The 57,671-nt window shown below is 66.5% G+C and carries 46 protein-coding genes and 8 tRNA genes (1 of these 54 running past the window's edge); 37 read left to right on the forward strand and 17 right to left on the reverse strand.

Annotated features, from left to right (window positions below):
- Nucleotides 1–99 precede the first annotated feature (99 nt).
- The 14 genes from VT03_RS12855 to VT03_RS34645 all read left to right on the forward strand — a co-directional run bounded on the left by VT03_RS12855 (nucleotide 100) and on the right by VT03_RS34645 (nucleotide 6,903).
- A complete protein-coding gene (locus VT03_RS12855; RefSeq protein ID WP_082846774.1) occupies nucleotides 100–1,503 on the forward strand; it encodes a PQQ-binding-like beta-propeller repeat protein in 1,404 nt (467 codons plus the stop codon).
- Nucleotides 1,504–1,662: 159 nt separating this feature from the next.
- Nucleotides 1,663–1,818, forward strand: coding sequence for a hypothetical protein (locus VT03_RS33440; protein ID WP_156514461.1), 156 nt, complete (start codon nucleotides 1,663–1,665; stop codon nucleotides 1,816–1,818).
- Nucleotides 1,819–1,946: 128 nt separating this feature from the next.
- Nucleotides 1,947–2,019 (forward strand) — tRNA-Glu (locus tag VT03_RS33445).
- 26 nt (nucleotides 2,020–2,045) lie between these two features.
- Nucleotides 2,046–2,116: transfer RNA gene (locus VT03_RS12860), tRNA-Gln, on the forward strand.
- A 114-nt stretch (nucleotides 2,117–2,230) separates the two neighbouring features.
- A tRNA-Ala gene (locus VT03_RS12865) sits at nucleotides 2,231–2,301 on the forward strand.
- A gap of 48 nt (nucleotides 2,302–2,349) precedes the next feature.
- Nucleotides 2,350–2,422, forward strand: a tRNA-Glu gene (locus tag VT03_RS12870).
- A gap of 156 nt (nucleotides 2,423–2,578) precedes the next feature.
- A tRNA-Leu gene (locus VT03_RS12875) sits at nucleotides 2,579–2,660 on the forward strand.
- 136 nt (nucleotides 2,661–2,796) lie between these two features.
- Nucleotides 2,797–2,872 (forward strand) — tRNA-Leu (locus VT03_RS12880).
- 107 nt (nucleotides 2,873–2,979) lie between these two features.
- Nucleotides 2,980–4,155 (forward strand): elongation factor Tu, encoded by a 1,176-nt coding sequence (tuf, locus tag VT03_RS12885; protein WP_075093346.1) that lies wholly within the window; start codon nucleotides 2,980–2,982, stop codon nucleotides 4,153–4,155.
- A 97-nt stretch (nucleotides 4,156–4,252) separates the two neighbouring features.
- Nucleotides 4,253–4,324 (forward strand) — tRNA-Arg (locus VT03_RS12890).
- Between the two features lie 222 nt (nucleotides 4,325–4,546).
- A complete protein-coding gene (locus VT03_RS12895; protein WP_075093347.1) occupies nucleotides 4,547–5,347 on the forward strand; it encodes a hypothetical protein in 801 nt (266 codons plus the stop codon).
- A gap of 110 nt (nucleotides 5,348–5,457) precedes the next feature.
- Nucleotides 5,458–5,530, forward strand: a tRNA-His gene (locus VT03_RS12900).
- 34 nt (nucleotides 5,531–5,564) lie between these two features.
- Nucleotides 5,565–6,158 (forward strand): HNH endonuclease, encoded by a 594-nt coding sequence (locus tag VT03_RS12905; RefSeq protein ID WP_075093348.1) that lies wholly within the window; start codon nucleotides 5,565–5,567, stop codon nucleotides 6,156–6,158.
- A 628-nt stretch (nucleotides 6,159–6,786) separates the two neighbouring features.
- Entirely contained in the window at nucleotides 6,787–6,903 is a 117-nt protein-coding gene (locus VT03_RS34645; protein ID WP_231870652.1) for an SEC-C metal-binding domain-containing protein, read from the forward strand.
- Between the two features lie 87 nt (nucleotides 6,904–6,990).
- On the opposite strand, the gene VT03_RS12915 is transcribed toward VT03_RS34645, so the two are convergent.
- Both VT03_RS12915 and VT03_RS12920 read right to left on the reverse strand, forming a co-directional pair.
- The gene (locus VT03_RS12915) at nucleotides 6,991–7,665 is read right to left on the reverse strand and encodes a hypothetical protein (RefSeq protein ID WP_075093349.1); all 675 of its coding nucleotides are present in this window, start codon (nucleotides 7,663–7,665) and stop codon (nucleotides 6,991–6,993) included.
- A gap of 35 nt (nucleotides 7,666–7,700) precedes the next feature.
- Complete coding sequence (locus VT03_RS12920) at nucleotides 7,701–8,102, reverse strand: VOC family protein (RefSeq protein WP_075093350.1); 402 nt, start codon at nucleotides 8,100–8,102, stop codon at nucleotides 7,701–7,703.
- 69 nt (nucleotides 8,103–8,171) lie between these two features.
- Here VT03_RS12920 and VT03_RS12925 point away from each other — a divergent pair, with 69 nt between their 5' ends.
- From VT03_RS12925 to VT03_RS12945, 5 genes are all read left to right on the forward strand, one after another.
- Nucleotides 8,172–8,861 (forward strand): SDR family oxidoreductase, encoded by a 690-nt coding sequence (locus VT03_RS12925; RefSeq protein ID WP_075093351.1) that lies wholly within the window; start codon nucleotides 8,172–8,174, stop codon nucleotides 8,859–8,861.
- A gap of 428 nt (nucleotides 8,862–9,289) precedes the next feature.
- Nucleotides 9,290–9,724, forward strand: coding sequence for a hypothetical protein (locus VT03_RS12930; RefSeq protein ID WP_075093352.1), 435 nt, complete (start codon nucleotides 9,290–9,292; stop codon nucleotides 9,722–9,724).
- Between the two features lie 55 nt (nucleotides 9,725–9,779).
- Entirely contained in the window at nucleotides 9,780–13,292 is a 3,513-nt protein-coding gene (locus VT03_RS12935; RefSeq protein ID WP_075093353.1) for a HEAT repeat domain-containing protein, read from the forward strand.
- 477 nt (nucleotides 13,293–13,769) lie between these two features.
- Nucleotides 13,770–14,630 (forward strand): NAD(+)/NADH kinase, encoded by an 861-nt coding sequence (locus VT03_RS12940; protein ID WP_075093354.1) that lies wholly within the window; start codon nucleotides 13,770–13,772, stop codon nucleotides 14,628–14,630.
- A 48-nt stretch (nucleotides 14,631–14,678) separates the two neighbouring features.
- Nucleotides 14,679–15,662, forward strand: coding sequence for a sugar phosphate isomerase/epimerase family protein (locus VT03_RS12945; protein ID WP_082846172.1), 984 nt, complete (start codon nucleotides 14,679–14,681; stop codon nucleotides 15,660–15,662).
- Between the two features lie 117 nt (nucleotides 15,663–15,779).
- On the opposite strand, the gene VT03_RS12950 is transcribed toward VT03_RS12945, so the two are convergent.
- The 3 genes from VT03_RS12950 to VT03_RS12960 all read right to left on the reverse strand — a co-directional run bounded on the left by VT03_RS12950 (nucleotide 15,780) and on the right by VT03_RS12960 (nucleotide 18,319).
- Nucleotides 15,780–16,769 carry an AAA family ATPase gene (locus tag VT03_RS12950; protein WP_075093356.1) on the reverse strand — a complete coding sequence of 330 codons (990 nt, stop codon included), beginning with the start codon at nucleotides 16,767–16,769 and terminating at the stop codon, nucleotides 15,780–15,782.
- Nucleotides 16,770–17,193: 424 nt separating this feature from the next.
- The gene (locus VT03_RS12955) at nucleotides 17,194–17,691 is read right to left on the reverse strand and encodes a GNAT family N-acetyltransferase (protein WP_075093357.1); all 498 of its coding nucleotides are present in this window, start codon (nucleotides 17,689–17,691) and stop codon (nucleotides 17,194–17,196) included.
- Nucleotides 17,692–17,713: 22 nt separating this feature from the next.
- Nucleotides 17,714–18,319, reverse strand: a complete 606-nt coding sequence (locus VT03_RS12960) for a hypothetical protein (protein WP_075093358.1) — start codon at nucleotides 18,317–18,319, stop codon at nucleotides 17,714–17,716.
- 204 nt (nucleotides 18,320–18,523) lie between these two features.
- On the opposite strand from VT03_RS12960, the gene VT03_RS12965 reads away from it, so the two are divergent.
- Nucleotides 18,524–18,751, forward strand: a complete 228-nt coding sequence (locus VT03_RS12965; RefSeq protein WP_156514462.1) for a hypothetical protein — start codon at nucleotides 18,524–18,526, stop codon at nucleotides 18,749–18,751.
- A gap of 189 nt (nucleotides 18,752–18,940) precedes the next feature.
- Here VT03_RS12965 and yidD read toward each other — a convergent pair whose 3' ends face one another.
- A complete protein-coding gene (gene yidD / locus VT03_RS12970; protein ID WP_231870653.1) occupies nucleotides 18,941–19,156 on the reverse strand; it encodes a membrane protein insertion efficiency factor YidD in 216 nt (71 codons plus the stop codon).
- A gap of 299 nt (nucleotides 19,157–19,455) precedes the next feature.
- Here yidD and glnD point away from each other — a divergent pair, with 299 nt between their 5' ends.
- Nucleotides 19,456–22,182: a [protein-PII] uridylyltransferase gene (glnD, locus tag VT03_RS12975; protein WP_075093361.1), complete on the forward strand. Its 2,727-nt coding sequence runs from the start codon at nucleotides 19,456–19,458 to the stop codon at nucleotides 22,180–22,182.
- 101 nt (nucleotides 22,183–22,283) lie between these two features.
- Nucleotides 22,284–23,078, forward strand: a complete 795-nt coding sequence (locus VT03_RS12980) for a TerC family protein (protein WP_075093362.1) — start codon at nucleotides 22,284–22,286, stop codon at nucleotides 23,076–23,078.
- Nucleotides 23,079–23,516: 438 nt separating this feature from the next.
- On the opposite strand, the gene VT03_RS12985 is transcribed toward VT03_RS12980, so the two are convergent.
- Entirely contained in the window at nucleotides 23,517–24,005 is a 489-nt protein-coding gene (locus tag VT03_RS12985) for a hypothetical protein (protein ID WP_156514463.1), read from the reverse strand.
- A gap of 502 nt (nucleotides 24,006–24,507) precedes the next feature.
- Here VT03_RS12985 and VT03_RS12990 point away from each other — a divergent pair.
- From VT03_RS12990 to VT03_RS13000, 3 genes are all read left to right on the forward strand, one after another.
- The gene (locus VT03_RS12990; protein ID WP_075097099.1) at nucleotides 24,508–24,999 is read left to right on the forward strand and encodes a MarR family winged helix-turn-helix transcriptional regulator; all 492 of its coding nucleotides are present in this window, start codon (nucleotides 24,508–24,510) and stop codon (nucleotides 24,997–24,999) included.
- Nucleotides 25,000–25,092: 93 nt separating this feature from the next.
- Nucleotides 25,093–25,842, forward strand: a complete 750-nt coding sequence (locus VT03_RS12995) for a pirin family protein (RefSeq protein WP_075093364.1) — start codon at nucleotides 25,093–25,095, stop codon at nucleotides 25,840–25,842.
- A 120-nt stretch (nucleotides 25,843–25,962) separates the two neighbouring features.
- Nucleotides 25,963–26,385, forward strand: coding sequence for a DoxX family protein (locus tag VT03_RS13000; RefSeq protein WP_075093365.1), 423 nt, complete (start codon nucleotides 25,963–25,965; stop codon nucleotides 26,383–26,385).
- 9 nt (nucleotides 26,386–26,394) lie between these two features.
- Here the strand turns inward: VT03_RS13000 and VT03_RS13005 are convergent, their stop codons facing one another.
- The 8 genes from VT03_RS13005 to VT03_RS13040 all read right to left on the reverse strand — a co-directional run bounded on the left by VT03_RS13005 (nucleotide 26,395) and on the right by VT03_RS13040 (nucleotide 37,889).
- Entirely contained in the window at nucleotides 26,395–26,691 is a 297-nt protein-coding gene (locus VT03_RS13005) for a type II toxin-antitoxin system RelE/ParE family toxin (protein ID WP_075093366.1), read from the reverse strand.
- Nucleotides 26,684–26,923, reverse strand: coding sequence for an addiction module protein (locus VT03_RS13010; RefSeq protein ID WP_075093367.1), 240 nt, complete (start codon nucleotides 26,921–26,923; stop codon nucleotides 26,684–26,686). The genes VT03_RS13005 and VT03_RS13010 overlap by 8 nt, the downstream gene beginning before the upstream one ends.
- Before the next feature lie 188 nt (nucleotides 26,924–27,111).
- Nucleotides 27,112–29,037, reverse strand: a complete 1,926-nt coding sequence (locus tag VT03_RS13015; RefSeq protein ID WP_075093368.1) for a M48 family metallopeptidase — start codon at nucleotides 29,035–29,037, stop codon at nucleotides 27,112–27,114.
- A 60-nt stretch (nucleotides 29,038–29,097) separates the two neighbouring features.
- Nucleotides 29,098–31,722, reverse strand: a complete 2,625-nt coding sequence (locus VT03_RS13020; RefSeq protein WP_075093369.1) for a tetratricopeptide repeat protein — start codon at nucleotides 31,720–31,722, stop codon at nucleotides 29,098–29,100.
- A gap of 150 nt (nucleotides 31,723–31,872) precedes the next feature.
- Nucleotides 31,873–33,687 carry a glycosyltransferase gene (locus VT03_RS13025; protein ID WP_075093370.1) on the reverse strand — a complete coding sequence of 605 codons (1,815 nt, stop codon included), beginning with the start codon at nucleotides 33,685–33,687 and terminating at the stop codon, nucleotides 31,873–31,875.
- 12 nt (nucleotides 33,688–33,699) lie between these two features.
- Nucleotides 33,700–33,900, reverse strand: coding sequence for a hypothetical protein (locus tag VT03_RS13030; RefSeq protein WP_075093371.1), 201 nt, complete (start codon nucleotides 33,898–33,900; stop codon nucleotides 33,700–33,702).
- Nucleotides 33,901–34,042: 142 nt separating this feature from the next.
- Nucleotides 34,043–34,654 carry a hypothetical protein gene (locus VT03_RS13035; protein WP_075093372.1) on the reverse strand — a complete coding sequence of 204 codons (612 nt, stop codon included), beginning with the start codon at nucleotides 34,652–34,654 and terminating at the stop codon, nucleotides 34,043–34,045.
- Nucleotides 34,655–34,742: 88 nt separating this feature from the next.
- Nucleotides 34,743–37,889, reverse strand: coding sequence for a WD40 repeat domain-containing serine/threonine protein kinase (locus VT03_RS13040; protein ID WP_075093373.1), 3,147 nt, complete (start codon nucleotides 37,887–37,889; stop codon nucleotides 34,743–34,745).
- A gap of 523 nt (nucleotides 37,890–38,412) precedes the next feature.
- On the opposite strand from VT03_RS13040, the gene VT03_RS13045 reads away from it, so the two are divergent.
- The 11 genes from VT03_RS13045 (at nucleotide 38,413) to VT03_RS13095 (ending at nucleotide 52,958) form a co-directional block, all read left to right on the forward strand.
- On the forward strand, nucleotides 38,413–39,042 hold the full coding sequence (locus VT03_RS13045; RefSeq protein ID WP_075093374.1) for a prepilin peptidase: 630 nt from the start codon (nucleotides 38,413–38,415) through the stop codon (nucleotides 39,040–39,042).
- Between the two features lie 73 nt (nucleotides 39,043–39,115).
- Nucleotides 39,116–39,523: a TadE/TadG family type IV pilus assembly protein gene (locus VT03_RS13050; RefSeq protein ID WP_075093375.1), complete on the forward strand. Its 408-nt coding sequence runs from the start codon at nucleotides 39,116–39,118 to the stop codon at nucleotides 39,521–39,523.
- A 106-nt stretch (nucleotides 39,524–39,629) separates the two neighbouring features.
- Nucleotides 39,630–40,730 (forward strand): Flp pilus assembly protein CpaB, encoded by a 1,101-nt coding sequence (gene cpaB, locus VT03_RS13055; protein ID WP_156514464.1) that lies wholly within the window; start codon nucleotides 39,630–39,632, stop codon nucleotides 40,728–40,730.
- A 251-nt stretch (nucleotides 40,731–40,981) separates the two neighbouring features.
- A complete protein-coding gene (locus tag VT03_RS13060) occupies nucleotides 40,982–42,160 on the forward strand; it encodes a hypothetical protein (protein WP_075093377.1) in 1,179 nt (392 codons plus the stop codon).
- A 52-nt stretch (nucleotides 42,161–42,212) separates the two neighbouring features.
- Nucleotides 42,213–43,535 carry a CpaF family protein gene (locus VT03_RS13065; RefSeq protein WP_075093378.1) on the forward strand — a complete coding sequence of 441 codons (1,323 nt, stop codon included), beginning with the start codon at nucleotides 42,213–42,215 and terminating at the stop codon, nucleotides 43,533–43,535.
- A gap of 79 nt (nucleotides 43,536–43,614) precedes the next feature.
- Nucleotides 43,615–44,463: a type II secretion system F family protein gene (locus tag VT03_RS13070; protein WP_075093379.1), complete on the forward strand. Its 849-nt coding sequence runs from the start codon at nucleotides 43,615–43,617 to the stop codon at nucleotides 44,461–44,463.
- Nucleotides 44,464–44,580: 117 nt separating this feature from the next.
- Nucleotides 44,581–45,777 carry a type II secretion system F family protein gene (locus VT03_RS13075; protein ID WP_075093380.1) on the forward strand — a complete coding sequence of 399 codons (1,197 nt, stop codon included), beginning with the start codon at nucleotides 44,581–44,583 and terminating at the stop codon, nucleotides 45,775–45,777.
- A 428-nt stretch (nucleotides 45,778–46,205) separates the two neighbouring features.
- Nucleotides 46,206–46,733 carry a hypothetical protein gene (locus tag VT03_RS13080; protein WP_075093381.1) on the forward strand — a complete coding sequence of 176 codons (528 nt, stop codon included), beginning with the start codon at nucleotides 46,206–46,208 and terminating at the stop codon, nucleotides 46,731–46,733.
- Between the two features lie 178 nt (nucleotides 46,734–46,911).
- Nucleotides 46,912–49,356, forward strand: coding sequence for a DUF1549 domain-containing protein (locus VT03_RS13085; RefSeq protein WP_082846173.1), 2,445 nt, complete (start codon nucleotides 46,912–46,914; stop codon nucleotides 49,354–49,356).
- Nucleotides 49,357–49,470: 114 nt separating this feature from the next.
- Nucleotides 49,471–50,799, forward strand: a complete 1,329-nt coding sequence (locus tag VT03_RS13090; RefSeq protein ID WP_075093382.1) for a DUF1501 domain-containing protein — start codon at nucleotides 49,471–49,473, stop codon at nucleotides 50,797–50,799.
- A 32-nt stretch (nucleotides 50,800–50,831) separates the two neighbouring features.
- Nucleotides 50,832–52,958 carry a hypothetical protein gene (locus tag VT03_RS13095; RefSeq protein WP_075093383.1) on the forward strand — a complete coding sequence of 709 codons (2,127 nt, stop codon included), beginning with the start codon at nucleotides 50,832–50,834 and terminating at the stop codon, nucleotides 52,956–52,958.
- A gap of 175 nt (nucleotides 52,959–53,133) precedes the next feature.
- On the opposite strand, the gene accC is transcribed toward VT03_RS13095, so the two are convergent.
- Together accC and accB are read right to left on the reverse strand one after the other, a co-directional pair.
- Nucleotides 53,134–54,477: an acetyl-CoA carboxylase biotin carboxylase subunit gene (gene accC, locus VT03_RS13100; protein WP_075093384.1), complete on the reverse strand. Its 1,344-nt coding sequence runs from the start codon at nucleotides 54,475–54,477 to the stop codon at nucleotides 53,134–53,136.
- A gap of 241 nt (nucleotides 54,478–54,718) precedes the next feature.
- Complete coding sequence (gene accB, locus VT03_RS13105) at nucleotides 54,719–55,234, reverse strand: acetyl-CoA carboxylase biotin carboxyl carrier protein (RefSeq protein ID WP_075093385.1); 516 nt, start codon at nucleotides 55,232–55,234, stop codon at nucleotides 54,719–54,721.
- 1,445 nt (nucleotides 55,235–56,679) lie between these two features.
- On the opposite strand from accB, the gene rho reads away from it, so the two are divergent.
- On the forward strand, nucleotides 56,680–57,671 hold the start of the coding sequence (rho, locus tag VT03_RS13110; protein WP_082846174.1) for a transcription termination factor Rho. The gene runs 1,102 nt beyond the window's last position; only the first 992 of its 2,094 coding nucleotides appear in the window; its start codon is at nucleotides 56,680–56,682; the stop codon falls past the right edge of the window.

Here is a 57,671-nt window from a genome sequence, read left to right on the forward strand (position 1 = left end):
TCCGGTCCGTCCACCCTCCGACCGGGTTTCACCAGAGGGAAACCCCGCGCCGAACGCCCCATATCGGCCCGTCCCATGGACTCGACGAAGGAAAACACGATGCGATCGATCCGGATCCTGGGCAGCCTCGCCCTCACCAGCACCCTGGCCTGCAACTTCGCCTGCAACTTTGCCTCGGCCAGCGACTGGCCCCGGTTCCGCGGACCCAACGGCAGCGGAGTCAGCCTCGACGCCGCCCCCGCTCCCGAAAAATGGAGCCCGGACGACGGCGTGAAATGGAAGGTCGCTCTCCCCGGCGCTGGAGTCTCCTGCCCCATCGTCGTCGGCGACCGGATCTTCGTCACCTGCTACACCGGCTACGGCGTCGACCGCGGCAACCCCGGCGATCAGAAAGACCTCAAACGACACCTCGTCTGCATCGACCGCAAGACCGGCCAGATCGCCTGGACGAAAACCGTCGACGCCGTCCTCCCCGAAGACCCCTTCGCCGGCGCCGGCGTCCCCGAACACGGCTACGCCTCCCACACCGCCGCCTCAGACGGCCAGCGGGTCTACGCCTTCTTCGGCAAGAGCGGCGTCTACGCCTACGACCTCGAAGGGAAGGAACTCTGGCACGCCAACGTCGGCAAGGGCTCTGACCCCCGCCGCTGGGGCTCCTCCTCCAGTCCGATCATCTACCAGGAGACCGTCATCGTCCCGGCCGGCCCCGAGAGCGGAGCCATCGTCGGGCTCGACACCGCAACCGGCCAGGAGAAGTGGCGGGCGGAATCCGAATCGCTCGGCAACGTCTGGGGAACCCCCGTCGCCGTACCGGTCAGCGCCGACCGGACCGACATCGTCATCGGCGCTCCCTACGAGATCTGGGCAATCAACCCGTCCAACGGGAAGCTCAAGTGGTACTGCGAGGCGATGCCCTCCGACCAGTTCAACTCGAGCGTCGTGGCGGGCGATGGGGTCGTGTACGCCATCGAAGGTCGCGGCGGCGGATCGATCGCCGTCAAAGCGGGGGGCTCCGGCGACGTAACGAAGGACCACGTCGTCTGGTCGGGAGGCGACTCCAGCCGCTTCGGGACGCCGGTCGTCTATGAGGGACGGATCTACTTCTTCAACGGCGGCGTAGCGAACTGCATCGACGCCGCGACGGGCGACAAGATCTTTCAGTCGCGCCTCCGAGGGGGACGGCCTGGCGGCAACGCCGGCGAAGCGGGCCGCGGACCGGGCGGTCCCGGCGGGGGCCAGGGTGGTCCTGGCGGCGGCCCGGGCGGCCGGCGCGGGTTCGGCGGCGGAAGCGACTATTCGTCGCCGGTCCTGACGGACGGCAAGGTGTACTACACGACCCGCGGCGGCGAGACCTACGTCCTCAAGGCGGGCCGGGAGTTCGAACAGCTCGCGGTGAACCGCGTCACCGACGATACCGAGGTCTTCAGCGCCACTCCGGCGATCAGCAACGGAGAACTGTTCCTCCGCTCGGACAAACACCTCTACTGCGTGGGAGCCAAGTAGCGGGATTCTGTCGCCGCTCAGATTTTTGCGCGAACATTTTCCGCGCGGCGCGCATCTCATTCGTACGGGCGATGAGATCGTCCCCCGGCCGGCGGTGTTCGCCGGCCTGTCCGCTCTGCTGGACCTCCCGTTCATGATCATCATGAACGTTCGAACCCGATGAGCATCATGAACAGCCAGTCGCGTCTCCTACGCACCGCTCTCCTCCGCTTCCTGCGGGAGGCCGCCGCCTTGCGCCGGTCCCTGGCCGCCCGCAGCCAGCGGGAACAGGAACGGAGCGCGCTCCTGGAGCGGATGCAAGAGCGACTGACGTGACACGGCCCCCCGGCCATCTACGAGCCATCACGGCCCGGTGTCACGAACAGGACACCGGGCTTTTTCTTTGAATCGCCCGGGACCTGTTTCACCGGTCACGCTCTCTCGACCAACCGGTTCGCTGCTTCGGCCCGTTCGACTTCTGGTGAGGTTGCCAGCCTTTCACGCTGGCCAGGTTGGGTTCGAATCCCACACGGGTCATGTCGTGCGCTGAGAGTGCGCGCTCATGCGGGATCGTCCAGCGGCAGGACGCGATCCTCTGAAGATCGAGACGCTGGTTCGAATCCAGCTCCCGCAATGGAAGGAAAAGAGTTCTCAGTTTTCAGTTTTCCGTTCTCAGCCAGAAGGGCGGATCCCGACCAACCCCGTTCTGAACTGACGACTGAAAACTGACAACTGAAAACTCCCCCAAGGGCTCATCGTCCAACAGGAAGACGCCGGTCTTGCAAGCCGGAGATTCGGGTGCAATTCCCGGTGGGTCCACTCATTTGAATGACCGCGGGGGTGCATCGCTCCACCGCCGCGGCGTCCGGCCCGTTCGTCTAGAGGTTCAGGATACCGGCCCCTCAAGCCGGTGACGCGGGTTCAAATCCCGCACGGGTCACTACGGGAGGGCGAGGCTCCCGCCGAGCCACAGCGGTGACGGACGTCCCCAACGGCGACTTCCCGTCCCGACATCGATCGCGTCGGGCACCGGCGCGGCTCAGCAGGAGCTTCGCCCTCCCGACAGGCACGAGCACTCACTTCTGCACGTGCCTTCGACCAGGTGGTGTAACGGTAGCCACGCGGCGCTCAGAACGCCGTGCCGTCAAGGCGTGGGAGTTCGACTCTCCCCCTGGTCACTGACAGAGAAGTTTCCCTGCAGGCAGGGCTGGTGCCCGACCCGCTTTCATACGGCGGGGAGCCCGGATCGTTCCCGGGGTCTGCAATTGAGTCGCGAGTTGTCAGTCATCAGTCGTCAGCGATGGCGGCTGTTGCGGTCGAGTACGCAAACGGGAAAAGCGGCCAGGTCGAGAGCCTGGTGACTTTGTGGGTTCGACTCCCACCTCGGCCACTGTGGGTTCGCCCGGTCCTGGTGTTACGCGTCGTACAAAAAGATCTCACGATTGGACCGACGAGCCCTGGTCCTGAAGCCTCCCCTTCGGGAGGTGGGAGTTCGTCATGAGGAACAAGCTGCACTTCAACGTCGGAACGATCGGTCACATCGATCACGGCAAAACCACGCTGACCACCGCGATCCTGGCGGTCCAGGCGACACAGGGGCTCGCGCGAGCCCGGTCGTACGCCGACGTCGCCCGGGGAGGAACGGTCCGCGACCCCACGAAGGTCGTCACGATTACATCGAGCCACGTCGAGTACGAGACGGAAGCCCGGCACTATGCCCACATCGACTGCCCGGGGCACGCGGACTACATCAAGAACATGATCACGGGCGCCGCCCAGATGGACGGCGGGATCCTCCTGATCTCCGCTGCCGACGGGCCAATGCCGCAAACGCGGGAGCACATCCTCCTCGCGCGGCAGATCGGCGTCCCGCACCTCGTGGTGTTCGTCAACAAGGTCGACCTTGTCGACGACCCCGAGCTGATCGATCTCGTCGAGATGGAGACGCGCGACCTCCTCACGCGGCACGGCTACGACGGCGACGCCACCCCGTTCGTGCGGGGGAGCGCGATCGCTGCGGCGCAAGCGCCGGGCGATCCGCAGGCCACCCGGTGCATCGCCGCGTTGCTGGCGGAGCTGGACCGGTTTCCCGCGCCGGAGCGGCTCGTCGACCGGCCGTTCCTGATGCCCGTGGAAGGGGTCTTCACGATCTCCGGCCGCGGCACGGTCGTGACCGGCAAGATCGAGCAGGGGACGATCCATCCCGGCGACAAGGTCGAGATCCTCGGCTCCGGCGATCCGATCGACACCGTCGTGACGAGCGTCGAAGCCTTCAACCGGGTCCAGGAGCAGGGGACAGCGGGTGAGAACGTCGGCCTCCTGCTCCGCGGCGTGAAGAACACGGACGTGGCACGCGGCGATGTCCTCGCCGCGCCGCGGTCGGTCGAGCCCCGCACGCGGTTCCGCGGAGCGGTCTATCTCCTGAGTCCCGAAGAAGGAGGACGGCGGACGCCGTTCTTCAGCGGTTACACGCCGCAGTTCTTCTTCCGGACGACAGACGCGACCGGCCGCGCGGAACTCGACGCGGAGGTCGCGATGGCGATGCCGGGAGACAACGTCTCGCTCGTCGTCGACCTGCGCAGAGCGGTCGCGATCGAGACCGGGACGCACTTCGCGATCCGCGAAGGGGGCCGCACCGTCGGCTCCGGCGTCGTAACCGAGATCTTGGCGTGACCTGAGGGAGCCCCGCCGGTCGCCTCGTCGGCCGGCGGTGTTCCTGTTCTCGCACTCGCTTATCGGTCCGCCGTCCCGCGTTGGGGCGGCGGACTCTGCCTTGATGGTGAAATGGACATCATGTCCCGCTTCGAACGGGGCGTTCCAGGTTCGAGTCCTGGTCGAGGCACTCAATGCCGTCAGGAGGGATCCTCCGGCGGCGAACCTCCCCGGGGGACGCGTGTCCCTCGGGAGACTGCGGGTCATCGTTCTTGCTTTCCCGGAAAGGGGGCCACCATGACATCGATATCCAATCGTCCACAGAGGTTGTCCGCGCGGATGGTCCGCGACGGCACTGTTTCCTGACGTGATTCCCTGCGGAACTCACGTCGACTCTTTGGAGTTCACTCCAATGGACGTGACTGTTCTTCAGCGGCAGTTCGCCCGCATCGGGGCTCGCGCCCGGGTGCGGACGGTGGATGGCCGCTGGGCCGTCGAGGCGGTGGCGATCGATATCGCCCGCGACCGCGATGGCGAACTGTTTGATGTGCAGGTCCCTCCCCGCCGGTCGGCGGAGCTCAGCGTGCTCCACCTGGAACCGGCCCGGCGGCACCTGCTGTTGATGTCGCGCGATGGCGGCTCGGAGCCGCACAAGTTCCTGTGCGGCCACGACGAGCGGCACTGGTTCGTGGCGGCGGTCCCGGAGAACCGGAGCGCCTCGACGGTGGCGACGGCGATGGAGGCTCTTAAACCGGCCGAGATCGTCGCCCTCCAGTCGCGGCTGCAGGTCCGGCCCAAGGACCGCAATCGGCGGAAGAACGAAGCCTTCCTCCGACAGGGGGAATGGTTCTTCGTCCGCGAACCGGGACTGATCGTCGATGAGCGACTCGTCCTGACGCGCGAACCGATGCGTCGCGGAGGTGGAAAGCCGCATACGGTCGACTTCCTCTACCGCTCCGGCGGGGAGGTGGTCTACGTCTGCCGGCACCGCCCCAACGGTCTGACCCAGGCCCAGCACAACACTCTTCTCTCCCGCAAGCCGGAAGCGAAGAGCTGGGGCTGGTCGGTCCTGCGGCGGAACCCGTCGGTGTACGTGAAGGGGCGTGTTCGCCATGCGGACCACGCCACCATCGTGCTGGACGACTGGCACCGCGTGCTGATGAACACCGAGACGCAGGCAGCCGCGATGCGGCATGTCGCGTTTCTGGACTGATCGCACTCGGTCTGGCGGGCGGGCCGGGGAGGAGTCTCTGAAGTCGGGGCCGCGAGCACGGCCGACCCGCTCCCTGGGCTCCTCTCCCGACCCCGCTCCGCTCCGACATGGTGTTCGTGGTGTAGAGGTTCTGCACGCCGGCCTGTGACGCCGGAGGAATCGGTTCAATTCCGTTCGAACACCCTCGACAACACTTTCCAGGAAGTGAGGAAGAATCATGGAAGCGACTCTGACACGACCGACGCTCGTCCTGAACCGCGTGTGGCAGCCCGTCGGCGTCGCCTCCGTTGCGCGGGCGCTGACGCTGGTCGCCGGCGAGCGGGCCCGGATCGTCGATCCGCTGGACTACCGGCTCCACAGCTGGTCGGACTGGACGGCGCTGATCCCGGGCCACGAGGAGCCGTTCCTCCAGACGGTCTCGCGGCGGCTGCGCGTTCCGGAAGTGATCGCGCTGACGGAGTATGACCGCGTTCCGACGAACGTCGTCACCTTCAGCCGGCGGAACCTTTTCAAGCGGGACCGCTACACTTGCCAGTATTGCGGCCTTCAGCCGGGGAGCGAGGAGCTGACGATCGACCACGTCGTTCCCCGTTCGCGGGGGGGCCTGGGCACGTGGGAGAACTGTGTGCTGGCCTGCATCGACTGCAACGCGAAGAAGGCGGACCGGACTCCGGTGGAGGCCCACATGCCGCTGCGGAAGCGGCCGGTCCGACCGAAGTGGAACCCGCTCTACGCGCGGCACGATGTCCGGATCGAGAGCTGGTCGAAGTTCCTCAGCGAGGCGTACTGGACGGTGGAGCTCGACGAGTAGCACCCGGTCTGTCGACCGACGGACCGGGTGCGTTCTCTGGATATTGGTCGGACGGCGGATGATCAATACCGGGGTCCAGGGGCTCGCCCCTGGTGGGGAGTGCAGAGGGGCAACGCCCCTTTGCCCGCCGGAGGCCTGGCCGTCGAGAGATGTCTGAAGGAGTGAGTGTCCAAGCGCGGACATCGTGTCGTATGCCCCCAAATCAACCCGCGGGGAGTGCAGAGCGAGCGTGGAGTTCTCAACGCCGGTGCCACAAAGGGGACGTCCGTTGTGTACCACGGTTCCTCACAGGAGGCCTCCGGCGGCAAGGGGTTGCCCCCTTGACCCCGGCTGCCGTGGCACGTTGGGTTTGAGCTAGGGGAGTCGTGCCGGCCAGAACGCAAGTTCGAAACCGCTCGATTCGACGCCCCATCTTGACCGATCACCGTTCCGCGAATGCACCCCTGGGCGGTTCGCCGTGAACCAGTCCTCGACGCCCGGTGTCGAGTCGCCGTCGTCGAACTCAAACCCATTCACTCTTTGCCCCGGAGGTGTGCCATGCGGTCATTCCACGAAGATCTCCCTTGCTTTCGAAACGACGAGTAAGCGCCGCCGGGGCTACCCCTCGGAAACGCAGGTAAAGCGGGGCGTGCGGATCGTCCACGGCGACAAGCTCCTCGAAGAGAAGCTCGGCCGGGACGATCTCTGCCCCTGCGGATCCGGTCTACGGTTCCGGCGGTGCTGTCTCGCGAAAGGCCGCTTTTGACGGCAGCAACCGGCACCACTTTTTTCCGCGAGGCATAAACCGCGGGGCCTTCCACGGAAGCTCCGCGGGCCTTCGCAAATCATGAGTTCAAGATGTCGTGGGAGAGGTCTCGCGGAGAGGGCGAACCAGGAGAGACTGGTTCCGCTCGCCGCAGACCTCGACCTGCGCGCCGACCGGAATCAGCGTCCCATCCAGCGAGATCGCCGCGAACCGGGCGCCTCGGACTTCAACAGTCCCCGCCGGCCGCAGGACCGACACGGCCGTGGCGACCTGCGGACCTTCTGAACCCGCCGCGGAGAGGGCTTCGGCGGGATTCGTCGTTTCTTGTGCCGGGCGGGACGGTGCCCCTTTGATGCGTGCCACCGAGGAGGAAGACCCCGGCGGCAGCAGGACGATCTCGTCGTAGTCGGGAAAGCCGAGCAGGTACTGTTTCAGCACATACGGCGGAGTGACGATCAGCACCACGAGAGCAACGCCCACGACGTTGTGGTGCGGCCCCTCATACGCTTTCAGCGAGGTCAGCAGGACAATCGGCATCGCGATCAGGAGACCCAATGCGATCCGTGGACCGGTGACTCCCAGCCCCCATCCCAATCCCAGGAACGCCACGACACACAAGACCGCTGTGCGGACAGCGACCATTCGAGACCGAGCCGCCGTCCGCGGAATACCGGTCTGCTTCGACTTGTGAACGTAGAGCAGCAGGAACGCGGTGACGACCAGCCACGTCGCCACACCGAGGATCGCGTCTCTCCCGCTCATTAGGTTCCCATCGGGAAGGTTCTGCCGTCCTCTCTTCAGCGGACCGCCGTCTGAAAGCAGAGCACGTAGCCGTCGGGATCGTCAACGGTCAGTTGCCGCATTCCATAGTCCCGCGTCACCGGCCCTTCGGCCACGATTCCGTGAATCCGGAAGTGTTCTGAAGCGGCCTCAAGGTCCGGGCAGTCCAGGTAGAGAGCCGTGTCGCGGTGGGCATTCCGGCGGGCAAGGTTCGGGGCCGGAGGGCGTTCGTCGCGTTCGTATTGCGTGTTGAGCATCAGCTCCGCGCGGCTCTGGCGGAGCAGGCACCAGTCACAGTCGTCTCCCGGTCGGTCCGAGGCGACGACCGTGAACCCCAGGACATCGCGATAGAACCGGAGAGACGCAGGCATGTCGAAGACCTGCAGCAGTGGACAGAGGGAGTTGAACGCAATCGGCATCGGTTCCTCTTCTTCGCCCCAGGAGAGAAGGCATGGTATCGTCCGCCGCAGAGACCTGAGGAGACCGAGATGGCTGGCGGCAAGACAGTGGTGGTGACGGGGGCAACGCGGGGGCTGGGACGAGCGATGGTGGCCCGGTTTACCGAAGCCGAATGGACGGTCGCCGGCTGCGGACGGGATGCCGCCGCGATCGACGAGCTTCGCCGCCAGTATCCCGGTCCGCATCGGTTCGAGGTTGTCGATGTCACCAATGATGCCTCCGTCGGTGCGTGGGCTGCGGCACTCGCGGAACAGGGGATCGTTCCCGATCTCCTGCTGAACAACGCGGCCGTGATGAACCAGACCGCGCCGTTGTGGGAGGTCCCGCCGGAGGAGTTCCAGCGGCTGCTCGACATCAACATCGGCGGCGTGTTTCACGTGGTCCGGCACTTCGTTCCGCGGATGATCGCGGCGGGACGGGGGGTGATCGTCAATTTTTCGTCGGGCTGGGGACGGTCGACGTCGCCGGAAGTCGCTCCGTACTGCGCGACGAAGTATGCCATCGAGGGGCTGACGTCGGCGCTGGCCTCGGAACTTCCGAAGGGGCTGGCAGCGGTCGCCTTGAATCCGGGGATCATCGATACCGACATGCTGCGGCTCTGCTGGAGCGACGGTGCGAGTGCTTATCCGGGGCCGGAGGAGTGGAGCCAGGCGGCTGTTCCGTTCCTGATGGGGTTGGGACCGCGAAGTAACGGCCGGTCGCTGGACGCCCCCGGCTAGCCTCGAACCACGTCCCTTGCCGGCGCAGCGTCCATAGCTCAAACCCAACGTGCCACGGCAGCCCGGGGTCAAGGGGGCCACGCCCCCTTGCCGCCGGAGGCACGTCCATGAGGAACCGTGGTAAGCAACGGACGACCGCTTTGTGGCACCCGCGTTGAGGATTCACCGCTCGCTTTGCAATCCCCGCAGGTTGGTGAAGGGGCATACGGCACGTCGTCCGCGTCTGGATACTCACTCCTTCAGACATCGTTCGACGGCCAGGCCTCCGGCGGGCATGGGGGATTCTCCCCCCTGCACCCCCTGACCAGGAGACCCTGGACCCGGTATAGGGAGGTCTCGAAACGGGCTTGTTCTGTGAGCAACGGCAGATGAGACTAGAGACTCACTGCTGGTCCCCGTCTCCTTCACGCTTCGAGGAGTGTCACGCCATGCCGGTTTCTCAAGAAGTTCTGGCCAGAATCCTGCCCGGTCAAACCACCGAACTCGGATGGATCCTCAACTCCGTCGGCAATGTTTCCACCTTCGCGGCCCTGGCCGTCGGCGTCGGCCTCTTTGCCGGAGCCTGCGTCCTCGTCAACCGCCGCAAGGCACCGGCCGTTCTCGCGTCCTACCTCACCCTCCTCCCCCTTCCCGCCCTCATCAGCCTCTGCGGAACCATGAAGGGGATGATCGCCTCCTTCACCGTCATCGCCGCCTCGGAAACCGTCCAGCCCACGATGGCCGACTTCGCCGGCGGCCTGGCGGCTTCGCTCCTGAGCCTGCTGCTCGCAATCCTGATCTCGTTCCCGACCTACCTGCTCCTCACGATCAATCTCCTCGTCCGGACCGCCCGCAGCGAACCGCAGCCACCCGCTGGCGCGTAAGCCCCCCATCTCTGCTGATTGATCACCAACTGCTGAACTTCTTTCCGAGACGCTCATGCTTCGTCGGCTGCTGCTGTGTGCTTTCCCATTCCTGGCCTCCGCGGCGCTCGCCGCGCCGCTCGTCGTCGAGACCGACGCCCTCCCGCCCGAAGAGCAGCGGGCGAAGTTCCATCTCCCCGCCGGTTTCACGATCCAGCTCGTCGTCAGCGATCCGGACATCGGCCAGCCGATGAACCTGAACTTCGACGCCGCGGGCCGGCTGTGGGTCACGTCCTCGGTCGAATACCCGTATCCCGTCGAAGGGGACGGAGTCCAACCGCGGGACGGCAACTTTCAGGGCATGGGAAAACCTCCCGCGCGGGACCGGCTGACGGTCGTCGAAGGGATCGGCCCGGACGGCAAGCCGGCCAAAGTGACCACGTTCGCCAGCGGTCTCAACATCCCCATCGGGCAGGTCCCCCTCAGCACCAGCAAGGCCGCCGTCTTCAGCATCCCGGACATCTACCTGTGCGAGGACACCGACGGGGACGGGAAGAGCGACCGCCAGTCGGTGCTCTACGGCCGGTTCGGTAACCTCGACACCCACGGGATGGCAAGCTCTTTCACGTGGTGGATCGACGGCTGGGTCTACGCCTGCCACGGCTTCCGCAACACGTCGACGGTCAAAGGGCGGGACGGGCATGAGTTCACGATGAACTCGGGGAACACCTTCCGCTTCAGCCCGGACGGCAACCGGATCGAGCAGTGGACCTGGGGACAGGTGAACCCCTTCGGCATGGCGTTCGACCACCGCGGCAACCTCTACAACGCCGACTGCCACTCCAAGCCGATCACAATGCTCCTCAGGGGGGCGTACTACGAGAGCTTCGGCAAGCCGCACGACGGCCTGGGCTTCGGCCCGAACATGATCGACCACAACCACGGCTCCACCGGGATCTGCGGCGTGGCGTTCTACCAGGCGGACCACTTTCCGGCGGACTACCAGGAGAATGTCTTCATCTGCAACCCGGTCAACGGCCAAGTCCATCGCGACAAGCTGATCTGGACCGGCGCGACCCCGCGGATCGACACCCAGCCGGAGTTCCTGACCTGCGACGACGGCTGGTTCCGTCCGGTCGACGTCAAGCTGGGGCCGGACGGGGCGCTCTACATCGCCGACTTCCACAACGCCGTCATCGGCCACTACGAGGTCCCGCTCGCGCATCCGCGGCGGGACCGGACGACAGGCCGGATCTGGCGCGTCGTCTACACCGGCGAAGGGGCGACGCCGCCCAAGAGCGTCGATCTCACAAAGCAGTCCGCCGACGAACTCCTCGACACGCTGGGAGACCGCAACCTCACGACCCGCGTCCTGGCGACGCATGAGCTGCTGGCCCGGTCGGTGGCGGGGACGTCGCCCGCCGCTCGCCCCGCGGCGGGCTTCTTCCAGGGGGAAGGCTCGGAGTTCCGCCGGGCTCACATGACTTGGCTCATGCAGCACCTCGGCACCCTGACTCCCAGCCGCGTCGAATGGAAGGACTGCGACCCGTCGCCGCTCGTCCGCGTTCACTACGTCAAAGCCCTCGGTAGCCCGAATCACTGGGACGATCTCCGGCGGGAATCGATCGTCCGCTTTGCCGAGGATCCCGATCCGTTCGTCCGGATGGCGGTCGCCGAAGCGATCGGCCTCCACCCGCATGAGTCGACGGTCGCGACCCTCGCGGACCTCCTGGCGCAGACCCCTGCCGACGATACGCATCTCGTCCACGCGATCCGGATGGCGCTGCGGAACCATCTCGACCAGGACGCCATCGTACGCAGTGACGCGGTCCGGGCCATCACGCAGGCCCACCCGCAGGCGATCTTCGACATCCTGCTGGCGACGACGACACCCGCCTCCGCCGAACTCCTCGTCGATCTCGTCAAGACGCAGTGGGATTCGCCGCGGCGGACCGAGGCGCTCCAGCGGATCGCCCGTTTCGGCAACGAGGCCGGAGTCCGGGCCCTGATTGCCGACCTGCAGCAGAAGCCGCTGGACCTGCCGTCGCTGCAGTCCGCCTTCACCGCCCTGCAGACGGGACTGGAGCAGCGCGGCAAGGGGTCGCTGGCATGGCTCAAGCCGTGGGCTCTTGAGGTCGCCCGGAAGCTTCTCAGCCAGCCCGTGGAAGACCGCCCGGCCTGGACCGCGGAGTCGATCGATGGCAGTCCGCTCCCGGACAACCCGTTCGTCACGCAGATCCGTCCGTCGGCCGATGGCCGCGCGGACGGGGCCTTTTTCTGCACGCTCCCCAGAGGAGAACAGCGGACCGGTCTCCTGCGGTCGTCCTCCTTCCCCTGCCCCAAGACGTTCTCCTTCTGGATGGCGGGGCACAACGGGCTCCCCTCCACACCGGAGGACCCGCAGAACATCCTGCTGCTCCGGGACGGAGCAAGCGGGGCGATCCTGCGTCAGCAGCCTCCGCCGCGGAACGACCTGGCTCAGCAGACGACCTGGGATCTCTCCGAGATCGCCGGGCAGCCGGTTTACCTGGAGATCCTCGACCGCGATACGCGGGGGGCTTACGCCTGGCTGGCGGTCGGACGGTTTTCGCTGGAGGGGCTCAACCCGCGGGATGCCGTCTCGCCGATCGAGCTCGCGACCCGTCTCGCCTCGGCTCTGCGGCTGGAGGAACTGCAATCGCCGCTCCTGGCGCTCGCGGTCAATCGGGAGGCGACACTCGCGCACCGCGCCCGGGCAGCCGAGGCGGTCCTTTCTCTCGCGCCGGCTCCGGACACGCGGCTCGCGACGCTGATGGCTCTCGCCCGCGATCCGGCGATGGCCGCGGCGCTGCGTGAGCAGTGCTTCGCCTGTCTCCAGTCGCAGACCGATGCCGGGACTGCGGAGCTCCTGGGAGCGATCCTCAAGACCGCGCCGTTTGCCCAGCAGCGGGGGGCGGCGGAGCAGCTTGCGTCCGACCGCCGCGGGGCGGAGGTCCTGCTCTCGCTGATCGAGCAGGGACGCCTCGCTCCGACGCTGCTGCGGCATCCGCCGCTCGTTGAGAAGCTCAAGCGAGTTGGCCTGGACGGGATCGAGGGCCGGCTGACGAGTTTGACGCGGGATCTGCCCCCTGAGAACGAGGCGATTGCCAAGCTCATTGCAGAGCGTCGCCAGCAGTACGGTGCCGCGGCTCGCGATGCTCAGGTTGGGAAGGCGGTCTTTGCCAAGCACTGTGCGGCGTGCCACCAGATTGGCGATGTCGGGAATCGCGTCGGTCCGCAGCTCGACGGTGTCGGCATCCGTGGACTCGACCGCCTGCTGGAAGACGTTCTTGACCCCAACCGCAACGTCGATGCTGCGTTCCGGGCTTCGACGCTGGTCCTCACGGATGGCCGCGTTCTCACCGGCCTCAAGCGCCGCGAAGAGGGTGACCTGCTGGTCTTTGCGGACGGCAAGGGGCAGGAGTTCAAGGTCGCGCGGGGGGACATTGAGGAGCAGGCCGCTTCGCCGCTTTCGCTGATGCCGGCCAACGTTGCGGAGCTGGTCTCGCCCGAGGAGTTCCAGAACCTGTTGGCGTTCCTGCTGACGCAGCGGACCGGTGAAGGGCGATAGGGCGAGCGAGGAGTGCGGCTGATCCCGGTATCTCGGTGCACGTTCTTGCCGGCACGACTTGATAGCTCAGACCCATCGTGCGACGGCAGCCGGGGTCAAGGGGGCCTCGCCCCCTTGCCGCCGGAGGCACTTCCCTGAGGAACCGTGGGACACAACGGACGTCCGCTTTGTGGCACCAGCGTTGAGGACTCCCTCAACGTACACCGCTGGCTCTGCCATCCCCGCGGGTTGGTGAGGGGGCATACGACACGGTGTCCGCGTTTGGACACGGACTCCTTCAGACCTCTCCCGACGGCCAGGCCTCCGGCGGGCAAAGGGGCGTTGCCCCCTTGCATCCCCCACCAGGGGCGAGCCCCTGGACCCCGGCGAATTGTGCGATGGATCCTCCGTCCGCCACACCGCCCGGCCTGTCCGCGGTTCAACGCCCCGTTATCATGCCCTGACCCATCCCCTGAGTGCGGCCCCTTCGAGCGTGGAATGCCCAACCCCCTGCGGATCATCGTCCTGGCCCGCAACTCCGCACCCCACGTCCGAAACGCCTGGGAACAGATGTCCCCCGCACTGGCGGACCGGCCCAACCTCCAGATCGTCGCGGTCGCGACCGAAGACGACCCCCCACCCGATCTCCCCGAGGCGGACCTGGCAATGGTCATCGGCGGCGACGGGGCAATCCTCCGGGCCTGCCGGCACTTCCATGACAAGCAGATTCCCCTGCTTGGGATCAACCTGGGACGGCTCGGCTTCCTCGCCGACCTCTCGCCGGAAGAGCTGCTGCTGAACATCGAGCGGCTCGAGACCCGGCACTTCAAGATCACCCGCCACGTGATGCTCGACGTGGAACACCACCGCGCCGACGGCAAGATCTCCAGCTACCTGGCGCTCAACGAAGCCACGATCTCCTGCGCGGCGGCGCTCGCCATGATCGAAATCGAATTCTGGATCGCCGGCGAGCGGGCGACGACCTACAGCGCGGACGGCGTCATCATCAGTACGCCAGTCGGCTCCACGGCCCACAACCTCTCGGCGGGTGGGCCGATCCTGGAGCAGAACCTGAACGCCTTCGTAATCACACCGATCTGCCCGCACACACTGACGAACCGTCCGCTCGTCGTCAGCGCCGAACACGAATACATGCTCTCCGTCCCCCGCGCCCCCGAAGGGGTGATGCTGGTGATCGACGGCCAGATCAAGGAGCCGCTCTCCCGCGGCGACCGGATCGTCATCCGCCGCGCGGCGACGGAACTTCCACTCGTCCGCGTCCCCGGCCACAGCTACTACGCGACGCTGCGGCGGAAGCTCGGCTGGGGCGGTCAGCCGCAATATCAGCGGATGCAGTAACGAGCGGTGTATTGAGAGTCGACGGTTGAGAGTTGGAAGGAGAGGCCGATGCGTTCGTTGGAATCGGGTGAGATGCAGGATCGGAACATCGCTGTGGGCAATCCGCGTCTCTCCCGTCGTCAGACCCTGCTGGCTCTGGCCGCTCTCGCTGTCGGTCGCGGTGCGCAGGCGGCCGAGACCGGGACGATGACGCTCAGCATCGGCAACTACGGGATGAAGTCCCTCAGACTCGAGGAGGCGCTCGCCGCGATCGCCCGGATCGGGTACGACGGGACCGAAATCGCCACGATGCCCGAATGGGACTCGGCGCCGGCCAACATGCCCGCCGCGCGAAGGACCGAGGTCCGTAAGCGGCTCGCCGACAGCGGACTGAAGCTGACGGCCCTCATGGAGAACCTCCCGCCGAGCGCCGACGACAAACAGCACGCCGTCGCGATGGAGCGGCTGCGGAAGGTGGTCGAGATGAGTCACGACCTCGTCCCGGACTCGCCCCCGCTGATCCAGACCGTCCTCGGAGGCGGGAAGTGGGACGTCATCAAGACGACGCTGCGGGACCGGCTCACCGACTGGGTGAAGCTGGCGGACGAGACGCAGACGACCATCGCCATCAAGCCGCATCGCGGCGGCGGGATGTCGCAGCCGAGCGAGGCGATCTGGCTCTTTGAGCAGCTCGGCAAGCCCGCGCGACTGCGGATGGTGTACGACTACAGCCACTACGCCTACCGCGATCTCCCGATCGACGAGACGGTCAAGGAGTCGCTCCCCTGGACGGCTCACATGGCGGTCAAGGACGCGATCAAGACCGGCGATAAGATCACCTTCGACCTCCCGGGATCGTCCGACGCGATCGACTTCGCCAGGATCCTGCGGCTGTTCTTCGACGGCGGCTATCGCGGCGACGTCTGCTGCGAAGTGAGCGCCCAGCTCTCCGGCCGGCCGGACTACGATCCGATCGCCGCCGCGGAGAAGTCGTACAGGGCGATGGCGAAGGTCTTCGAGAAGGCCGGCATCCGCCGGCCGGCGCACAAGTAGACACGCGGAGGCATCAAGCCACGGCTTGCGAGGGCCGATCTTATCCGTGTGCATCTGTGTTCATCTGTGGCTGAACCTCAGCCCGACAAACACTCCTCCACGCAGCCGCTCCCTCGATCACTCGTCATCCTCTTCGTCTTCATCCTCGTCTTCATCCTGGTAATCCGGATGCAGCGGGTTCTTGGGGTCGAAGAAGAAGTCTCCCAGGCCCATCGGGAGCGCGTTGCCGCCGAGCGATTGCCGTTTGCGTTCCGCGAGCCGCTGGAGGTCGAGGGCCTCGTCGCCCAGGCAGGCCTGGAGGGACTCCTGCCACGCCACGTCCTTGCCGAGCGGGTGCTTGAGATCGGCGGCGATCCGCTTGAGGGCATACCGCAGGACGTTGATGCCGTCGCGGGTCGAGAAGTCGAGTTTGAGGGCGTGCGCCTGCTGCAGGAACTCGACGGTCAGGTTCAGCATCTCGCTGTCGGCAAACGGCAGGTGGTACTGCAGGATCGCCAGTTCGTCCTGGCGGGCGGGGTGGCCGAGGGCCAGGGAGGGCTGGAGGCGGCTCAGGATGTAGTCGGGGATCTCGTAGGTTGAGTCATCCTCGTTCATCGTGACGGCGCAGCGGAAGTTCTCGTGGGCCCGGATCGTGATGCCGGCGACGATCGATTCGACGTATCGGCGGTGGTCGAGGAGCGGGGCGAGGCTGGCCCACGACTTCTCGTTCATCCGGTTCCCTTCGTCGAGGATGCAGACGCCGCCGCGGACCATGGCGGTGACGAGGGGGGAGGCCTGGTACTGGATCTTGCCGCTGTCGGCGAGGACCGGCGTCACCAGCAGGTCTTCGGGCCGGGTGTCGGCCGTGCACTGGTAGATGTAGAGGTCCTGTTTGCGGATGCGGGCGGCGGCGATGCCGAGGGTGGTCTTGCCGATCCCGGGTGCGCCGACGAGGCGGGGGGTGAGGGGGAGGTCGCGGGCGTCGACGACGAGCCAGCAGGCGAGGAGTTGCTTGAGGACTTCGGCCTGTCCGATCCATTCGCCCGCGGTGGTGTCGGCGTGTCCGAGGTGGAGCCGAATGCCGTCGATGTCCACTACCCGCGCGGCGGGTTCGTTTGCCACACCCATGTTGTCTCTGACCTCTGTTGGTTGGCTCCGCGGGATATGCGGGCCGCCGTGCCCATCATACGCAGCCCATCGCGGTTCGTCTCCTCGCGGGGTCCAGGGGGTACCCCTGGTGGGGGATGCAAGGGGGTCACACCCCCTTGCCCGCCGGAGGCCTGGCTTGTCTCGATCTCTCTGAAAGAGCGAGTGTCCAAGCGCGGACATCGTGTCGTATGCCCCCTCACCAACCCGCGGGGACTCCAGAGCGAGCGGCGAGTCCTCAGCGCCGGTACCACAAAGGGGACATCCGTCGTGTACCTCGGTACCTCAACGAAAATGCCTCCGGCGGCAAGGGGCCTGTGTTGTTTTTTGGCCCCTTGACCCCAGCGGCCGTCGCACGTTGGGTTTGAGCGAGCAACGTCGTACCGGCAAGAGTCCTGCGCCGATCTCACATCAGCTTCTCAAAACAGACGAACTCCCCCTTCCGCATCCGGGCCACTCCCGTTCGCCGGTAACCAAGCGACTCGTAAAGGCGAAGCGACGCAGGGTTCGCCAGAAACGCATCAAGCCGCACCGAATGCGAACCCCGCTCCCGGGCAATCGCCTCCGCGCGGCTCATCAGCCGTCGGGCCAGCCCCTGTCCCTGCCGGTCTGGATGAACCATCAGCCGGTGCACCGCCGAGGCTCCCGCGTCAGGACGGGACCAGTCCATGTCGTTCCAGAGCGGATCGAGCGACGCGTCAACCGTGACGCAGCCGATCACCGCTTCGCCATCCCGCAGCAGGTGAACGGTCCCCGCCGCAACGTCGCGGGCGAACAGCGCCTCATCGGGATAAATGTCGTCCCACTGGTCGATCCCCTGCTCGCGCATTCGGACAATGCAGAGCCGGGTCAGATCGAGGAGAGCCGGAAGATCGTCGGGAACGGCGGGGGAGACTGTCAGCATGGCGCCGGCGGAGACACCGCGGTTACTCGTGCGGTTCGGTCGGACAGTCGACAAGGCCGACGTCGATGTACTGCCCCCCGCCCGAGTGATGGCAGTGGACCGCCAGGACGTTGCGGCCGACCTTCAGTGCGGACTCGCGGTCCTTCGGCACATCCAGGTGAACGTACGCCGTCGTAAACCGGCGAGTCTGCGCGATCTTGACCCCGTTGAGGTACACCTCGGCATCCTCATCATGGTGAATCCGGAGCCACAGATCCGTGATCTCAGCGGACGAGAGCGAAAACTCCCGACGGGCCCAGACGTCTTCGCTCCGCCACGTGCTGCGGACCTTCGAGCCCGGGGGATCGCCATACCCGATCCCCCCGAGGACGAGCTTCCAGCCGGAGGTGTCGAAGTCCGGCTTCTCCCAGCCGGCGGCGGGGGCCTCGGTCGTGATCCGCCACTCCTGCGGGATCTCGTCCGACGTCGTCACGAGGGTCCTGGCGTCCGGGGGGAGCTTTCGGACGACGGGCACCTCCGGCAGCGGATCGGTCGGCTCGGCAGCGGCCGCCGCAACGCCGACCGCGAGGGTCAGACCGACAGAGAGCCGACCGGAGAGAAAGTGGTGCATGTCGCGCTGGTGAGCCATGTTGTGCCATGGGGGCCGATCCGCCGCGGACGGCGGCCTTCCCCGATAGGCTGGCACCGGCCGTGGAGGAAAACAAGCGACTGTTCCGGCGCGATAGGCGCGGTGTCTATTTCTCCGGAGAGGGGGCCGTTTTTTCTCTTCACATTTCCTGAACATGATGCATAAGCTGCGGCTCACGTCACTTCACTTCATAGAGGGCCTCTTATGAAGTTTGTACCGCCGTTCGGCGAATTGTTGGTCGTGACCTGTCTGTTTTTTTCCGTCGTCGTGGCCGACGCGGTCCTGAACCTCATGGGTTCGATCGTCGCCTACGACTTCACCTGGGCGGAGGCCATCTCATTCATCCAACATCCTCCGGTTGAGTCGCTGTTCAACGAGGAAGAACTCCGCAAGCCGATCCTGCTGGCGGACACTCCTCTCCCGCTGCGATAGCGGGGCAGCCACCCCGAAGCCCGTCATCGCGGCCGTGCGATTCGCCCGTTTCCCATGGGACCCCGGTTCTTTTTCGGAGCCGGCAGGTCCGACGGAGAGGGTGTTGACCGCGGCAGCGACAACGTCTCCCCCAGCCTGCAATCGACAGGGGGCGGAGCGGGCTCAAGGTGCGCGGCCACCAGCGGTGCATTACGGCGGGTCGTACCCGCTCCCACCCCACGGGTTGCAACGACAGATCCGCCAGATCCCTTTGACAGCCCCTCGCACGGCTCCGTACTTGTTGACCGCCCCGATGAAGTAGTGGCTGCAGGTCGGCTGGAACCGGCAGTCCCGCCCCATGATCGGGCTGAGAGTCCACTGATAGATCCGGACCAGGCCGATCAGGATCCAGGAGGGAATCCGCACAAGGACCTGCCAAGGGCCCAGGCGGGAGGGCTCGGGAGGCACGTCGGGTGTCGAGTCTTCGGAGCACATGCAGGCGAACGTCGGAAAACGGGTGGGGCCGGGACCTGATTCTATCGGAGTGAGACGGGCGACGGAGCCTGTGCTGGCCCCGATCTGAACTTCGCGGCGATCGCAATCGTCGCGGACCGTTCTCTTCTTCCCGTGCCGGGCGGTCGTCTTGGATGGTGTGGGCCGGGCCGGTACAGTGCCAGTCCGCGGTCGCGTGCGCTCTCCGCGGACGTTGACCTCAAGCCGTTGCCATGCACCAGATTGCCCCGGAGAACACAGCCCAGCTTCTTGCCGCCCGCAAGGGACGCGTGACCGAACTGCGGGCCCGCATCCGCGGCCTCTTCAATTCCGGCGTCAACGGGATGCAACTCGCCACGACGCTGTGCGAAGGCTCGGAGAAGTTGTTCCTCGAGCTGGTTGAAGAAGTCCTCTCGACGCGGCCCGCGGAGGTCCAGAACCGGATCCGCGAAGGGGGAGCGATCCTTGCGGTCGGGGGGACGGGCCGCGGCGAGATCTGCGTCTACTCCGACCTCGACATCCTGTTTCTCGACGGCATGACGTCGGCCGATTTTCGGGCGGCCGTGACCGACATCACCCAGGCGTGCTGGGACTGCGGCCTCAAGCTCAGCCACAGCATCCGCTCGATCGACGACACGATCGCCTTCGCGGCCCAGGACGTCCCCTTCTGCACCTCGCTCGTCGAGGCCCGCCACCTGTGGGGCCAGGCCCCCCTGTCGGAGCTCACGATCCGCCGCTTCCGCCAGCGGCTGCTGGAGCGCCGCAAGCGGGCCTTCATCCAGTCGTGCATCGACGGCCGGAAGTCCGAATGGGAGAAGAGCGGCGGCGGCGTGCAGGAGCTGCAGCCGAACGTCAAAACCTCGCTCGGCGGACTGCGGGACATCCACCTGATCCGCTGGGTCGGGCAGGCGGCGTACGGCGTCCGCGACCTCGACCAGTTGCGCCTCAAGGGGGCGCTCACCAAGGAAGAGTCGTATGATCTGCGGGACGCCTGGGACTTCCTGACGCGGATCAGGTTCGACCTGCACTTCGAGATGGGGCGGGCCCAGGACGTGCTGCTCCGCGACGACCAGCTCCGCATCTCCGGCGACGACGGCCGGTACGAAGCGGCCCACATGCGGCTGGTCGAGAAGTTCATGCAGACGTATTTCCGGCACACCTCCCGCGTGGCCAACATCGCCCGCCGCTTCTCCCGCCGGAACCTCCACCCCACGATCCTGACCCAGACCAAGAGTCTGATCCTCGGTCACCGGGCGGATGGAGTCCTGCGGGTGAGCGACCAGGGGGTGGAGGCCCGCCGCAAGGATCTGCCGCGGGTCGTCGAATCCCTCACGTCGATCATGCGGGCCTACCGTCTGGCGGCGATGCACGGTGTCGACCTCTCTCCGGAGATTGAGGAGGCGATCAAGGTCCGCATCCCGAGCCTGACCGGAGCCGCCCTCTCGCAGGAAACCGCCGGCCTGTTCGTCGAGGTCCTCCGCTATCCGCTCCGCCTGGGGCCGCTGCTGCGGAGCATGTTCGAAACCGAAGTCCTCGACGCGATTATCCCGGACGTGACGCACGTCCGCTGCCTGCTCCAGTTCAACCAGTACCACAGCTACACGGTCGACGAGCATACGCTGCGGGCGGTCGAGGTCATGACCGGCTTCGAGGCCGACACCGGTCCGCTCGGCGCGGCTTACCGCTCGGTCCGCAACAAGGAGGTGCTGCACCTCGCGATCCTGCTGCACGACGTCGGCAAGGGATTCGACCGCGACCACAGCGAAGTAGGGCGGGACATCGCCGACCGGATCGGGAACCGGCTCTTCCTTCCCCGCGAGTCGACCGAGCAGGTGATGTTCCTGGTGCTCAAGCACCTGGAGATGGCGCACATCGCGTTCCGCCGCGACATCACCGACATGGATCTGATGATGAAGTTCGCCCGGCTCGTCGGGACGCCGGAGACGCTGACGATGCTCTACCTCCTCACCGCCGCGGATGTCACCGCCGTCGGTCCGGGGGTCTGGAACGAGTGGAAGGCGGAACTCCTCGACGAAGTCTACGACCGCTGCAGCGTGATCCTGACCGGCTGCCATGAGCAGTTCCACCAGACCGAACGCCTCCGCAAGGTTCGCGACGAGGTCGTGCGGCTGCTGGCTTCGGAGTCCGCTCCCCCGCCGCCGGAGGGCGCTCCCCGCGAAGAGGGAGCGGCCGAGCCGGACGCGCCGGACTGGGTCCACCATCAGCTCAGCCAGTGCACCCCTTATTACCTGACCTCGACTTCCGCCGAGCAGGTCGCATCCGACCTCAAGATCCTGCAGTCGCTCGACGACAAGGCGATCGAGGTGACGGGGAATTACGACCCGCAGACCGGGACCGTGGACTACCGCGTCTTTACGCGGAACCCGGTGGCGACCGCCGGCTGCTTCCACAAGATGGCCGGGGTCCTGACCGCCAAGCGGATGGAGATCCTGGCGGCGAACATCAACACGACCGCCCAGGGTGTGGTCGTCGACGGCTTCCGGGTCAAGGACGGCGACTACGAGGGGGAAGTCCCCCCGCACCGGATCCGCGAAGTCGCGATGTCGCTGCGGGACGTGCTGCTCGGCCACACGACGGTCGAGGACCTGTTCCGCAAGCACCGCCGGTTCGGCGAGCGGCGCCGGCCCCCGGTCTCGAACCTCCCCAACCAGGTAAAGCTCGACCGCGACTCGACGGACGAGAAGCTGATCATCGACGTCTTCGCCCACGACGCCCCGGGGCTCCTGTACACGATCACCAAGTCGATCTTCGACCTCGACCTGTCGATCGACCTGGCGAAGATCGCTACGCACTTCGACCAGGTGCTGGACGTGTTCTACGTCCGGGAAAGCAACGGCCGCCCCGTGGCGGGGACCGAGCGTCGCAAGGCGATCCTGGAGACGATGAACGCCCAGCTCAAGGAGTTCGAAACCGGCGGCCACCGACGGTTTCTGGTTTGACGAAGTTGTCAGTCGTCAGTTTTCCGTGATCAGCCAGGCACCGAAGCCTCTCGGTCCTCTTGTCCCTAGTCTCTCGTCCCTAGTCCCCAGACCTCCTCCACATGGAAATCCTGATTGCCCTGGCGACCCTGACGGCGATGGAGATCGTCCTGGGGATCGACAACATCGTGTTCATCGCGATCCTGTCGGCCAGGCTGCCGGAGCATCAGCAGTCGTCCGCCCGCAAGATGGGGCTTCTGGCGGCGCTCGTGACCCGGCTGATCCTGCTTTTCTCGCTGAGCTGGCTGATGGGGCTCACCGCTCCGCTGTTCCACTGGTCCGACTTCGGGATTCCGGATTCATGGGTCCACGCCGCGGCGAGCGGGACGGCGGGGAAGGTGGAGGAGATGAAGCATGACGTCAACGGGGTCTCGGCCCGAGACCTGATCCTGATCGTCGGCGGACTGTTCCTGATCTGGCACAGCGTCCGCGAGATCCACCACAAGGTGGAGGGGGTCAGTGAAGCGGAGCGGTCGGCGGGGGGATCGAGCTACTACGGCGTCATCGCGAACATCGCGGTGATGGACATCATCTTCTCGCTCGACTCCGTCATCACCGCTCTCGGGATGGTGAAGCAGCTGTGGATCATGGTGACCGCCGTCGTGCTGGCGATGATGGTCATGATCCTTTTCGCCACGCGGATCAGCCATTTCGTCGAGAACAATCCGACGATCAAGATGCTGGCCCTGAGCTTCCTGATCCTGATCGGGGTCCTGCTCGTGGCCGAAGGGTTCGGGACGCCGGTCAGCAAGGGGTACATCTACTTTGCGATGGCGTTCTCGCTGGCGGTGGAGCTGCTCAATATGCGGATGCGGAGCCGGGCTCCGATTGCACCGCCTCCGCCGGAAGCGGGCTGAGGCGGGCGTGCAATCGCCGAACGGCGTTCAGTGAAAGAGGGGCAAAGCCTCGTCCCGTTGGCTCGAACAATTTCGTCGCCGGCTCGACGATGCCCGCTCAAACCCAACGTGCGACGGCAGCCTGGGGTCAAGGGGGCCACGCCCCCTTGCCGCCGGAGGCATTCCGGTGAGGAACCGTGGTACACAACGGACTTCCCCTTTGTGGAACCGGCGTTGAGGACTCCCTCTACCTACACAGTTCGCTTCACAATCCCTGCGGGTTGGTGAGGGGGAATACGGCACGGTGTCCGCGTTTGGACACGTGCTCCTTCAGATACCCCGCGACGGCCAGGCCTCCGGCGGGCAAAGGGGCGTTGCCCCTCTGCACTCCCCACCAGGGTGCCCCTGGACCCGGTTGGGGCGCCATACCCGATCGCCGTCCAGCCGACGCACGATGGCTCACACCAGCTCGACCCGCCCGTCACCATACTCACGCAGACCCGGTCCCGATTCGCCAGGTGCGGTCGCATGCAGCTGCAGCCGGACCGTCTGACCCGCCTTGAGACCTTCGATCGCAATGAACGACACCATCGGCTCTTCGTCGAACATCTCCCCCGTGTCCGGAAGGGCATTCCAGACATAAGAGCTGACGGAGTCGAACAGGTTCAGCAGCCCCTTCAGGTCAAAGCGGAAATTCACCGGGGAAAGCTGCCCGTCGAGGGCCCCTCCGATCGTCTCGCTGCTGCCGAGGTACAGCGAAATCTCCCACTCGTTGCCGACGTGGTAGCACTCATAGCCGGCACGGGCCACCCCGCGGAACGGCTCGAAGAGCTGCGCGGCGGCGTCGATGAAGCCCGCCAGCCAGGAGGGAACCGTCAGACCGGGCTCGTGTCCTTCCTGCTCGAGCTGGCGAATCAGATGCCGCACGGGGAGGTGTGACTGCGCCAAGATGACACTCCGGATTCCAACACGTTTTGTCGCCCCTCCCTGCGACGCGACTCCCCTCCCGCCAGGGCGGCAGGGCCGTTCGCGATCCACGCCGAAGTTATCGGGGATTTAAGGCTCAGGTTCGCATGGTTTTGAGCCCGTCCGGCAGAGTGTGCCGGTCCGGATGCACGATGGTGCGGTGGTAGCAGGGTTGCCGTACGCCCCGCGTCCAAGCGACGGAAAACGGGTCCCGCGGCTCACTTTCCCATCGCATCGCGGAGAACCCTGCCGCGACCCGGGCCCCGCCAGCACAACCGGAACCCGCCGACTTTCTCCCAGCACGCCGCCACGGCCTCCCCTCCGTCCCGCTCCCCCGTCTCTCCGCTTTCTCGCCGAATCGGCCGCCAAGCCAGAAGGAAATCTGCTCCCGGGGCCGGCCGGATTCCCCCGGCAAAATCTCTCCAGAGACTGTTGTTGACAAGACGATAGTTGACATATAATCTTTCATGCAGAGGTGAAGCAGATGGCGGAGCGGACAGGATTGCAGAGCGAACTCAAGAAGCGGGGGCCCTTTGCCTCCCTCGAGCAGGAAGCGATGCTCAACCTCCTCCGCGCCAGCGATCAGTTCCAGAACCGGTTCGGCCGGTTGTTCCGCGAGTACGGCCTGACCTCCTCGCAGTACAACATCCTCCGGATCCTCCGCGGCGAAGGGAAACCCCTCCCGAGCCTCGAGATCGCCGACCGGATGATCCAGGTCGTCCCGGCGATCACGGGGCTCATCGACCGCCTGCAGGAGGCCGGCATGGTCACCCGCCGCCGGTGCGAAACCGACCGGCGGGTGGTGTACGTCGACCTGACCGACAAGGCCCGCTCGCTCCTGACCGACCTGGACGAGCCGGTGCTCGAACTGCATCGCGACCTTCTGGGACACCTCTCCCGGACCGAACTCAAGGAGCTGGTTCAGCTGCTGGAGAAGGCCCGGGTCCCGCTCGGGACAACCTCGCCCGAGTCGTGAGTTCGCCCGCGTGTTTTTTTAGACAAATAGTTCACCGGTAAACAATTGTCGCGAAAGGAACTTCCTGACGCGGCCTTTCCCAGGAGCTCGACCATGAACGTCCAGCGCACTCCCAACACCCTCCCGCCGGTCGCCGGCAACCAGTCGATCGTCGTCCGCCGGGCGGCGGATCGCGGCCATGCCGACCACGGCTGGCTCGACACCTGGCACACCTTCTCGTTCTCGTCCTACCAGGACCCGGACCACGTTCAGTTCCGCTCGCTGCGGGTCATGAACGAGGACTTCGTCGCCCCCGGCCGCGGCTTCGGGACGCACCCGCACCGTGACATGGAGATCGTGACCTATGTCCTGGAAGGGGCCCTGGAGCACCGCGACTCGATGGGGAACGGAGAAATCCTCCGCCCCGGCGAGTTCCAGCGGATGTCCGCCGGGACCGGGATCACCCACAGCGAGTTCAACCCGTCGAAGACCGAGCCGGTCCACCTGTACCAGATCTGGCTGCTGCCGGAGCGGAAGGGGATCACCCCCAGCTACGAACAGAAGCGATTTGCAGAAGAAGAGCGGCATAACCGCCTCCGTCTCGTCGCCTCCCGCGACGCGGCGGACGGGTCGCTCCTCATCCACCAGGACGCCCGGATCTTCCTCGGCACCCTCGATGCCGGGATTCCGGTGACGCACACGCTCGATGCCGGTCGGCACGCCTGGATCCAGGTCCTCCGCGGATCCGTCGCGCTGAACGGTATCGGACTCGAGACTTCGGACGGCGCGGCCGTGAGCGATCTCAGGGACCTCACGATCACCGCCTCGACGAATGCCGAAGTGATGGTGTTCGACCTTCCCTGACCTTTCCACTCCCGCGGCGGCACGACCTTCGTGCCGCCGCTTTCGTTTCTACTGCCGCTCCTTCGCCACTGCCCCGGACCGATTCCGACCCGACTTCCCCTTCCGAGAAAGACCATCGCCATGAACCAGCCTCTTCGTTCCGCCGCCACGCTCCTCGGCCGCCTGATGATCGTCACGATCTTTGTCCTCAGCACCGTGGGGAACAAGATCCCCAACTTCAGCGGCGTCGCCAGCTACATGGCCTCTGAGGGAGTCCCGGCGCCGCAGCTCCTCCTTGGCGGCGCGATCCTGTTCCTGATGGTCGGCAGCGTGACCGTGCTGCTCGGCTATCAGGCCCGCTTCGGTGCCGCGCTGCTGCTGACGTTCCTGGCCCTGGCGACGTACTACTTCCATGACTTCTGGAACTTCCAGGGTCAGGAGCAGCAGATGCAGATGATCCAGTTTCTCAAGAACCTGTCGATGATGGGGACGATGGTGTTCCTGATGGCGAACGGCCCCGGCCCGGCCAGCGTTGACACACAGCGGCCGCTCGCGGCGGAGTGAGAGTCCGCGCTACTGGCCCCGTTTCTTCCAGTAGCCCGGACGGCGCTTGCCATGAGCCACAGCGACGACGATCACCTGATCGCCGTCGCTGCGGTAGATCAGGGCATAGGGAAACCGGCGCATCGGGAAACATCGATGACGCTCGTCATACCGGGCAAAGCGATGCGGGCCGCTCGCGATCTTCGATAAAGCTTCGTCGACCGCAACCTCGAAGGCGTCCGCGAGATGAGGCCCCTGCTCGGCGTACCACCGAAGAGCGGATCGATAGTCGTCCTCCGCCCCCGGAAGAAACAGCGTCTCAGCCATGAGGAGCGACGGCCTTTCTGGCGGCCTCCCGAACCTGACTCCAGGGAATCGGCGTCACGTTCCCCTCGTCGAACTCTCGCGATCGACGCTCCACCTCGCTCGCCCAGGTCTCTTCGACCGCTTGTTGATCGAGATCCGGCAACGTCTCCAGCAGCGAGTCCGCCAGTCGCGCCCGGTCCTGCTCGGACAGTTCCATGGCAGCCTTCTTGACACTATCGAGATTCGTCGACATTGCGGACTCGGGCAGGACGCAGAGGTTGCGGACTCTCTCAAGGATACCGGCGATGCGGTCGGGACCGAAGGGAGATTTCGCGCGCGTCGAACGCCGTGGATAGCTTGGACCGTTCCGCAGGGAAGCGCCTCCGGGGTCAAGGGGTTCCCGCTTGACCCCGGCTCTTCGCCGTCCTGACAGTCGAGGCCCTATCCCTGCTCGTGAATGCTCGAGTCCGGGACCTGCCGGACCTTCTTCGCGATCTTTGCCAGCGCCCCGCCCGCCGCGATCACCAGCACCTGACCCGGCAACCGCACCAGCGGAACCAACCGCGACGCGAGCGCCTGATCCTTCTCCCCGCTCCCGCCCCACCACCCTGCCCGACGCGCCTCCACGCACAGGACAAACAGCCGCCGATGCGGGAAATGCTCCAGCCCCTTCTGCGCCAGCCAAGCGTTCCCCAGCTCCGCCTGCTGCCGCAGAACCTCCCGCAATGGAGCCAGCTCGTCCCGCGAAAGGTCGTGCGGCTCGAACGTATCCGCCGCAGTCACCATCCCCCGCTCCTTCCGGGCCGCCGCCGCCTCGACTTCGAAGGCAGCCATGTGCTTTCGGATCACCTCCAGCTCGGCCTGCGCCCCGGTCCGGCGAAAGTGCTCCATCAGCATGTTGCTGGCGTGCGGAATGACATCGTCCCGGTCGCTCGTGATGACCCGCCGCAACAGCCGGATCCCCTCTCCCGGATCGCGGTCGAGCAGGTGCTGTCCCAGCATCAGGCTGGCATACACGTGCGTCGGCTGGACCGCCAGGAGCTGCCGGAGGACCGGCTCCGCCGCCGGCACTCCCTCCACGTCGGCAACCATCCGCGCCCGCTCCCACAGCACCCCCACGTCGAGACTGGTCTCGACGGCATCCACCGGCGCCGACGGAAGATCGGACAGGCGGCGGTTGAGGGTGGAGGAACGCCCATGCCGCCGACGCCAGTCCGCCAGCAACTCCCTCTTCCAGAAGTTCGAAACCTCCGCCTCGAATTGCCGCTCGTCCGTGCTGAAGAACGCGGCCGCGGCCGTCCCCCGCGCGGCCCCGGGGAATCCCGCCCGCCGGAAGTCGTCCGCCGAGAACCCCATCGCGCCGACGCGGTCGGAGAAGGAGGGATGGGTGTTCGCCTGGTCCGTCAGCGCCTGACAGACTTCCGTCATCCACCGCTTGGCCTCCTCGTCGGACGGCGCCTGCCGGAGCGTCTCGTCCATCCGCCGCAGCATGTTGTCCGGAGGCTCCGCCTGCCGGGCCGCGAGCCGCTGCATCTCGGGCCAGAACTCGTCCCGGAGAACGAAGTCGAGACAATCGATCCGCCACAGCGCCTGGGCCAGGTGCTCCGAGCCGACCGTCTCCCCCGCCTGCTCGTCCGCCTCATACTCTGCCGCCCGGCTCAGGAGGAACATCCGGGCGTGCAGCCGGGGCCAGAACCAGTTGAGGCCCCAGATCAGGACTCCCAGGAACTTCCGGATGGTCGCCGACTGCTCCGCCGTCTGGAGCTGCCCGATGACCCGGCCCCACATCTCGTTGAGACCGTACAGCCAGTGACCGAAGCGGCCATGCTCCCGTGACAGGTGTGCGAACTCATGCGCCAGGACGCCCCGCGCCTCCGCGGGCGACAGCGACGTGAGGAGCGGCCATCCGATCAGGAGCGACGGCCGCGACCACCCGAACAGCCCCAGCTTCGGGACACGGTAGACGGCGGCGTTGAAATCGGGCGTGAGCTGAACGCGATGGAAGTGCCGGCAGCGGATCGACTCGCTCAGCCGGTCCAGCTCCTGAAAGAGTCCGGGGGCGGAGGTCCGCGTCACGACCACCCCTTTGGGAGCGGGAACGCGGATGCTCAGGAGGAGCGCGGTCTGGACGAGCCCCAGGGCAAACAGCACCGCCCCCACGATCAGCCAGGCCGCCGGAGCGGGCAGGAGACCGGCTCCTCCGAAGAGAGCGATCCCTCCCAGGATCAGCAGCGGAATCAGCCATCCGAACAGAACGACGTACCCCGCCACAACCCACAGCACGACCCGCCACCGAAGGGCGCCGGGCCGATGGGCGTACTTCGCTTCGAGCCGTTGAACGAGCCTGTCGAAGTCCTCGCGATTCATGGGCGCCCGTGGAGCGTTCTTCGTCGTCAGTTCTCAGTTGTCCATGTCCAACACACCCAGTCAGGTGCCCGATTCCTTCTTCGTCTCGTTCTCCGCTGCGGCCTTCTTGCTCGCATCGGTCGTTGCCCCCTTGCTGGCCGGGAACACGCTCCGGACAAGCTGGTACGGCGGAACGCTGGTGACGTTCAGCTCCGCCGCCAGCTCGCCCGCCTGGGGCGCGAGCGCCGGGAACTGCTGCGCCACGGCGCAGAGGAACAGGAGCTTCTGGGACGGCTCGAGCGACAGGTCCCGGACCGCCTCGAAATCCGGCGGATCGAGCGTCGTCAGCATCGCCGCCGCCATCCGCTCCTCGGCCCCGCGGGTCTTGAACCGCTCGCACGCCTTCGCGAGCCATCGTTCCGACTCGACGTCGTCATGGGCGAGGTGATACGCGACCGACAGCGCCAGAGCGTCCCAGGGCATTTCGTCCTTGGGAGCCAGGAGCGGATCGGACGCGACCTTCCCCGGCTGGCCGTTCGCCAGGTGGAACGCGGCATGATACCGCTGCACGACGGTATCGTTCCCCGGCGGCGGGGCCTGCTGGAACTCCGTGAAGTTCGCCCCGCCGTAGAGGATGTGCAGCCGCAGCATCTCGACGACCGGAGCGATGCTGGAGAGGATCGCCTGCCGCTGGGCCTTCCAGGCATCCAGCTCCTGCTGGGCCTCCGCGAGGCGGCCCGTCGAGACATAGGCGTCGATGAGGCCGAAGAGCGCCGCGATGTCCATCGGCGTACTGGCCAGCGTCGCCTTGCTCTCTTCGACGATCTTCGCCGACTCCCCGCTTCCGAGGCGGGCCAGGGTGATCATCCGCTGCGACAGATCCGGATCCAGCCCCTTGGCGTTCGCCACCTGAAGCTCCGTCAGGGCCGAGGGCCAGTCCCCCTCGATCGCCGCCTGGAATCCGAGGCCGAAGTGCGGCCACGGGTTCTCGGGATCGGCGTCCCGGGCCTTCGTCATGAACTCCCGCCGGATCTTAGCCTCCCCCTCGAAGCGGGAGCGGAGGTACAGGAGCATCGCGCTATCCGGCTCCGCCTCGAGGCGGCGGTCGTACTCGGTCCGCAGGTCGTCGATCCGTCCCTGCGACTCGAGCAGGTTCTGGTACGTCCGGTGCCAGTTGACTTCGACCGGTTTGCGGTCGAGCCCCGGTTTCAGGAACGTCTCGCCGCGGTCCTGCTTCTTGAGCGTCGTCAGCCGCTCTTCGTATTCGTGAAACAGCATCGCGTCCTCCGGCCGCATCGGCAGGTGCGTCTCCAGGAACGCGAGCGCATCGTCCGGCGCCGTCACGTGCTGGATGAGCTGCTGCGGGTCGGCGTCGACGACGATGATCCCCGATTTCGTCACGAACCCGTCCCGCTTCTTGATCGGCAGCGAGTCGGGGGGATCGACGAACGGGTAATCGATGTGCGGGCGGGCCACGAACGTCTGGCCGATGAGGTGCGTCCAGGTCGGCGGCGTCGGGTTGCGGGCGTAGTGGTACTGCATCTCGATCAGCCCGGCGGTCCCGGCAACGTTGACCACCCACACCGGCTTGCTTCCCCAGCGGCTCCAGTACGGGGCCTCCATCGTGACGTTGTAGGCCGCCTGGACCGGCCCGCTGACGTTGACCTGGTGGGCCCCCTCGGGAAGCGTGACGGTCCCCTGCTTCGCGACTTCGAACGGCGGTCCGTTGTCGACCTGGACCGTGACGGGCTTCGTCAGCCCGCTCACAATGTGGAGCGTTCGATTGCGCCGGATCTGATCGTTGTAGAGCGCCATCCCGGTGGCAAAGAGGATCCCCACGAGCCCCAGGAACGCCCCCCACTTCTGGCCTGACGAGTAGCCGCGGCTCCAGGGGTTGAAGATCCCCAGCCAGCTCTCCTCCCGGCTCGGGAGAATGCTCTCGCGGGCCTTCAGCTTCTTCTCAGAGACCTGCACCATCTTGCGGACGCCGTGGAGCTGCGCCGCGTCGGGGTATTCGTTGAGGAGATGGCGGAAGAGCTCAAGCGCCTTTTCGTGCTGGTTCCGCTGCTGGTAGAGAGTCGCCAGCGTCTCCAGCGGCCCGAGTGAATAGACCTGGCCGGCCCCCGGCGCTTCGAGGTGGCTCAGGAGACGCCGCGCCTCCTCCAGCTTCCCCTCGTTCATCCGGGCGAAGGCGACACCGACGCGGGCCTCGGGGAGCTCCGGCTCCAATCCATGCGCCTCGGCGTAAAGCGCGGCCGCGAGATCGTACCGGCCCACCTGATCGAGATGGTTCGCCAGCCCCGCCCGCAGTCCGGCGTCCTGAGGGAACCGCTCCAGGAGCTCCTTGCGGAAGGCGTCGGACTCATCGTGCTGATGGTACCCCAGCATCCGGGCGTGCGCGTCGAGGGCGTTGTCGACCGTCGGCTCGGACTGGTAGCGGTCCTTCCCCTCGGAGACGGTGAGCTGGCTGGCGATCGCGAACTCGTCCGCCTTGGCGGCGTAGTGCCGGCGGCAGGAGGGGCAGTCATCGATGATTCGCTTGCGGCCCAGAGGGATGATCGGGATGAAGATGACCACGAACCACAGCCGGGTGTCGTAGCTGGCGAGATCCCCGACGTGCCCGCAGCTGCGGCATTGCCCGCGGCGGACGCTCCGGTTCCTCTTGCCATAGTAGTGCGTTCCAATTCCGTTGACGGTCGTCGGCACGAGCGGGCCTCGATCGAAAAGAGAAGCAGCGAAGGGAGCGGGAGCGGCAGCTTACCGCATTTCTCCGCGCCGTGTCCCGCCGCCGACAAGGCTTGTCCCCGCAACGCGCGCGTTCCAGCCGCCGCGCTCACAGTAACGGCCGCACTCTGACTAGGCGCCGTAACCGAGGCGGGCGCGCAGCGGGCCCAGGACTTCGTCGGCAATCGCACGTACGGCTGGCGTGAAGTTTTCGGACGTCCTCCAGACCCCCGCCTGGCCCCGCCGACGGAACTGGAGCGGACCGGTCTGCTGGTACTTCTGGAAGGCAAACCGTTCGACGACCGATCGCGCGACCTCCGCGTCGACGGGGATCGACAGCAGTTCGCCGCAGGCCACGAGCCCGGGGACGGGGTCGCGCAGGAGCTCTTCATAGGTCAGCCGGAGCCTCTGCTCCAGCGGCGTGTTCTCGAACGTTTTGACCGCCAGGAGCGTGGTGTCGCGGATGTGCTCCGCGGACCGCCGCACCGCGGCCAGGTCCGGCTCGCCGGCGTTCGTCCGGTCCTCCGCGTCCGAGAAGGACTCGTTCCAGCTCCCCGGCTTCTGGAGATCGAGGTACGAGTCGAGCACGTCGAAGGGGTCCCGCACCAGCAGGATCACCCGGCCGAGCGGAAAGATCGCCCGCAGCCAGGGGTAAAGCTCGGGCGTGTTGACCTCTTTGACGACCAGGGCGTGCCGGCCGAACTGCGGAAAGCGGGCCCGGGCCATATCGAAGAACAGCCGCCGGAGCCCCTCCACCCACACCGGCTGATGCCGCCGCACGAAGAACGACGCTTTCCGGTCGAGTTCCCCGGGCTCGTCTTCGACGTGCTTGAGGAACCGCCCGAAGTACGGTTCGTGCCATCGCCGGATCCGCGGGAGGTCCCCCAGCATCTCCGCCAGCCACGTCGATCCGGTCCGGCCGCAGCCGATGATCCAGGCGAGCCGCTCCTCGGATGGTGCTGCCGCGGACGACTCGGCTTCGCCCCGCCGGACGCTCTCGATCAGCCCCCGCGCGCGATGCTCGTAGAGGTGTCCGGCGAGCGTGATCCGCCGGGCCCGCTCCACCTTTTCGATCCGTCGCCCTTCGTCGCGGAGCGCTTCCCGGAGCGCCGCCAACGCGGAGTCAGCGTCGTCGAAGTGGTAGACGCTGTCGCCGAAGATCCGCCGGACCTCGGGGCGGTCGGGGCCGGTCAGGAGAGCGGCCTGACCGAAGGCGGTCACCTCGAACACCCGCGGACTGGGGGAGTCGGCCGGCTGCTCCGAGGTCCGGAACAGGTTCATGGTGACCCGCGACTGAGAGTAGATCTCCCACTTCTCGATCGTTTCGATCGTCCGCTGCCGGACCTCGGTACAGCCGAACGATTCAAACGGCTCGGTCCCTCCCACGATCTTCCCCGCCACCAGGAACCGCAGCCCCTCCCGCTCGCAGAACTCCGCCATCCGCAGGAGCATCGGCAGCCGGTCCTCAAATACGGTTCCGAGGAACGAGAGGTCGTAGGGGGGACGCGGGAAGCGGGGGACGTCCGGCAGGGGGAGGGTTGCGGTCGGCAGGTACTCCGCGCCGCGGACCGCGGAGCGGATCTCGTTCGTGAAGCGATAGGTATAGAGCGACTCGACGTCCGGAATCGTCTCGTACGGGTCGTCCGTGGCGACCAGGACCGTGGGGATCCCGGCCCGCCGCAGGGAGAGCGGAATCCGGGCCCGGGCCCCGCGGAAATACAGGCCGTCGACAAAGACGACGCTGTCGATCTCGTTGGCGACGTCGAGCGCCGTCCCCAGGATGTCGTTACCGACGGCGTCGGGACTCAGGACCTTGAGGAACGAGAACGTCGGATACGGGACGACCCGGACCCCGTCCTGCTCCAGCGCCACGCGGTATCCGTCCCAGACATCGCGCGTCGAGAAGTTGGCCGACCCGGCGACGAGAAGCACATTCGCGAACGCCACGAACGGCTCTCCTTACGGATTCATATACGGGTAGGGCATCGCCCCCATCCCGTTCTCGCGGACGGCGAGAGGCTGGATCACCGGCCGCGCCAGGGCGTCGGTCTTCAAGGTGATCAGTGCAACAGCACTGGCTGTGGAAAGCGCGGCGGTGGAGTGTTGAAGAAACGCCCGTCGCGTCACCTTGGACTTCTCGTCGGGATCGAAGGTTGCCACCGTGGAGCTCCCCAGTTGGAAGGAAAGCGACAGATTTCACACGCGCGTGAGTTTGAACCTGCGCTCCTTGACATGCTTTCGGTCCGGACACCCTGTCAGAAGGAGCGTACGGCCTCCGTCCCAGCTTCGGACGGGTTTCTCTTCAGGGAACATCGCGGAGGTGTTCGTAGGAAGCCTCGTACGGCTTAGGCATCCCCCCCCCGCCACCCGCAAGTCCCAGAACGGAAACCGTTCGATGTGCTCCTGTGCCGGGAACCTCGAAGTCGATCGACTGATCAGCGCCAAGCGAATGTTCGACCGCGGTCGCAGCAGTCCTCATGATCACCTTGAATTCGTTCTTCCCGGCGTTGAAGAACCGATACAAAGCCTTCGGTGTCGTGGTCGTGTTCACCTGGGGCAGCATTGAGATGACAAGCTGTTCGGTCGCGGCCGACGCCTGTCTCACCTTGAGTCGCCCTGGGCGAATCTCGGCGTCTGGCTGAATGATCTCGTAAACTCCCTCAGCGTTACCGGAAGGGACAACTTTCAGGCCGATCGCCGCGTCCTTGATGAGTAGATCGATGGAACAGCCGTTGAGTATGGAGACCAGAATCGGGTTGCCCATAGCGTTGTTGGCGGTCGTAACATCGAACGGAGCATCCCCGGTGTTGAAGATCCGATAACGGGCTCCCTCGCGTCCGAAGACGAGAGGGATTGTCGTGTTGGTGCGGAACCGACCACCCCGCGGTCCCTCGACGAGCTTACGAGCAGGCATAGCATTCATCCTCAACAGAGCCCGGATCGAACGAAAAGCAGCCACAACGCAGGCGCCCAGCGAAGGTACTATACGATCGAGAGCACCGTTACTCAACAAACGGCTTTAGCGGGCTGCTCATCGGCTGGACTGGCTTTGCCCGCCAGACGCGAATCTCCCCAATCAGGCCTCCCGAGACAATCGTCTGGCCGTCCGCCTCGGTCGCCACCGAAAAGACCTGGCGAAAGTGCCCCCGCAGCGGCGCAATCAGCTCGCCCGACCGAATGTCCCACAGCTTCAACTGAAAGTCCCGGCCGGCCGAGACCAGGGTCGTGCTGTGCGGCAGGACCGCGAGCCCGTGAATCCGTCCCGTGTGCCCCTTGATCTTCGCCCGGGTCTGGCCCCTCGCAGGATCCCAGAACAGCAGGTCCCCCGCCCCCGTCGCAATCGCCAGCGTGCCGTCCGGGCAGTAGGCCAGGGCCGTCGGAGCCTCGTCCAGCGGGATCACCTCGCGGGTCGTTCCACTCCCCACGTCCACCAGCTCCACCGTCCGGGCGACGCGGGCCACGGCCACCGTTCGGTCGTCCGCCGCCAGAGCGATCGCCGCGACCTCCGACGGCCCCGCGGCAATCTCCCGCACAGGCTTCGACCAGTCCCCCGCGTCGTAGAGCACCAGCGGCCCCCCCCGCCCCGCGCACCCGAACAACCGCCCCGACGGGGAGAAGCCGATCGCCACCGCCCCAGTCGGCTGCGTCGGCAACTCCCGCTCGATCTGGAGCGTCTCGGCGTTCCAGAGCGTCACGACCGGCTTGTTCCAGACTGTCGCCAGCAGCCCTCCTCTCGGCTGGAGCACGACGAGGCGCCCCGTCCGCTCCGGATCGCCCGGAAGCGGGGTCCAGCGTCCGGTTTTCAGGTCCCACACCCGCATCTCGGCGGAGTCGTAGGCCGCCACGACCCGGTGGCCGTCCGGAAGACACTGGAGGCTGCGGACGGGGGGCGAGTCGGTCCGGTCCTCCTCCTCCGGGTCGGGCTGTTCGCCGTACCACAGGACCTCCGGGACATCCAGCCCTTCGGGACGGAGGATCGTCACGCTGCCGTCGCCGCTGCCGAGGACCAGGGCGCGGCCGTCCACCGACGCCGCCAGGGTCCCCACCGTCAGTCCGTGGGTATCGTGCACCTGCTGTTCCTGACGGCTGTCGATGTCGTAGAAGTGCATCTGCCCGTCATTCGCCGCCACCGCCACGATGTGCGTCCCGGCCACGAATTCCAGGGCGTCCATCCGGCCCCAGGCCATCTGGCCGGAGAGAACCTCATCGGTCGAAAGCGAGCGCGTCGTCAGGACGCCGTTGAAGTCCCCCGCCGCGATCAGCGTTCCATCCCGCGAGACGGCCAGGCACCGGAGGTTCGGACGCAGCGTGAACTGGCGGATTGGAACGGGGACCTCTCCCGTTCCCTGACCGACGGCCGCCTCGACGTCCCACACGCGGACCTGGCCCGCCTCCGTGGCGACGAAGAGCGTCCCGCCGTCCGCGGAAAAGCGGGCATCGGAAGGAACGGCCTGCTGTCCGGTCGGGATCTCGGCCAGCTTGTTCCCGGTCGCGGCCTCCCACAGCCGCACCGCCCCCTTGTTGCCCACCGACAGCACCCGGCGGCCGTCCGGCGAGAAGCGGACGCGGCGGATCCGCGGGCCATGCCGCATCTCCCTCACCATCCGCTCGCCAGCCAGCGGTTCCCACAGCCGGACGAAGCCGTCCTTCCCTCCCGTCGCCAGCCGCGCGTCGGTCGGAGAGAACTCGACCGATTGAAACGGCTGCTCGGGGTCTCCCGCCAGGGTCCGGATCAGGTCGTTGGTCCGGGAGTCCCACACGCGGACTTCCCCTCCCTCGCCGATCGCGGCGGAGAGGCCGCCATCCCGCGAAAGGGCCACCGCCTCCACGGCGCCGCCGGCGTTGGCCACGGAGTGGAGCGGGCGGAGGACCGTGTCGAAGTAGCCCCAGGCGAACCCGCGGAAGCGGGACATCTCGGGATCGGCGGCGATGCGGGAGAGGATGTCCCGCACCCCCAGGATGTCGCCGTTGTCGAGATGGTTCGCCGCCAGGTTCAGCCACGAGTGGTACAGCGACAGCCGGGCCGCCGACGCGTTCGCCTCCGCCTTCCGCCAGAAGGTCGAGACGCCGATCAACCCGGCGGCCAGGCTCAGGATCGTGCTCGCCAGGAGCCCGGAGATCGCCGGCCGCTTGCGGCACCATCGCCAGGTCCGTTCCACACGGGAGATCGGCCGGGAGCGGATCGGCTCTCCGGAGGAGAAACGGACCAGTTCGTCCGCCAGGTCCTGGGCGGTCGCGAACCGCTTGTCCGGATCGCGCTCGAGGCACTTGAGGCAGATCGTCTCCAGGTCCCGGGGGATGCGGATGTCGAAGGTCCGGGGGGAGGGGGGATCGTCCGAGACCTTCTGGAACAGGACGGCGCTGTTGTTTCCGCGAAACGGAGTCTCGCCGGTTAGCATCTCGAAGAGCGTCACGCCGAGGGCATAGATGTCCGACCGCGCGTCGGTCGCCTGGGTCCGCCCTCCCGCCTGTTCGGGGGACATGTAGCGGGCGGTGCCGACCACCTGCCCCTCGGGGGGCTGCAGCGGGTCGAAGGCGGCGGTCTTGGCGATCCCGAAGTCGGCGATGTAGGGCTCGCCCGCCTTGTCCAGGAGGATGTTGGCGGGCTTGATGTCCCGGTGCACGACGCCGTGCTGATGGGCGAAGTGCAGGGCGCGGGCCACGGGGAGGAGCAGCTGGACGCAGCGGACGATCGACGGCCGGCCGGCCGTGAGGAAGTCGCGGAGCGTGAGCCCGTCAATCAGCTCGCTGGCGATGTAGACCTGTCCGGTCTCCTCCCCGACCTCGAAGACCGAGACGATGTTCGGATGCTGCAGGCGGGCCGCCGTCCGGGCCTCGAAGAGGAGGTTCTCCGAATCGGTCCCGGCCGCCCGCGGCAGCTTGAGCGCCACCTCGCGGCCGAGGTGGTCGTCGCTCGCCAGCCAGACCTCGCCGAACCCGCCCTGCCCGAGGCGTTTGAGCAGGCGGAAGTGCGCGACCTGCATCGACTCGATACTGGCCGTGCCGTGATAGGTGGCGGTCCGGCCTTCGTCCGGCTCGTCGCAGACGGGACAGGTGGAGCGGGTCTGCGTCACCGACGGATCGAACGGAAGCTCCCGGGAGGCCGCATCGGGCAGAGGCCGGTCGCACTTGGGACATCGACTGACCATGACCCGCCCTCCAGACCAGCCTCCGGATTCGATGGCCGTCTCGAATCGAAAGCCGCGCACAGGATCGTTGGGGGCCCGCCCGTCGGCCCGCCGGCATCAGCCTTTCCACTCGCTCCGGTCCTGTCAACCCCGTGTCCCGTTGAATCCGCTGCTGCCGCTGGTGGATCGGGGGGCCGGAACGGGGCCGGACGGTATCTGCGCGGCAAGGAGGCGAGGGGCCAGTGAACTCCGATGCGCCCGCGCCGGGTGACGCGCGGGGAGCCCACCGACGAGCGCAAACCCCGTTCGAAATCGCAACACGACGGTCGCAGGGATTTGACTGGTTGTAGCGACTGAGCGGCCTCCCGGCGGGCACGATGCAGAGCCGCAACATCCGGAATTTTCGTTGCACGATGGCAGCTTGACCGTCTCGCAAACGAAACCTGTAACGGTTTCGCAACATTCGCAGTGCCTGCCGGAAGCGTGTGATAGGTTTGCCAGACAATCTCGGAAATCTGTTCGGAGCGGGGCGATCCCGTTGTTTATGGCCGACCTGTCTACCTCATCGCTCGTCCTTGCCTGCGCCATGGCGGTCTTCACGCTCGTGGCGGCGTTCTGGGACCAGCGGTTCATGAAAATCCCCAACAAGCTGACCCTCCCGGTATTCGCGCTGGGATGGATCTACCAGGGGGTCTTCCACGGCTTCCCCGGAGTCCTGAACGGACTCGGCGGGTTCGTCGTGGGGTTCGGAATCCTGTTCCTCCTGTGGATGGTCGGCGGCGGCGGCGGCGGGGACGTCAAGCTCATCGGCGCGCTGAGCGTCTGGATGGGATACCGCATGACCCTGGCGGTGATCGCCATCAGCGTCGTGCTCGTCGTCGTCCTGACCATGGCCGTCGTCCTGTACGGCGTGATGAAGCGCGGGATGCGGAAGACCAAGGACGAGTACCTGGCGACCGGCAAGGGAAAGCCGACGCTCAAGGAATCGATCGAAAAGAAGCAGGGCCGGCGAGTCATGGCTTTCGCCCTCCCGGTCTGCATCGCGACGTGGATCGTCCTGGCCTGGTTCCTCCCGCGGATCGACCGGGAACTCAAGGCCAAGGAAGAAGCCGCCAAGGCCAAGCCCGCCGCGGCCGCCGTTCAAACCGATTCGCAGCCCTGGCCGGACGTGTAAGCGTTCGAGTCCCCCCGACTCTCGAGCAGGCCGGACCGTCACCAGGCGGCCGGCCCCGCAGGCCAAAGTCCCCATGATCCGAAACACCGCACATCCTCCGACGCGCCGCCGCGGGCTCCTGAGCATGGAGCTCGTGCTGACGCTTCCGATCCTCGGCATCCTGCTGCTGGGGATGTTCGAATTCTCGATGCTGTTCTTCGCCCGCGGGGCCGTCGTCGACGCCTGCCGGGCGGGAGCCAAGCAGGCGACGCTGCAGGGAGCGACACAGGCGGATGTCGAAGTCGCCGTGCTGAATCTCCTGGGCGGCCGACTGCACGAGAACGCCCAGGTCGAGGCCGTCCTCGGAAAGAACTCCGGCGATCCGGTTTCGGTCGCGGTCTCGGTTCCGATGAACGCCGCCGTCCCGGACCTGCTCTGGGTCGTCGGCTTCAGCCTCAAAGACCAGTACCTGTTCTGCCAGACCCAGATGAGCAAGGAATAGGGAACCGAGAGCCCGGTCACGGGCCCTCTGACACCCGACGCCTTGCATCCCAATAACTGACACCTGCCTACCGCACAACGGACGCCTTTCGACTGGAGACCTTCCCGTGAGACGTGTGACGCCCGCGTTCCTGACAATGATCATGCTGCTCGTCGTGGGCGGCCTGGTGGTTCTGTATGTCGGCAAGCGCCTCCTGGCGAAGCCGGAAGCCCCGCCGCCGGCGCTCCAGACGGTTCCGATGGCGATCCAGGACCTGCCGGCCGGCACGGTCATCACCTCGGAGCACCTCGCCAAGGGGCGAATCCTGTCTTCCAAGCTCGTTCCCGAGAACGCGCTGACCAACGACCCCCTCATCGGCCGCGTCGTGAAGAACCCGATCACGCACGCCACGCCGATCAAGACGACCGACCTCTACCTCCCGAACGAGTTCCCGCCGCTGGTCCTCGGCGCCGGGATGGAAGCGATGACGTTCCCCACCGGGACCGCCTCCATGACCGTCGACGGGATCGTCAAGACGGGGGACCGGGTCAACATCCAGTTCACCCCCGCCAGCGCTCCGGATATGAATGAGACCGGCGGCTACACCATGACCCTCATGAAGGGGATCAAGGTCCTGGCGATGAACCGCAACCTGGCCGGCGCCCCGGCCCGCGGCCGGGCCACCGGCTCGATGGTCGTCGAGGTTTCTCCGGAGCAGGCCAAGATCCTGCTGCTCTGCAAGGACAAGGGGCAGCTCAACATGACCTACACGACCGAGACCGAGAACAGCGGCCGGATCGTCCTCAAGGACTCGGAAAAGGCGACCCTGGCCGAGATCCTGAACGTTTCGCCTCCGGACAAGCCCATCGCTCCGATCGTGACCGAGCTCTACTCGGGCAACGGCCGCCGGCTGCACACGTTCAAGGACGGTCTCCGGGCCGACCGGTACGGCATCGAGCGGTTCGACTACAACCGCAACCGCGGATTCGGCGGGGGCTTCGGCGACTTCGGCGGCGGCAACGTCGCCCCGGTTCCGGATGAGAACCAGGTCTTCGGCTCCGGCAGCGGAAACTACCTGTCGGTCCCGGCGGGCGCCCAGGGGGGAGCCGGCAATGGCGGATTCGGCGGCAATGGCGGCATGGGTGGCAACAACGGATTCGGCGGCAACGCCGGATTCGGCGGAGCCGGAAACGGAGCCGCCGCCGCCCGTCCTGAAGGCGGAAACTGAGATTGGCTGAGACACGAGACCTCCGGGAGCCGAAGAGTCGATGGGACTCTTCGGCTTTCGGCCTCGACGGCCCCGCCTCGATGGCTCCCGATTGAACGACACACCCCGAAGGATGGCCCCTTCGGACTCTTCGGCAGGGATTCGCTGATCCACCTGTCTTCCCGCTTCCTCGTCCCCCTGATCGCGAAGCCGCCGTGCTCCGACGCCGAACAACTCGCCCAGCCGCCTCGCGGACGAACCGTCGCGGGAGCATGATCCCCGCGCTCGCCTTCGCGATGCTCGTGGTCGGCCTGGCGATCGCGCTCGTGGTCGACCGGCTGTGGCTCGACGCGGCCCGCGTCGAACTGACCGCCGCGGCCGAGGCGGCCGCCCTCGCGGCCGCCGGACGGGTGGCCGACGACGCGCTCCTGAAGCCCGACGCCGACCTCCAGCCGGTCCTCGAAGCGGCCCGCCAGAAGGCGGTCGAAGTCGCCGCCGGCAACCAGGCCGCCGGATCCCCGGTCACGCTCAACCCGGCCGAGGAGGGAGACATCCGCTTCGGCCGGCTCATCCGGGACGGAAAGACCGGCAAGCCGCTCTTCCTGGAAACGGAGTCCCGCCCGACCTCCGTCGTGGTCTTCGCGGAGCGGACCCACGGCCGGGGGAATCCGGTCGCGCTCTTCTTCCGCCAGCTTACCGGACAATCGGCCGGCAACCTGATCGTGTCGGCCGAGGCGACGATCGACAACCGGATCGCCGGCATCCGTCCCTACCAGGGAGCCAACACTCCGGCGATCCCCCTCGCCCTCCTCGACAAGCACCTCGATCCCAAGCGGCTCGACACCTGGACGCTCCAGATCGACGGCCGCGCCGGCTCGGACGACTTCGGATTCGACGCCGCGACCGGCGAAGTGACTCCCGGAGGAGACGGCATCCCCGAGATGCTGATCTACGGCGCGCCGCAGCAGGCCAAGGAAGAAGACGTCCAGAAGGCCAACTGCCATTTGGCGGACATCGGCACGGGACTCCAGCCGGACGCGGTCGCCCGCCAGTTCGACGAAGGCTGGAGCCACGAGGACCTCGCGGATTTCGGCGATGAACTCCGGACCGACGAAGGGCCGCAGTCGCTCGACTCGAACGCGATCCTCACCGATGCCGAGACGACCTCGCTCGAAGGACTCGTCGGCCAGGCCCGGATCTGCCTCCTGTATGCGAACCCGCGGTCGGTCGGGAGCACCGGCGAGTGCAAGATCGAGGCGACCCGCCTCGTCGCGGTCCGGATCCTGAACGTCCGCCCGGCCACCAAGAAGTCGGTCGAGATTCTCGTCCAGCCCGCCGTCGTCACGACCCGCACGGCGATCCTGTCCGAGCCCGACCCCGCCTGGAGCCCCGATCCCGGCGTCTCCTACGACACGAACCCGTACATCTACAAGCTGTTCCTCACGCAGTGAGCGCGGGAACACGATCGCATTGCGCCCGCCTTCCACCGCAAGGTTTTCCCTCATGGTCACCGGAACCGAGAACCGCCGCAGCTTCCAGCAGCTCAAGACGAAGCTGCACCGCCAGATCGTGGACGTGATCGACATGTCCAAGGCGGGGGAGATCGGCCAGGAGGAGTTCCGCAAGCAGCTCCGCTCGCTGGCCAACCACCTCGTCACGCGGCCGGAGGTGAACCTCGCCGGGCGGGACAAGGACCTGATGGTCCAGGAGCTGATGGACGAGATCTACGGGTTCGGCCCGATCCAGGAGGTGATGGACGACCCCGAGGTGAGCGACGTCCTGGTCAACGGCGCCGACACGGTCTTCGTGGAACGGAACGGTCTCCTCGAAAAGACCGACATCAAGTTCGCCGATGACGAGCACCTGCTGCAGTTCATCCAGCGGCTCGTCGGCCGCGCCGGGCGGCGTATCGACGAAACGACCCCGATGGTCGACGCCAAGCTGGCGGACGGCTCGCGTCTCCACGCGGTCATCCCGCCGCTCGCCCTCCGCGGACCGACCCTCTCGATCCGGCGGTTCAAGAACAAGATCGTCCAGCTCGAGGACATGGTCCGGACCGGGACGCTGGCTCCCGAGATGTCGGACTTCCTGGTCCAGGCGGTCCGCGGCCGGATGAACATCCTGCTGTCGGGCGGTACCGGCGCCGGCAAGACCACGATGCTCAACAACCTGAGCCGCTTCATCCCGGCTTCCGAGCGGGTCGTCACGATCGAAGAAACGGCCGAACTCCAGCTCCAGCAGGCGGACGTCGTGGGCCTCGAGACCCGCGTGCCGAACGTCGAAGGGAAGGGGCTCGTGACCCCCCGCGACCTGCTCCGCAACTCACTGCGTATGCGTCCGGACCGGATCATCGTCGGGGAAGCCCGCGGCGGCGAAGTCCTCGACATGCTCCAGGCGATGAACACCGGCCACGACGGCTCGATGAGCACCGTCCACGCCAACGACACCCGCGACGCGCTCTCCCGCCTCGAGCTGATGATCGCCCTCTCGGGGGCGGAGCTGCCGACCCGCGTCACCCGCCAGTACATCGCGACCGCCCTGCAGATCTTCGTCCACGTCCAGCGCCTCCCGACCGGGGAGCGGAAGATCATGCGGATCTCCGAACTCGCCGGCGTGACCGATGGCGAGTTCGACCTGGAAGACATCTTCGTCTACCGCATGGCGGGGACGGACGTGCACGGCCGGACCATCGGCTCGTTCTACGCCACGGGGTACGAGCCGCAGTGCCTGCGGCGGATGAGCACCCGCGGCTACGAACTTCCCGCCCGTCTGTTCCAGGCCCGCGAACTGCGGACCGGCGGCGAATACCGCCCCGTGGGACTGTGACTCGAAAGGCCTGACGACACGTCACGCCTGATCCGTTGTCTCCAGTCCCCCGACCCTAGTCCTTTGACCTTCTCTCATCATGGCCGCACCCACCATCGAAGTTCGTCCGGAATTTGCGGGGATCCTCCGCAATGATGAGACCAACTACGTCGAGAGCGACGCCTCGGTCGGCAACCGCATCAACGGCTGGTTCGACACGCTGCTGGTCCAGTCCGGACTGGGGATCTCGCCGACCGTGATGATGTTCCTGTCGTTCCTGGGGGGACTCGTCCTGGGGGGGGCTGCCTTCGTCTGGCAGGAGAACCCGCTGACGACCGCCATCGGGGCGTGCATCGGCTTCCTGCTGCCGATCCTGCTCGTGATGTTCCTCCGCCAGCGGCGGCAGACGACGATCATGAACCAGCTTCCGCCGATGATCGACGAGCTGGCCCGCGCGGCCAAGACCGGCCGCAGTATCGAACAGTGTTTCCAGCTCGTGGCGGCCGACACCCATGCCCCGCTCGGTTCCGAACTCCAGGTCTGCGCCCGCCGCCTGGAGCTCGGTCTGCCGATGAGTGAAGCCCTTTCGGAGCTTCCGTACCGGACCGGGGTCGTCAGCACGAGCGTTCTCACAACCGCCCTCGGCGTGCACCAGCAGACCGGGGGAGACCTTGTCCGCGTTCTGGAACGGCTGGCCATCACGGTCCGCGACCGTATCCAGTTCATGGGACGGCTCCGGGCCGCGACCGCCGCCAGCCGGTACGTCGCGTTCCTGATGCTCGCCCTCCCCCCGGCGATCCTGGCGTTCTTCACCTTCCGCGACCCGGACTACCTCAAGAACCTCATGGACTCCGAGTGGGGCCGGTGGACGATCATCTCCGCCGTGATCCTCGAAATCGTCGGCGTCATCTGGATCCTCCGCATCCTCGGCAAGAGCAGCCAGACGTAGGAAGGGGACGACGGTCCAGGGACTAGGGTCCAGGGACCTCAAGCGAGTTTACGTCCCCAAGCTCTCTACCTTCCGCCTTCAGCCTTACGCCTTCCGTCTCACGCACCACCGACTACCATGCTCAATCTCAGTCCTGCCAGCCGGATGGTCCTCCTCGCCCTGGCGGCGCTCGCCGTGGTGGTGCTCGTCGGGCGTCTGTTCGTGAAGTGGATCCGTTCGCGCCCGGCCCGGCCCGGCAAGGCGGCCCGCAGCAAGGCCGCGGCGCCGATCGCCGGCACGATCACGCCGGAGGCCCGGCAGCCGGTGGCGGCCAAGAGCGAGGAGGGGCCCGCCGCCCCCGCCTCTCCGTTCACCGTCCCGTTCTCCGCTCCCAAACCTGCCGCTCCGAAGGGGGCCGCCGCGCCGGCGCGGGTGGCGAAGGGGTTCCCGGAACCTCCGCCGTACAACCCGGACAACGCCTCGCTGCCGCTCGACTTTGCCGAGTTCCCGGACGCGGACGTGAGCGACTATCGCTACGGCTCGATGACGCCGGTCCTGGCGGCCATGCTGCCGGAGTCGGATGAACGCCGCCGGAACGCCACCCGGTTGCTCCGCAACGCGGGAGAATACAACCGGCACGCCTGGCACAACTTTGCCGCGGCCCGCTATCTGGGGATCATCCTGCCGATCCTGTTCTTCGGCGTGATGCTCCTGGTGGTGCCGGAGCGGCTCGAAGGGCTGATGATGGCGGGGCTCGTGGTCGGCCCGCTCCTGGGCTGGTCGCTGCCGACGCTGATGCTGCAGAGCAAGGCGACGTCCCGCCTGTCCGAGATCGCCCAGGGGATTCCGGACATGCTGGACATCCTCAACATGTGCGTGAGCCAGGGGATGACGGTTCCGACGTCGCTTGGCCGCGTCGGCCGCGACCTGGCGCCGGTTTATCCCGCGCTGTCGAAGGAGCTGAAGATCGTCACCGAGCAGGCGCGGGTCGGGACGCTGAACCAGGCGCTGGCCGGGTTCAGTCACCGTTGCGACCTTCCGGAAGTCCACTCGTTCACGTCGCTGTTGATGCAGACGGAGAAGATGGGGACGAGCATGTCGAGCGCGCTGACGGAGTACAGCGACAACATGCGTGAGACGGTGAAGCAGCGGGCGGACGAGAAGTCGAACTCGGCGTCGTTCAAGCTGTTGTTTCCGACGGTGTTGTGCCTGATGCCGGCGGTGTTCTTGCTGTTGCTGGGGCCGGCGATTGTGGAGTTGTCGAACTTCTTCAATCGCGGTGGTTCGGACATCTTGAATACGGGTGGCCGCGCAGTTCAGCAGTCGCGCCGCTAAACCTCGTCGACCAAACCGGGTCCAGGGGCACCCTGGTGGGGGGATGCAAGGGGGGCAACGCCCCTCTTGCCCGCCGGAGGCCCTCTCGTCGAGAGATGCCTGAAGGAGATCGTGTCCAAGCGCGGGGGACGTGTCGGATGCTCCCTCACCAACCCGCGGGGACTTCTTAGCGAGCAGTCAGGTCGAAACGCCGGTCCCACAAAGGGGATGTCCGTTGCTTTCCACGGTTCCTCATGGAAGCGCCTCCGGCGGCAAGGGGTGACCCCCTTGACCCCGGCTGCCGTCGCACGTTGGGTTTGACGTCGCAACGTCGTGCCGGCAAGGACACGCATCGAGCCAGCAGAACGGCCGCCCGACTTGCATCACCACGGCCTCCCCGGAAGACTCGCCCAAAGAGACGAGCTCCAATTCTTCGGGAGGAACAGGCAATGGCGGGCACAACGTGGCGGACAGGACTCGGCTGGGGACTCGGACTCCTGATCCTCTCCATCGCCTGGGGGGCCGAGCCGGACAAGCCAGCCGGCGCGACCTACACCGACAACGACTACGGCTTCTCACTCGCCCTTCCCAAGTTCGAAGGACGCGGCCAGCAGACCGAACTGCTCATGTCCTACCACGCGGCCGCAGTCGACGGATTCTCCTCCAACCTCAACATCCAGGCCCAGAAGGGGAAGTTCACCCGCGACCAGTACCGGGCCCTCTCCGAAGGCCAGATGAAACAGGTCGGCTTCACCATCCATTCGACGGAAGAACTCCAGGTCTCTTCGGCCGACGCCCTGCTCCTGGACTACGAGGGCAAACTCCAGGAGACCCCCTTGCACTGGCTGGCGCTCGCCGTCATCCGCGACGACCACGTGCTGCTCGTCAGCTGCACGGCAATGGAATCGCAATTCCCAATGGTGAAGGAGCAGTTTCTGAACAGCCTCAAGACCTTCAAGCTGACACCCGCCCGCTGACGTCCGATCCGCCCGGGCCGGCGAACGACTCCGACTGTTCCGTCCGGGCCACCCGGAGGACGGCCGAGGAGCACCGCGAAGCTCGGCCCCGAGCGAATGACGAGAGATTGCATCGCATCAACGTCGATTGATACAGTGATCCGATTGGGTTTCTCCATCGAGCGCTCGGCGGAGTTTCATGGGCGGCATCACATCGGTCCGGCTGCGGTCACAGGGTCTCGTTGCGCTGGCAACCGGGGCCTGGCTTCTCCTTTTGGCGGCGCCCGGCCTGTCCGCCGACCCGCTGCGGGTCTCTCCTGACTCAATCACGTTCCAGGACGCCTACGCCCGCCGGCAACTGCTCATCGAGCAGGGGAACCAGGACGTCACGCGCCGCGCGGAGTACCGCAGCGCCGATCCGGCGATCGCGGAAGTCGATGCGGCCGGCTACGTGCTGCCGCGACGCGTCGGTGAAACGACCATCACGGCGTCGAGCGACGGAGTCTCGGCGACAGTTCCGGTCAAAGTCACGGCTCTCAACGCCGATCGGCGGATCGACTTCGCCACCGAGATCGAACCGCTGCTGACCCGCTACAGCTGCAACTCCGGCGGCTGCCACGGCAAGGCGAGCGGCCAGAACGGGTTCCGGCTCTCGCTCTTCGGGTTCGACCCGGAATTTGACTACCGGGCCCTCGCCTCCGAGGCCCGCGGACGACGGATCTCCGCCACCGCCCCCGAGCGAAGCCTGCTCCTCTCCAAGGCGACGGCCCAGGTCCCCCACGGCGGAGGGCGGCGGATCGAGCCCGGGAGCGAGCCGCACCAGGTTCTGCTGGCCTGGATCCGGTCCGGAGCTCCGCAGTCCGCCCCGGACGTTCCGCGTGTCGTCCGCGTCGTGATCGAACCGGCCGAGCGGATCTTCGCTCCCGGCGGCACGCAGCAGCTCCGGGTCACGGCCCGCTACAGCGACGGCGTCGAGCGGGACGTGACCCGCCAGACCGACTACGCCAGCAACCTCGACATCGTGGCCTCGGTCTCGAAGGAAGGGCATGTCACGACCTCCGACGGGACCGGCGAAGCGACCATCATGGCCCGCTACATGGGGCAGGTCGCGGTCTTCCGCGCCATCCGGCCTCACGGTGCCCCGCTGAACGAGATCCCCGAGTTCCAGCCTCTCAACGAGATCGACCGCCTGGCTCTCGCGAAGTGGAAGAAGCTTGGTCTGCGGCCATCTCCCGTCTGCGACGACGCAACGTTCCTCCGCCGGGCCACGATCGACCTCGCCGGACGGCTGCCGACCGTCGACGAGTCGCGGGCGTTCCTCGACGACGCCGCGGCGGACAAGCGGGAACGGCTCGTCGCGCGGCTCCTCGACGCGCCGGACTACGCCGCCTACTTCGCCCTCAAGTGGAGCGCGATCCTCCGCAACTCGCGGCTCGCCGGCGCCGACCAGGCGGCCTACGCCTTCCACAACTGGATCAAGGACAGCATCGCCCAGAACCGCCCCTACGATGAATTCGTCCGGGGGATCGTGGCCGCTTCGGGAGAATGGCAGGACGCCCCCGCGATCAACTGGTACTGGCAGTCGCGGGACGACCAGCTCCACACCGTGACGGCCGACACCGCTCAGCTCTTCCTGGGAATCCGGCTGCAGTGCGCCCGCTGCCACCACCATCCGTACGAGCGGTGGGGCCAGGGGGACTACTTCGGGCTGGCGGGCTTCTACGCCCGGCTCGGACGGAAGAGCTTCGGCCAGCCGCCGCCGTACTTCAGCTCCAGCCAGCGGACGACCGGCGAGCGGAATCCGGTCACCGGGAAGGAACTCGAACCGAAGTTCCTCGACGGCGATGTCGTCGACCTCCCGCCCGAGCAGGACCCGCGGCACGCCCTCGTCGACTGGATGGCGAAGCCCGAGAACCCGTTCTTTGCCAAGGCCTATGTGAACCGGATCTGGGGACACTTCTTCTCGATCGGCCTCGTCAACGAGGTCGACGACATGCGGGAGACCAATCCCCCCTCGAACCCCGAGATTCTCGACTGGCTGGCGGGGGAGTTCACCCGGACCGGGTTCGACCGCAAGCACATCGCCCGCCTGATCGCCGGGAGCCGGCTCTATCAGCTCAGCGCCGACCCGCGGCCGGAGAACGAACGGGACCGCCAGAACTTTGCCCGGTTCTACGCCCGGCGGATGATCGCGGAAGTCCTCCTCGATGCGGTCGACCAGACCTGCGGCACGCGGACGAACTTCGGCAACATGAGCGCCACCGCAAGGGCGATCGACCTGCCGCACGAGGGGTTCGGCTCCTACTTCATGGACACCTTCGACCGCCCCGGCCGCGTCACCGTCTGCGAGTGCGAGCGATCGCCGGGGGCGACACTCGCCCAGGTTCTCCTGCTGGGGAACTCGGACGAGATCGAGAACAAGCTCGCCGATGGCAACGGCCGGATCGCCAAGGCCCAGCAGGCGAATGTCCCCCCGGAAACGATGGTTGAAGACCTGTACCTGGCCGCCTTCAGCCGCCGCCCGACCCCGGATGAGCGGACGACCGCCCTCGGTTTCCTCCAGCCGGCCACCGACAAACGGAAGGCCGCCGAAGACCTGTTGTGGACGCTGCTGAATTCGCGTGAGTTCAGCTTCAATCACTAATCGCAATGTTTTGAGACGTGAGTTCGATGGTTCCCCAGCATCGCCATTCGTGTTCGAGAAGAGCGTAGACCCTCGCCCGTCTTTTCCCTCCTCGCCCTCCAACGCCTCGCCGCCATGATCGACATCCCCCTGAGTGCGACGTCTTCCCGGACCTGCGATGGCGTGAGCCGGCGGAGCATGCTCCGCGTCGGTTCGCTGGCCCTCGGCGGGCTGTCGATGGCCAGTTGGGCCCGAAGCGCAGCGGCCGATGGCACCGGCGACCGGCCGAAGAAGGCGGTCATCCAGATCTGGCAGGCCGGGGGGCCGAGCCACATCGACATGTACGACCTGAAGCCCGCCGCGCCGGCCGAGTACCGCGGCGAGTTCCGGCCGATCACAACCAACGTCGGCGGAATCGTGATCGGCGAGCATCTCCCCTACCAGTCGCAGGTGATGGACAAGCTGGCGATCGTCCGCTCCGCGTTCCACACGAACGCCGGGCACGGCATGGGCTCGCAGTGGATGCTCACCGGCTGGCAGCCGACGATCGAAGTCGACAACAACGTCTACCCCTCCTGCGGCTCGATCGTGGCTCGGCTGCGGGGGGCTAACTCCCCCGAGCTCCCCGCCTACGTGAACCTGCCGCGGATGCTGAACCTCGGAAAGTCCGCCTACCTGGGGGCGTCGTTCAACCCCTTCGCCCCTGACAACGACCCGAACAACGACGGCTTCCAGGTCCGGAACCTCAAGCTCCCCGGCCGCGTCGACCTCTCCCGGCTCGAGAACCGCCGGAGCCTCATCGGCAAGCTCGACACTGTCCGCCGCGACCTCGACGCCCAGGGCGATATGAAGGAAGTCGACAAGTTCTACGCCCAGGGGCTCGACATGGTGACGAACGACCGGGCCCTGAAGGCGTTCGACATCAAGGCCGAAGCCCCCGCGCTCCGCGACCGCTACGGGCGGAACGACCTCGGCCAGAGCTGCCTGCTCGCCCGGCGGCTCGTCGAAGCGGGGGTAACCTACATCACGATTCAGGCCGGCGGCGGTTGGGACACCCACGGGGACAACTTCAAGCAGCTCAAGGACAACCTGCTCCCCAAGTACGACCGGGCCCTCGCGGCCCTCGTCACCGACCTGTCGGACCGGGGGCTGACCAAAGACGTCCTCGTGATGGCCTTCGGCGAGTTCGGGCGGACCCCGCGGATCAATCCGGGAGCGGGACGCGACCACTGGCCAGGGGCGATGTCGGTCGTCATGGCCGGCGGCGGACTCAAGATGGGGCAGGCGATCGGCGAGACCGACTCGAAGGCCGAGTACCCGATCAGCAAACCGTACTCACCGGGCTGCGTCCTCTCGACGATGTATCACGTCCTGGGGGTCGACTACCGCCATAACTTCTTCGATCAGGCCCAGCGGCCGCTGGCGGTGCTGCCCGAAGGAACGCCGATCCCCGAGTTGATCTGAAGCCGACTGATTTAAGGCGGAGCTGTCGATTCATGCTGCGTTCCGTTCTGATCGCGACCGCGGTGCTGCTGCCGTGCCTGTCGCTCCATGCCGATCTCCCTTCGCTCCGGTTCGACCAGATGAGCCCGCTCGGCGTCTCGGCCGGCGGGAGCGTCGAAGTCGAGGTTAAGGGGAACCACCTCGAAGGGGTCGACCGGCTCGTCTTCGACCAGCCCGGCATCACCGCCGAACCGGTGATGGGCAAAGAACGGTTCTTCCGGATCACGATCAGCGACAACGTTCCGGTCGGGACGTACGACGTCTATCTCTCGGGACGGTTCGGCGTCAGCAACCCGCGGCTCCTGGCGGTGACGAAGGGGCTCGCCGAGGTGGCCGACAACGGCAAGAATCGCACTCCCACAGAGGCCCAGCCGATCGAGCTCAACACGGCGGTGAACGGGACCGCGGACGGCAACGCCGACGACTTCTACCGGCTCGTCCTGCGGCAGGGGCAGCGGATCACGGTCGACTGCCAGGCGGGACGCCTCGGCTCGCAGCTCGACGCCGTGATGTCGCTCACGACGCCGGATGGCCGCGCCCTCGCGACGAGCAGCGACTGGTTCGGCCCCGATCCGTTTCTCGACGTCGTCGTCCCGGCGGACGGCGAGTATCTCGTCGCGCTGCACGATCTCTCCTACCGCGGCGGTCAGCCGTACCGGCTCGTCGTCTCCGACCGGCCGCGGGTCGACCACGTCTTTCCCGCGGCCGTGCAGGCGGGCCCTCCGGCGAACCTGACCGCGTTCGGCCAGAACTTTTCCCCTCTCGGGGGCAGTCCCTCAAGCTGGAACGAAGGGGGAGGGCCGCTCGACCAGCGTCCATTCGCCTGGACCGCCGATCCCGCGGTCCTCGAAAACGGAAATTACCTCTTCCGCGATCACCCCTCGCACCATTCCACTTCGCCGACCGCGGCGACCTGCACGCTGACCGGCCAGCAGGTCGTGATGGACGGGATCGACGCCCTGTGGAGCTTTCCTCCGGTCGTCGTGACGCCGCATCCGGTCGTCCTCGACCAGGAGCCGAACGACGCGGCCGACGCCGCACAGAAAGTCGCCCTTCCGCTCGTCGTCGCCGGACGGTTCGACCGGCCGCAGGACGCCGACTGGTTCGAGTTCCAGGTCCCGGAGAACGGGGCCTACAACATCAACGTTTACTGCGAGCGGATCGCCGGCCGGGCCGATCCCTATCTCGTCCTCACCGACGCCAAGGGGAACCGGCTCAACGAGCTCGACGACTTCGGACACCGGATCAGCGGCTTCGACGGCCACCTTCGTGACCCGTCGCAGGAGGTGAACCTCAACAAGGAGACGACCTACCGGGCCCTCGTTCAGGACCGCTACCGCCGCGGCGGAGCCCGGTATCTCTACGTCCTCGAGATCGCCAGGGCCGAGGCGGACTTCTACCCCGCGGTGATCCATCGCTCGAACCAGGACCCGGCCGGGACGACCGTCTTCAAGGGGACCGCGACCTATCTCGACGTCGTCCTCCATCACCGCGGCAACGCGCGGAGCGACGTGACGATCACCGGCGAGGACCTTCCGCCGGGGCTCCATGTCGCTCCGACGACGATCACCAGCAACACCCGCGGACACGTCGTGTTGTGGGCCGACGACAACGCCCCGGACTGGACCGGCCCGATCCGGCTGGTGGCGACGTCGACGACGGACGGCAAGACGATCCGCCGGGTCGTCCGTCCTTACAGCCGCGTGTGGAACAACAGCGGGACGAGCCTCGTCCACCGCTCGCAGATGGTCGCGATCCGCGAACCGGGTCCCTTCGACCTGGCGATCGAGCCGGCGGAGATCGAAGTCAAAGCGGGGGACAAGGTGGAGCTGACGCTGAAGCTCACCCGCCGCTGGCCGGAGTTCCGGAGCAAGGTCGCGATCCAGCCGCTCGAATGGCCGGGTCAGTTTCGCCTGGGGAACTTTGACATCGCCTCCGACGCGACCTCAGCGCCGCTCAAGGTCGAGGTGCAGCAGGGCACCCGTCCCGGCCGCTACACGCTGACGGTCCTCGGTCAGGCGCAGGTCCCGTTCGACAAGGATCCGAACAAGATGCCGAAGCCCGAAACTCTCGTGGCGACGCCGAGCCGCCCGGTGACGTTCATCGTCCGCGAGAAGTAACCATCACGCGATGTGGTGAACCCCGACTGGGACGATCCGTTCGGGCGGGAAGCGGGCTTCGATGCTCTCTCTGATCTGTGTTTATCCGTGTTTATCTGTGGCCCAGAATTCTTAGCCACAGATAAACACAGATGCACACAGATAGGAAAGCAGGCTGCGGACGAAGCCGTCTTCGCTACTTGAGCAGCTCGCGCTCGACGTACTTCGTGTCGCCGGTCCCTTCGTTGAAGACCGTCGTGTCGAGGATCCGGCGGGCCATCGGGATCGAGGTCTTGATCCCTTCCACGACGAACTCGTCGAGAGCCCGCTTCGTCGTCTTGATCGCCTCGGCCCGGTCCTGCTTGTGAACGATCAGCTTGCCGATCATCGAGTCGTAGTACGGCGTGATCTTGTAGCCTTCGTGGACATGCGAATCGAACCGCACGCCAAAGCCGCCGGGGACGCGGAGCTTCGTGATCGTTCCCGGACAGCCGCGGAAGCCGTTGTCCGGGTCCTCGGCGTTGATCCGGACCTCAATCGCGTGGCCGTACTGCCCGATCTCCCTCTGCTTCATCGGCAGCTTCTCGCCCGCCGCGACGAGGATCTGCGACTTGATCAGGTCGATCCCGGTCACCTGCTCCGTCACCGGGTGCTCGACCTGGATCCGGGCGTTGACCTCGATGAAGTAGAAGTTGTTCTCCTGATCGACGATGAACTCGCACGTTCCGGCGTTGTAGTAGCCGGCGGTCTTCGCCAGCCGGACGGCCGCTTCGCAGAGCTGCTCGCGAATCTTCTGCGGCAGGTTCGGCGCCGGGCTCTCTTCAATCAGCTTCTGGTGCTTCCGCTGCATCGTGCAGTCGCGTTCCCACAGGTGCAGCACATTGCCGTGCTGGTCGCCGATGAGCTGGACTTCGACGTGCCGCGGCTTCTGGACGAACTTCTCGATGTAGACCCCGCCGTTCTTGAACGCCTTCTCGGCCTCGTTGGCCGCGGCCTTCAGCTCGACGCGGAGCATCTTCTCGTCCATGGCGGGGCGGATGCCTTTGCCCCCGCCGCCGGCTGTCGCCTTGATCAGGACCGGGTAGCCGATTTCCTTCGCGACCCGGACCGCTTCCTCTTCGCTCTCGACGAGCCCTTCGCTGCCGGGAACGGTCGGGACCTTCGCCTTCCGGGCGATGCGGCGGGCCGCGACCTTGTCACCGAGGGCGTGCATCGCGTCGTGCGGCGGGCCGATGAACTCGATGTTGGCCGCCCGGCACTGCTCGGCGAAGAGGTAGTTCTCCGAGAGGAAGCCATATCCGGGGTGGATCGCGTCGACGTTGCCGACTTCGGCGGCGCTGATGATCCGGTCGACCCGCAGGTAGCTCTCGCTCGCCTGCGCGGGGCCGATGCAGAACGCCTCGTCCGCCATGCTCAGGTAGTGGGCCCCGCGGTCCGCCTCGCTGAAGACGGCGACGGTCTGGATGCCGAGTTCCTTGCAGGCCCGCATGACCCGCAGAGCGATTTCCCCGCGGTTGGCGATCAGGATGCGATTGAACATGAAGGAGAGGCCGAAGGCTGGAGACTGAAGGGGAAGGCCGGAAGCGGGAGGAGCCGCGTCGATCGACGTCCAGCGGCTCCGCGAAGCGATGTCCGGCCTGCCTCCTCCCTGAAACTCGAAGTGCTGCGTGTCGGTGGGCTGCGTGAAAGGCCGCCGGGGTCGCGCAGCGGACGTTCGGGCCGCGCAAGTCCTCTCTCCGCGAGGGAGAGAGGGGACGGGCCCGGGACCGGACGGCGGCGGGTCAGTCCGCCTTCACCAGGAACAGGGTCTGGCCGAATTCCACGGCGTCCCCGTCCTTGGCCAGGATCTTGGTGATCGTTCCGGCAACGTCCGCCTTGATCGGGTTGAAGAACTTCATCGCCTCGACGAGGCAGACGGTCGTATCCGCCTTGACCTTGTCCCCCACCTTGACGAAGGCGGGCTCGCCCGGCTGCGGCGACGCGTAGAACGACCCGACCATCGGGCTCTTGACCGGCGTTCCGACGTCAGCCGCCGGGGCGGCGGGAGCGGCGGCCGCGGGAGCCGCAGCGACCGGAGCCGGCGCGGCGTGAGCCATGGGAGCGGCCGGAAGCGGGATCGACGGGTAGCCGGCCATCGGGTGCATCGGCACGGCGGGCACGAGTTCCTTGGTGCCGCGGCGGAGGAGCCACTGCTGGTCGCCCCGGCGAAGGCGGACTTCGCGAAGGTCGTGCTTCTCCATCAGCTCGATCAGCTGCTGCAGTTTGTCGAGATCGAACGTCTCACTGGACTGGGCCATCGTGGTCTCTAGTGGGAACTTCGCTCAGGTCGCGGAGCGAGATCGGGTCATCGGCTGACGGGGTCGCGGAGGAGCGGTTTGCGGGAGACTCTGGGAGTCTCGTCTCAAACATCTCGGCCGCTTCGCGAGCCGACCCCTGGTCGGAGCGGAGCGCGAAGCTGGAAAAATATAGTGGCGGAGAAGTTCCAGCAACCGACGTCCTGGCCGGCGGGGGCTGGAACGTCTCACGTCCGCCACGCCGCAGCGAAAGAGCCCCGTCATAAGGAGAGAAGCAATTTCCGCAGTCGGTCGTCATTGCCCAGGGAGAGAAGAGTCGACGAGACGGGCCGCAAAGAGGCGACTTCCTTGAGAAAATGTCATCCCTTGCTGATCTCAACTTCCGACATCGATCGGCGCGAGTCAGCTCCGCCTCCTGACCTTGGACACACGCCCGGAGAAACCCTGGGTGGGCGTTTTCCAAGCAGAAACCATGCTCGGGGACCGTTCATCGTGATAGATGGAAGCTCGAACTTTCCCCTTGACGGAGGGGCGCCTCGCAACCGATATTCCAGATGCGATTTGAATTGACAGTTTCCCCGAGGGGAGTACGATTTGAGTCGCACGAGGTTCGTGAAGACCTTCTTTCTGGTGGCACGGAAAGCTGCGGGATTACGACTCTGGTCTCCTGCACACGGGTTTGGCGAACCGGCTTACGAATTCGCTCGTAGTTTCCCAACGCGATTCAAAGCTCTACGGTCCTTGCGGACCCAAAAACCACACGGATCCCTCCTGGATCATTTTCGGGATCAGTCCCGTGTGTTTTGAAGAGTCTTGAGTTCCTGGGAGGCGTCGAGTCTCCTCACGCCTCGGTCCCCGAGGTCGGGGCTTATGGCCCGGTCGTGAGGAGGAGACGAGGAGGCTTGCGTGCCTGGATCCGGTCAGCGTTGGCCGGCTCCGAGTCGTTTTTTTGATGTGCGGCCCGTTGGTTGCACAAGTGTCAAGCTTCGCAGCAGGCGATGAGGTTGCTGCGGTTCGAGTGGGACTTCTGTCAGAACGGCGATTCGACATCCTTCTCAGTCGATTCCAGTTGAGCAGAACGTCTCCTGAGCGAGTGTGTTTGCGGTTTCGCGAACCCTCAATGGTTTCTCCCCGGCAGGTTCCCATGGCAGGAGTGGTTCTCCTGCAGAATCGCCGGACCTCCCTGTGGCGTCGAGTTGCGAGATTTCGGTCATTGTGCTGCGAGTCTGTCCGGAGATGTGGCTGTCGCCTGCGGGTCGAATGCGGATGGCATCGATCCGCTTCCCAGGGTTGGGCGACTTCCAATGCTCCGGACCGTCTGTCCATGTCGGCCAATCTGGACTCCGCTTCGATGCGGTCTTATGTCTTTGTCCATCACTCAAGGAATGGCATTGCCCGAACAGTCCGCTCGCTGATGACTGTTTGAAGTGATCTCTCTGGAACTTTCCATGCCCACCAATCGCTCACGTTCTACGTCCGGCAGCAGCCGGTCGACCACTCCCCGCCGCACCACCCGCAAGAAGGCGGAGCCGGTGGAGTCGATCCCGGAGCAGGACGATGTCGCTCTCGGCTTCGACTACGAAGAATCGGCCGACGCCGACTTCGGCGATGAAGAGCCGGCCGAAGAAGAAGCGGTCGCCGAAGAAGCCCCCAAGAAACGCCGCGCTCCCGCCAAGGCCAAGGCCGCCGCTCCCAAGAAGCGCCGCTCCACCAAGGCCGCCGAAGCCGAGGCCGAAGAAGCTCCGGCTCCCCGCGGCAAGGCCGCCCCGGTCGAAGCGGACGATGACTTCGGCGCCGGGGTCGATGTCCCCGAGCCGACTCCCGCTCCGTCCCCCATGCGGGCCGCGGCCTCCAAGCCGGCTCCGCCGGTGGTCGTGAAAGAGAACACCTACGCCTCGTACGGTCGCGATGACGACGATGAGGCGGACGAATTCGAAGACGGAGATTTCGAAGACGAAGGAGAAACCGCTCAAGGCTCCGGCGAAGGGGGCGAAGAAGGCGATCCCGGCCGCAAGAAGAAGCGCCGTCGCCGTCGTCGCAAAAAGAAGGGCGCCGCTGGTGAAGGGGCTCCCGAAGGGGGAGCCGCTCCGGCCGCTCCTGCGCCTCGTTCCGAAGGTCCGATGGATCGCGGTCCGGGCGGCGGAGGGGGCGGAGGCGGAATGCCGCAGCGGAATTTCCGCGATCGCGGCAACTTCCAGCAGGGTGGCGGAGGCGGTGGCTACCAGGGACGCTACGACCGCGGACCTCAAGGGGGCGGCGGTGGACGCTACCAGCAGGACCGTGGACCGGGCGGCCCCGGCGGGAACCGTTACAACGACCGTCCGCAGCAGCAGCAATACGGCGCCCGTCGTCCTCCCAACCGCGGTGGCATGCCGACCGCCAAGTACCAGCGGAACGCGCCTCCAGTCGATATGGGTGCGGTGCAGACCGGGACTCTGGA

The sequence above is a fragment of the Planctomyces sp. SH-PL14 genome (genome assembly GCF_001610835.1).
GTDB lineage: Bacteria > Planctomycetota > Planctomycetia > Planctomycetales > Planctomycetaceae > Planctomyces_A.

Coding starts and splice junctions, on each gene's coding strand:
- VT03_RS12950 (WP_075093356.1), bottom strand. CDS start 16,769: ATGGGTGTGGCAAACGAACCCGCCGCGCGGGTAGTGGACATCGACGGC.
- VT03_RS13040 (WP_075093373.1), bottom strand. CDS start 37,889: ATGGTCAGTCGATGTCCCAAGTGCGACCGGCCTCTGCCCGATGCGGCC.
- VT03_RS13065 (WP_075093378.1), top strand. CDS start 42,213: ATGGTCACCGGAACCGAGAACCGCCGCAGCTTCCAGCAGCTCAAGACG.
- VT03_RS12995 (WP_075093364.1), top strand. CDS start 25,093: ATGAACGTCCAGCGCACTCCCAACACCCTCCCGCCGGTCGCCGGCAAC.
- VT03_RS13000 (WP_075093365.1), top strand. CDS start 25,963: ATGAACCAGCCTCTTCGTTCCGCCGCCACGCTCCTCGGCCGCCTGATG.
- VT03_RS12855 (WP_082846774.1), top strand. CDS start 100: ATGCGATCGATCCGGATCCTGGGCAGCCTCGCCCTCACCAGCACCCTG.
- VT03_RS13015 (WP_075093368.1), bottom strand. CDS start 29,037: ATGAATCGCGAGGACTTCGACAGGCTCGTTCAACGGCTCGAAGCGAAG.
- VT03_RS13075 (WP_075093380.1), top strand. CDS start 44,581: ATGCTCAATCTCAGTCCTGCCAGCCGGATGGTCCTCCTCGCCCTGGCG.
- accB (WP_075093385.1), bottom strand. CDS start 55,234: ATGGCCCAGTCCAGTGAGACGTTCGATCTCGACAAACTGCAGCAGCTG.
- VT03_RS13080 (WP_075093381.1), top strand. CDS start 46,206: ATGGCGGGCACAACGTGGCGGACAGGACTCGGCTGGGGACTCGGACTC.
- VT03_RS13090 (WP_075093382.1), top strand. CDS start 49,471: ATGATCGACATCCCCCTGAGTGCGACGTCTTCCCGGACCTGCGATGGC.
- VT03_RS13085 (WP_082846173.1), top strand. CDS start 46,912: ATGGGCGGCATCACATCGGTCCGGCTGCGGTCACAGGGTCTCGTTGCG.
- tuf (WP_075093346.1), top strand. CDS start 2,980: ATGAGGAACAAGCTGCACTTCAACGTCGGAACGATCGGTCACATCGAT.
- VT03_RS13095 (WP_075093383.1), top strand. CDS start 50,832: ATGCTGCGTTCCGTTCTGATCGCGACCGCGGTGCTGCTGCCGTGCCTG.
- VT03_RS12940 (WP_075093354.1), top strand. CDS start 13,770: ATGCCCAACCCCCTGCGGATCATCGTCCTGGCCCGCAACTCCGCACCC.
- VT03_RS13010 (WP_075093367.1), bottom strand. CDS start 26,923: ATGTCGACGAATCTCGATAGTGTCAAGAAGGCTGCCATGGAACTGTCC.
- VT03_RS12980 (WP_075093362.1), top strand. CDS start 22,284: ATGGAAATCCTGATTGCCCTGGCGACCCTGACGGCGATGGAGATCGTC.
- VT03_RS12935 (WP_075093353.1), top strand. CDS start 9,780: ATGCTTCGTCGGCTGCTGCTGTGTGCTTTCCCATTCCTGGCCTCCGCG.
- VT03_RS13045 (WP_075093374.1), top strand. CDS start 38,413: ATGGCCGACCTGTCTACCTCATCGCTCGTCCTTGCCTGCGCCATGGCG.
- VT03_RS12945 (WP_082846172.1), top strand. CDS start 14,679: ATGCGTTCGTTGGAATCGGGTGAGATGCAGGATCGGAACATCGCTGTG.
- VT03_RS12930 (WP_075093352.1), top strand. CDS start 9,290: ATGCCGGTTTCTCAAGAAGTTCTGGCCAGAATCCTGCCCGGTCAAACC.
- VT03_RS13050 (WP_075093375.1), top strand. CDS start 39,116: ATGATCCGAAACACCGCACATCCTCCGACGCGCCGCCGCGGGCTCCTG.
- VT03_RS12915 (WP_075093349.1), bottom strand. CDS start 7,665: ATGAGCGGGAGAGACGCGATCCTCGGTGTGGCGACGTGGCTGGTCGTC.
- VT03_RS12925 (WP_075093351.1), top strand. CDS start 8,172: ATGGCTGGCGGCAAGACAGTGGTGGTGACGGGGGCAACGCGGGGGCTG.
- VT03_RS12990 (WP_075097099.1), top strand. CDS start 24,508: ATGGCGGAGCGGACAGGATTGCAGAGCGAACTCAAGAAGCGGGGGCCC.
- VT03_RS12905 (WP_075093348.1), top strand. CDS start 5,565: ATGGAAGCGACTCTGACACGACCGACGCTCGTCCTGAACCGCGTGTGG.
- VT03_RS13005 (WP_075093366.1), bottom strand. CDS start 26,691: ATGGCTGAGACGCTGTTTCTTCCGGGGGCGGAGGACGACTATCGATCC.
- VT03_RS12955 (WP_075093357.1), bottom strand. CDS start 17,691: ATGCTGACAGTCTCCCCCGCCGTTCCCGACGATCTTCCGGCTCTCCTC.
- VT03_RS12965 (WP_156514462.1), top strand. CDS start 18,524: ATGAAGTTTGTACCGCCGTTCGGCGAATTGTTGGTCGTGACCTGTCTG.
- glnD (WP_075093361.1), top strand. CDS start 19,456: ATGCACCAGATTGCCCCGGAGAACACAGCCCAGCTTCTTGCCGCCCGC.
- VT03_RS13035 (WP_075093372.1), bottom strand. CDS start 34,654: ATGCCTGCTCGTAAGCTCGTCGAGGGACCGCGGGGTGGTCGGTTCCGC.
- VT03_RS12960 (WP_075093358.1), bottom strand. CDS start 18,319: ATGGCTCACCAGCGCGACATGCACCACTTTCTCTCCGGTCGGCTCTCT.
- accC (WP_075093384.1), bottom strand. CDS start 54,477: ATGTTCAATCGCATCCTGATCGCCAACCGCGGGGAAATCGCTCTGCGG.
- VT03_RS12920 (WP_075093350.1), bottom strand. CDS start 8,102: ATGCCGATTGCGTTCAACTCCCTCTGTCCACTGCTGCAGGTCTTCGAC.
- VT03_RS33440 (WP_156514461.1), top strand. CDS start 1,663: ATGAGCATCATGAACAGCCAGTCGCGTCTCCTACGCACCGCTCTCCTC.
- VT03_RS12895 (WP_075093347.1), top strand. CDS start 4,547: ATGGACGTGACTGTTCTTCAGCGGCAGTTCGCCCGCATCGGGGCTCGC.
- VT03_RS13060 (WP_075093377.1), top strand. CDS start 40,982: ATGATCCCCGCGCTCGCCTTCGCGATGCTCGTGGTCGGCCTGGCGATC.
- VT03_RS13070 (WP_075093379.1), top strand. CDS start 43,615: ATGGCCGCACCCACCATCGAAGTTCGTCCGGAATTTGCGGGGATCCTC.